54 protein-coding genes, 1 tRNA gene and 1 pseudogene (2 of these 56 running past the window's edge) are annotated in these 56906 nt (G+C 46.7%); 27 read left to right on the forward strand and 29 right to left on the reverse strand.

The genetic code is table 11. The features are described 5' to 3' along the window. The 3 genes in view from AOC19_RS01840 to AOC19_RS01850 are tightly spaced (at most 13 nt apart) and all read left to right on the forward strand, a layout consistent with a single transcriptional unit that may run on beyond the window. Positions 1 to 2, forward strand: a 2-nt sliver of a protein-coding gene (locus AOC19_RS01840) for a sulfite oxidase heme-binding subunit YedZ (RefSeq protein WP_215377109.1). It extends 586 nt beyond the left edge of the window; just 2 of its 588 coding nucleotides fall inside the window; its start codon lies beyond the left edge, outside the window; the stop codon is cut by the window's left edge — 2 of its three bases fall inside, at positions 1 to 2. 13 nt (positions 3 to 15) lie between these two features. After that, on the forward strand, positions 16 to 600 hold the full coding sequence (locus AOC19_RS01845) for a lipocalin family protein (protein WP_215377111.1): 585 nt from the start codon (positions 16 to 18) through the stop codon (positions 598 to 600). After that, the gene (locus AOC19_RS01850) at positions 593 to 1531 is read left to right on the forward strand and encodes an MBL fold metallo-hydrolase (protein WP_251368055.1); all 939 of its coding nucleotides are present in this window, start codon (positions 593 to 595) and stop codon (positions 1529 to 1531) included. Before AOC19_RS01845 ends, AOC19_RS01850 begins: the two co-directional genes overlap by 8 nt. 8 nt (positions 1532 to 1539) lie before the next feature. On the opposite strand, the gene AOC19_RS01855 is transcribed toward AOC19_RS01850, so the two are convergent. Continuing rightward, positions 1540 to 2370 carry a hypothetical protein gene (locus AOC19_RS01855; protein ID WP_251368056.1) on the reverse strand — a complete coding sequence of 277 codons (831 nt, stop codon included), beginning with the start codon at positions 2368 to 2370 and terminating at the stop codon, positions 1540 to 1542. 52 nt (positions 2371 to 2422) lie between these two features. Between AOC19_RS01855 and AOC19_RS01860 the strand changes: the two genes are divergently transcribed. Continuing rightward, the gene (locus tag AOC19_RS01860; protein ID WP_215377113.1) at positions 2423 to 3193 is read left to right on the forward strand and encodes an SDR family oxidoreductase; all 771 of its coding nucleotides are present in this window, start codon (positions 2423 to 2425) and stop codon (positions 3191 to 3193) included. A gap of 6 nt (positions 3194 to 3199) precedes the next feature. Here AOC19_RS01860 and AOC19_RS01865 read toward each other — a convergent pair whose 3' ends face one another. After that, entirely contained in the window at positions 3200 to 3739 is a 540-nt protein-coding gene (locus tag AOC19_RS01865; protein ID WP_215377114.1) for a DUF2889 domain-containing protein, read from the reverse strand. A 100-nt stretch (positions 3740 to 3839) separates the two neighbouring features. On the opposite strand from AOC19_RS01865, the gene AOC19_RS01870 reads away from it, so the two are divergent. Beyond that, complete coding sequence (locus tag AOC19_RS01870; protein ID WP_215377116.1) at positions 3840 to 4574, forward strand: pseudouridine synthase; 735 nt, start codon at positions 3840 to 3842, stop codon at positions 4572 to 4574. Then, complete coding sequence (locus AOC19_RS01875) at positions 4567 to 4869, forward strand: 4a-hydroxytetrahydrobiopterin dehydratase (protein ID WP_215377118.1); 303 nt, start codon at positions 4567 to 4569, stop codon at positions 4867 to 4869. The genes AOC19_RS01870 and AOC19_RS01875 overlap by 8 nt, the downstream gene beginning before the upstream one ends. 6 nt (positions 4870 to 4875) lie before the next feature. Here AOC19_RS01875 and AOC19_RS01880 read toward each other — a convergent pair whose 3' ends face one another. From AOC19_RS01880 to AOC19_RS01890, 3 genes are read right to left on the reverse strand one after another with little or no spacing between them, the layout of a single operon-like run. Beyond that, the gene (locus AOC19_RS01880) at positions 4876 to 5094 is read right to left on the reverse strand and encodes a hypothetical protein (RefSeq protein WP_046329638.1); all 219 of its coding nucleotides are present in this window, start codon (positions 5092 to 5094) and stop codon (positions 4876 to 4878) included. A 58-nt stretch (positions 5095 to 5152) separates the two neighbouring features. After that, a complete protein-coding gene (locus AOC19_RS01885) occupies positions 5153 to 5695 on the reverse strand; it encodes an isochorismatase family protein (protein ID WP_251368057.1) in 543 nt (180 codons plus the stop codon). Next, positions 5692 to 6222 carry a GNAT family N-acetyltransferase gene (locus tag AOC19_RS01890; RefSeq protein ID WP_215377119.1) on the reverse strand — a complete coding sequence of 177 codons (531 nt, stop codon included), beginning with the start codon at positions 6220 to 6222 and terminating at the stop codon, positions 5692 to 5694. Before AOC19_RS01890 ends, AOC19_RS01885 begins: the two co-directional genes overlap by 4 nt. A gap of 111 nt (positions 6223 to 6333) precedes the next feature. Here AOC19_RS01890 and AOC19_RS01895 point away from each other — a divergent pair, with 111 nt between their 5' ends. From AOC19_RS01895 to AOC19_RS01910, 4 genes are all read left to right on the forward strand, one after another. Next, complete coding sequence (locus tag AOC19_RS01895) at positions 6334 to 7107, forward strand: sulfite exporter TauE/SafE family protein (protein ID WP_215377121.1); 774 nt, start codon at positions 6334 to 6336, stop codon at positions 7105 to 7107. Positions 7108 to 7188: 81 nt separating this feature from the next. After that, positions 7189 to 7464: a hypothetical protein gene (locus tag AOC19_RS01900; RefSeq protein WP_251368058.1), complete on the forward strand. Its 276-nt coding sequence runs from the start codon at positions 7189 to 7191 to the stop codon at positions 7462 to 7464. 49 nt (positions 7465 to 7513) lie between these two features. Beyond that, positions 7514 to 8332 carry a peptidylprolyl isomerase gene (locus AOC19_RS01905; RefSeq protein WP_215377123.1) on the forward strand — a complete coding sequence of 273 codons (819 nt, stop codon included), beginning with the start codon at positions 7514 to 7516 and terminating at the stop codon, positions 8330 to 8332. A 147-nt stretch (positions 8333 to 8479) separates the two neighbouring features. Next, positions 8480 to 9043 (forward strand): phasin family protein, encoded by a 564-nt coding sequence (locus AOC19_RS01910; protein WP_215377125.1) that lies wholly within the window; start codon positions 8480 to 8482, stop codon positions 9041 to 9043. 23 nt (positions 9044 to 9066) lie between these two features. On the opposite strand, the gene AOC19_RS01915 is transcribed toward AOC19_RS01910, so the two are convergent. Genes AOC19_RS01915 through AOC19_RS01925 form a run of 3 tightly spaced genes read right to left on the reverse strand, consistent with a single transcriptional unit; the run spans position 9067 to position 11786 of the window. Beyond that, positions 9067 to 9909 (reverse strand): DUF6671 family protein, encoded by an 843-nt coding sequence (locus AOC19_RS01915; RefSeq protein ID WP_215377127.1) that lies wholly within the window; start codon positions 9907 to 9909, stop codon positions 9067 to 9069. 32 nt (positions 9910 to 9941) lie between these two features. After that, the gene (locus AOC19_RS01920) at positions 9942 to 10910 is read right to left on the reverse strand and encodes a sodium-dependent bicarbonate transport family permease (RefSeq protein WP_215377129.1); all 969 of its coding nucleotides are present in this window, start codon (positions 10908 to 10910) and stop codon (positions 9942 to 9944) included. 3 nt (positions 10911 to 10913) lie between these two features. Then, a complete protein-coding gene (locus AOC19_RS01925) occupies positions 10914 to 11786 on the reverse strand; it encodes a LysR family transcriptional regulator (RefSeq protein ID WP_353055745.1) in 873 nt (290 codons plus the stop codon). Positions 11787 to 11910: 124 nt separating this feature from the next. Here AOC19_RS01925 and AOC19_RS01930 point away from each other — a divergent pair, with 124 nt between their 5' ends. The 6 genes from AOC19_RS01930 (at position 11911) to AOC19_RS01955 (ending at position 19871) form a co-directional block, all read left to right on the forward strand. After that, positions 11911 to 12597, forward strand: a complete 687-nt coding sequence (locus AOC19_RS01930; protein WP_215377131.1) for a TerC family protein — start codon at positions 11911 to 11913, stop codon at positions 12595 to 12597. A gap of 771 nt (positions 12598 to 13368) precedes the next feature. Further along, positions 13369 to 14634, forward strand: coding sequence for a TolC family protein (locus tag AOC19_RS01935; RefSeq protein WP_215377133.1), 1266 nt, complete (start codon positions 13369 to 13371; stop codon positions 14632 to 14634). Next, on the forward strand, positions 14631 to 15977 hold the full coding sequence (locus AOC19_RS01940) for an efflux RND transporter periplasmic adaptor subunit (RefSeq protein ID WP_215377135.1): 1347 nt from the start codon (positions 14631 to 14633) through the stop codon (positions 15975 to 15977). Before AOC19_RS01935 ends, AOC19_RS01940 begins: the two co-directional genes overlap by 4 nt. Positions 15978 to 15982: 5 nt before the next feature. Continuing rightward, positions 15983 to 19078, forward strand: a complete 3096-nt coding sequence (locus tag AOC19_RS01945) for an efflux RND transporter permease subunit (RefSeq protein ID WP_215377137.1) — start codon at positions 15983 to 15985, stop codon at positions 19076 to 19078. Continuing rightward, positions 19075 to 19398: a P-II family nitrogen regulator gene (locus tag AOC19_RS01950; RefSeq protein WP_215377139.1), complete on the forward strand. Its 324-nt coding sequence runs from the start codon at positions 19075 to 19077 to the stop codon at positions 19396 to 19398. Before AOC19_RS01945 ends, AOC19_RS01950 begins: the two co-directional genes overlap by 4 nt. A gap of 83 nt (positions 19399 to 19481) precedes the next feature. Beyond that, positions 19482 to 19871, forward strand: a complete 390-nt coding sequence (locus AOC19_RS01955; RefSeq protein ID WP_435367685.1) for a VOC family protein — start codon at positions 19482 to 19484, stop codon at positions 19869 to 19871. On the opposite strand, the gene AOC19_RS01960 is transcribed toward AOC19_RS01955, so the two are convergent. Then, positions 19868 to 20587, reverse strand: a complete 720-nt coding sequence (locus AOC19_RS01960; protein WP_251368059.1) for a haloacid dehalogenase type II — start codon at positions 20585 to 20587, stop codon at positions 19868 to 19870. The two genes, AOC19_RS01955 and AOC19_RS01960, sit on opposite strands and share 4 nt — an antisense overlap. Positions 20588 to 20751: 164 nt before the next feature. Here AOC19_RS01960 and AOC19_RS01965 point away from each other — a divergent pair, with 164 nt between their 5' ends. Then, positions 20752 to 23661 carry an FAD-binding and (Fe-S)-binding domain-containing protein gene (locus AOC19_RS01965; RefSeq protein WP_215377144.1) on the forward strand — a complete coding sequence of 970 codons (2910 nt, stop codon included), beginning with the start codon at positions 20752 to 20754 and terminating at the stop codon, positions 23659 to 23661. Positions 23662 to 23737: 76 nt separating this feature from the next. Here AOC19_RS01965 and ahpF read toward each other — a convergent pair whose 3' ends face one another. Beyond that, positions 23738 to 25282, reverse strand: coding sequence for an alkyl hydroperoxide reductase subunit F (gene ahpF, locus AOC19_RS01970; RefSeq protein WP_215377146.1), 1545 nt, complete (start codon positions 25280 to 25282; stop codon positions 23738 to 23740). Between the two features lie 120 nt (positions 25283 to 25402). Then, entirely contained in the window at positions 25403 to 25966 is a 564-nt protein-coding gene (gene ahpC, locus AOC19_RS01975) for an alkyl hydroperoxide reductase subunit C (protein WP_215377148.1), read from the reverse strand. 218 nt (positions 25967 to 26184) lie between these two features. On the opposite strand from ahpC, the gene AOC19_RS01980 reads away from it, so the two are divergent. Beyond that, positions 26185 to 26793: a glutathione S-transferase gene (locus AOC19_RS01980; protein WP_215377149.1), complete on the forward strand. Its 609-nt coding sequence runs from the start codon at positions 26185 to 26187 to the stop codon at positions 26791 to 26793. Positions 26794 to 26895: 102 nt separating this feature from the next. Here the strand turns inward: AOC19_RS01980 and katG are convergent, their stop codons facing one another. Next, positions 26896 to 29046 (reverse strand): catalase/peroxidase HPI, encoded by a 2151-nt coding sequence (gene katG / locus AOC19_RS01985; protein ID WP_215377151.1) that lies wholly within the window; start codon positions 29044 to 29046, stop codon positions 26896 to 26898. 490 nt (positions 29047 to 29536) lie between these two features. Between katG and AOC19_RS01990 the strand changes: the two genes are divergently transcribed. Continuing rightward, a complete protein-coding gene (locus tag AOC19_RS01990) occupies positions 29537 to 30067 on the forward strand; it encodes a hypothetical protein (RefSeq protein ID WP_215377153.1) in 531 nt (176 codons plus the stop codon). Between the two features lie 80 nt (positions 30068 to 30147). On the opposite strand, the gene AOC19_RS01995 is transcribed toward AOC19_RS01990, so the two are convergent. The 4 genes from AOC19_RS01995 to tsaE all read right to left on the reverse strand — a co-directional run bounded on the left by AOC19_RS01995 (position 30148) and on the right by tsaE (position 32759). Further along, on the reverse strand, positions 30148 to 30645 hold the full coding sequence (locus AOC19_RS01995; protein WP_215377155.1) for a hypothetical protein: 498 nt from the start codon (positions 30643 to 30645) through the stop codon (positions 30148 to 30150). An 81-nt stretch (positions 30646 to 30726) separates the two neighbouring features. Further along, positions 30727 to 30802, reverse strand: a tRNA-Lys gene (locus AOC19_RS02000). An 86-nt stretch (positions 30803 to 30888) separates the two neighbouring features. Further along, positions 30889 to 32226: an N-acetylmuramoyl-L-alanine amidase gene (locus tag AOC19_RS02005; RefSeq protein WP_215377157.1), complete on the reverse strand. Its 1338-nt coding sequence runs from the start codon at positions 32224 to 32226 to the stop codon at positions 30889 to 30891. A gap of 2 nt (positions 32227 to 32228) precedes the next feature. Continuing rightward, positions 32229 to 32759, reverse strand: a complete 531-nt coding sequence (gene tsaE, locus AOC19_RS02010; protein ID WP_215377159.1) for a tRNA (adenosine(37)-N6)-threonylcarbamoyltransferase complex ATPase subunit type 1 TsaE — start codon at positions 32757 to 32759, stop codon at positions 32229 to 32231. A gap of 43 nt (positions 32760 to 32802) precedes the next feature. Here tsaE and queG point away from each other — a divergent pair, with 43 nt between their 5' ends. Genes queG through AOC19_RS02025 form a run of 3 tightly spaced genes read left to right on the forward strand, consistent with a single transcriptional unit; the run spans position 32803 to position 35068 of the window. Next, entirely contained in the window at positions 32803 to 33897 is a 1095-nt protein-coding gene (gene queG / locus AOC19_RS02015) for a tRNA epoxyqueuosine(34) reductase QueG (protein WP_215377160.1), read from the forward strand. A 44-nt stretch (positions 33898 to 33941) separates the two neighbouring features. Then, positions 33942 to 34727, forward strand: coding sequence for an AzlC family ABC transporter permease (locus tag AOC19_RS02020; RefSeq protein ID WP_215377162.1), 786 nt, complete (start codon positions 33942 to 33944; stop codon positions 34725 to 34727). Beyond that, a complete protein-coding gene (locus AOC19_RS02025; RefSeq protein WP_215377164.1) occupies positions 34727 to 35068 on the forward strand; it encodes an AzlD domain-containing protein in 342 nt (113 codons plus the stop codon). The genes AOC19_RS02020 and AOC19_RS02025 overlap by 1 nt, the downstream gene beginning before the upstream one ends. A 17-nt stretch (positions 35069 to 35085) precedes the next feature. Here AOC19_RS02025 and AOC19_RS02030 read toward each other — a convergent pair whose 3' ends face one another. Together AOC19_RS02030 and AOC19_RS02035 are read right to left on the reverse strand one after the other, a co-directional pair. Beyond that, positions 35086 to 38175 carry an FAD-binding and (Fe-S)-binding domain-containing protein gene (locus AOC19_RS02030; RefSeq protein WP_215377166.1) on the reverse strand — a complete coding sequence of 1030 codons (3090 nt, stop codon included), beginning with the start codon at positions 38173 to 38175 and terminating at the stop codon, positions 35086 to 35088. Then, on the reverse strand, positions 38172 to 38855 hold the full coding sequence (locus AOC19_RS02035) for a GntR family transcriptional regulator (RefSeq protein ID WP_215377168.1): 684 nt from the start codon (positions 38853 to 38855) through the stop codon (positions 38172 to 38174). Before AOC19_RS02035 ends, AOC19_RS02030 begins: the two co-directional genes overlap by 4 nt. Positions 38856 to 39034: 179 nt before the next feature. Between AOC19_RS02035 and AOC19_RS02040 the strand changes: the two genes are divergently transcribed. From AOC19_RS02040 to AOC19_RS02050, 3 genes are all read left to right on the forward strand, one after another. After that, entirely contained in the window at positions 39035 to 40219 is a 1185-nt protein-coding gene (locus AOC19_RS02040; RefSeq protein ID WP_215377170.1) for a pyridoxal-phosphate-dependent aminotransferase family protein, read from the forward strand. A 126-nt stretch (positions 40220 to 40345) separates the two neighbouring features. Then, on the forward strand, positions 40346 to 40753 hold the full coding sequence (locus AOC19_RS02045; RefSeq protein WP_215377172.1) for a GlcG/HbpS family heme-binding protein: 408 nt from the start codon (positions 40346 to 40348) through the stop codon (positions 40751 to 40753). A gap of 6 nt (positions 40754 to 40759) precedes the next feature. Beyond that, positions 40760 to 42178 (forward strand): DEAD/DEAH box helicase, encoded by a 1419-nt coding sequence (locus tag AOC19_RS02050; RefSeq protein WP_215377174.1) that lies wholly within the window; start codon positions 40760 to 40762, stop codon positions 42176 to 42178. On the opposite strand, the gene gluQRS is transcribed toward AOC19_RS02050, so the two are convergent. Then, positions 42165 to 43118, reverse strand: coding sequence for a tRNA glutamyl-Q(34) synthetase GluQRS (gene gluQRS, locus AOC19_RS02055; RefSeq protein ID WP_251368061.1), 954 nt, complete (start codon positions 43116 to 43118; stop codon positions 42165 to 42167). The genes AOC19_RS02050 and gluQRS overlap by 14 nt on opposite strands. Before the next feature lie 15 nt (positions 43119 to 43133). Here gluQRS and dnaE point away from each other — a divergent pair, with 15 nt between their 5' ends. Next, entirely contained in the window at positions 43134 to 46760 is a 3627-nt protein-coding gene (gene dnaE / locus AOC19_RS02060; protein ID WP_215377175.1) for a DNA polymerase III subunit alpha, read from the forward strand. 29 nt (positions 46761 to 46789) lie between these two features. Here dnaE and AOC19_RS02065 read toward each other — a convergent pair whose 3' ends face one another. From AOC19_RS02065 to AOC19_RS02075, 3 genes are read right to left on the reverse strand one after another with little or no spacing between them, the layout of a single operon-like run. Then, on the reverse strand, positions 46790 to 47947 hold the full coding sequence (locus AOC19_RS02065) for a glycosyltransferase family 9 protein (RefSeq protein ID WP_215377177.1): 1158 nt from the start codon (positions 47945 to 47947) through the stop codon (positions 46790 to 46792). A 20-nt stretch (positions 47948 to 47967) separates the two neighbouring features. Next, positions 47968 to 48747: a glycosyltransferase family 2 protein gene (locus AOC19_RS02070; RefSeq protein WP_215377179.1), complete on the reverse strand. Its 780-nt coding sequence runs from the start codon at positions 48745 to 48747 to the stop codon at positions 47968 to 47970. Further along, the gene (locus AOC19_RS02075; protein WP_215377181.1) at positions 48744 to 49523 is read right to left on the reverse strand and encodes a glycosyltransferase family 2 protein; all 780 of its coding nucleotides are present in this window, start codon (positions 49521 to 49523) and stop codon (positions 48744 to 48746) included. Before AOC19_RS02075 ends, AOC19_RS02070 begins: the two co-directional genes overlap by 4 nt. Positions 49524 to 49533: 10 nt before the next feature. On the opposite strand from AOC19_RS02075, the gene msbA reads away from it, so the two are divergent. Further along, complete coding sequence (gene msbA, locus AOC19_RS02080) at positions 49534 to 51297, forward strand: lipid A export permease/ATP-binding protein MsbA (RefSeq protein WP_215377182.1); 1764 nt, start codon at positions 49534 to 49536, stop codon at positions 51295 to 51297. A gap of 5 nt (positions 51298 to 51302) precedes the next feature. Here the strand turns inward: msbA and rng are convergent, their stop codons facing one another. The 7 genes and pseudogenes from rng to purD form a co-directional block, all read right to left on the reverse strand. Continuing rightward, positions 51303 to 52766, reverse strand: a complete 1464-nt coding sequence (gene rng, locus AOC19_RS02085) for a ribonuclease G (protein WP_215377184.1) — start codon at positions 52764 to 52766, stop codon at positions 51303 to 51305. Continuing rightward, a complete protein-coding gene (locus AOC19_RS02090) occupies positions 52763 to 53386 on the reverse strand; it encodes a Maf family protein (RefSeq protein WP_215377186.1) in 624 nt (207 codons plus the stop codon). Before AOC19_RS02090 ends, rng begins: the two co-directional genes overlap by 4 nt. Before the next feature lie 7 nt (positions 53387 to 53393). Then, complete coding sequence (gene rlmH, locus AOC19_RS02095) at positions 53394 to 53837, reverse strand: 23S rRNA (pseudouridine(1915)-N(3))-methyltransferase RlmH (protein WP_015420659.1); 444 nt, start codon at positions 53835 to 53837, stop codon at positions 53394 to 53396. 13 nt (positions 53838 to 53850) lie between these two features. Beyond that, positions 53851 to 54237, reverse strand: a pseudogene (gene rsfS, locus AOC19_RS02100) (ribosome silencing factor); the annotation flags it as partial. A 54-nt stretch (positions 54238 to 54291) separates the two neighbouring features. Then, positions 54292 to 54981, reverse strand: coding sequence for a nicotinate-nucleotide adenylyltransferase (locus tag AOC19_RS02105; protein ID WP_215377190.1), 690 nt, complete (start codon positions 54979 to 54981; stop codon positions 54292 to 54294). A gap of 16 nt (positions 54982 to 54997) precedes the next feature. Beyond that, a complete protein-coding gene (gene hemF, locus AOC19_RS02110) occupies positions 54998 to 55909 on the reverse strand; it encodes an oxygen-dependent coproporphyrinogen oxidase (protein WP_215378001.1) in 912 nt (303 codons plus the stop codon). 64 nt (positions 55910 to 55973) lie between these two features. Beyond that, positions 55974 to 56906, reverse strand: partial view of a phosphoribosylamine--glycine ligase gene (gene purD / locus AOC19_RS02115; RefSeq protein WP_215377192.1) — the 3' portion only. 345 nt of this gene lie beyond the right edge of the window; 933 of the gene's 1278 nt are visible here — the last part of the coding sequence; its start codon lies off the right edge, out of view; the stop codon is at positions 55974 to 55976.

Below are 56906 nucleotides of genomic sequence, written 5' to 3' on the forward strand. Positions count from 1 at the left end.
AAAGGCATTGCGCTAATGACCCTGTTTTCCCATTCTCGTGCTTCACTCATTTCCATAGTGGGCTCATTACTCATTGGACTGGGATCATCCCAAGTCATGGCGCAACCGGTGGAGCAGGGTGTGAAGATCATAGCTTCTTTGGATGTGCCGCGCTACCTAGGAACTTGGTACGAAATTGCCAAGTTTCCGAATTGGTTTCAGAAAAAGTGCGTTTCCAATACAAAGGCCGTCTATAGCGCTAAACCAGATGGCAATCTTCGAGTACTCAACAGTTGCAAAACGGCTTCGGGAGAGACCTCAGAAGCAGAAGGCTTGGCTCGTCAGATTGGTGCCAAAGATTCCCCTAAATTGGAAGTGCGCTTTGCTCCCGAGTGGCTTTCATTTCTACCTTTGGTATGGGGTGATTACTGGGTGATTGATTTGGATTCTCAATATCAGGTGGCAGCCGTGAGTGATCCTAGAAGAGAATATCTTTGGGTTTTATCCAGGACCCCGCAAATCGATCCTAAAGTCTATGCGGATTTATTGCAGCGCCTGAAGCAACAGCAATTCGACATTCAAAAACTCGAACTCACTTCCCAGAAGAATTCAGGTGTCTGAAAAGCGCATTGGTAATTATTTGCTCCCGCCCGGAATGGAGATTTTCGAGCGCGGATGGTTATCGGCAAATAATGTTTTACTATTCGGTGAACAAGACGTTTCCTTAGTTGACACTGGGTACTGTGCTCATCAACAGATGACACTGGATTTAGTTTCTAATTCACTGCAGCAGCATGGCTTAAAAACCCTCAATAAAGTAGTCAACACCCATCTGCATTCTGATCATTGTGGCGGTAATGCGGCTTTATCCGAAGTATTTGATTGCGAGATTTGGATACCGCAAGCGGAGGCCATCGCGGTGCAAGACTGGGATGAGAATTTACTCAGCTTTGAACAGCTAGGGCAAGAGTGTCCACGCTTTAGTCATCAAGCTCTCCTAGTACCTGGTGAAGAACTGATCTTGGGTCCGTACCGCTGGCAAATTCTTGCGGCTCCAGGTCATGACAACCATTCCATCATGTTGTACCAAGAGCAGCATCAAATCTTGATCTCTGCCGATGCACTTTGGGAGGAAGGCTTTGGGGTCATCTTTCCTGAGCTATGGGGTGAGGGGGGTTTTGAAGAGGTGGCACAGACCTTGGAGCTGATTGAGAGGTTGCCTGTTGCTTTAGTAATCCCGGGACATGGAAAACCTTTTACTAATGTAAAACAGTCGATTGAGACTGCAAAATCACGCTTGGATTACCTCTCAAGCGATGCTGACCGTAATGCACGTCATGGCGCCAAAGTGCTCCTCAAGTACAAGCTCTTGGAATGGCGTAGTCAGAAACTAATAGACGCTCAGCAGTGGATTGCGAGAACGCCTGTATTGGAGAATATTCGCAAACAGCTCAATATGAATGCTGAGGATTTTCAGCTTTGGTTGGTGGAGGCTTTGGTGAAATCGAAAGCAGCCATCATCGAAAAAGATTACTTAGTCAATCTTGATTAAATGGTGGGTCAGAAGTTAAACGACAGCTTGCCATAAAAAGACCAGTCGTAAACCGGATAGCTTTGCACTACCTGCTTGCTAGCACCCACTGCAAATAAAAAGCTTTTATTGAGGCGATGGGTCACCATAGCATCCAGTGGGACGAACCAGCCACCACCACCCGTGTTCCATGCTATCCCATTCTCGTCCCACAATCGAAGTTGGGTATTGGGAGTGAGATTAAAGCCTAGTGTTGGGAAGATATTGAGATTGCGAACTAGAGGTGGTTGATTGGGGTTATTGGCAAAAGAATTGCTCTTGGTATCAAAGCCGTACATATATCTCAGAAGAGGTGAAAAGTCCGAGAGAGCTGACTTACTTCCTTGGCGCGGTACATACACGGTGCCGATCTGAGGACCTGCCGCCCATTGCCCGTAATTGCCAAAGGGAAAGATAATTCGCCCGCCTAAGGTTCCCTCCCAGTTTTTTAGAACATTTGGATGATTGCCCCAGACGGTTAGCATCGTATTGCCGGCGCTGTAAGTGCCAGTCTGATGTTGTGGCAGTTCAGGCCCATAAGTTGACACGTAAGAGGTGTCGAGTCGCATGGTTCCGCGCCAGCGATCAAAGTGCAGGGGCTGGTAGTAACGCAACTTCAGAGTATCGGCTTGGGTTTGCTCACCAAACGTATCGTGGTAAGCCCAAAATTCCAGTACCCGCTGATTTGAATACTGATCAGATGCTTTTTCTAGGTCGAGAAAGCCTCCTGAGAACTTACTTTCGTCAGCCATAGCCCTTCCCGTGAATCCCAGCAGAATCAATAAAGTCAGGGTGTAGGTAAAAATCCGCAACAATCTCATATACGCAGTAATATAAATGACTCAGTCAATTACAAAAAATAAGCAGAAAAATATGGAACATACAGTTTTAGTAACCGGCGCTACCGCTGGCTTTGGGGAGGCAACTGCTAGAAGGTTTTTGGCAAATGGCCATAGAGTGATTGCTTTAGGCAGAAGGGTAGAGCGTTTAGAAGCGTTGAAGGTGTCTCTTCCTACGGATCAGCAGAACAAGCTTCTAACCTTGGCTGTGGATGTTTGCGATAGCGTGAAGGTAGATGGTCTTGCAGCAACATTGCCGGCAGACTTTGCCAAAGTGACAGTGTTGGTCAATAACGCTGGGTTGGCTTTGGGTTTGGAGCCGGCGCATCAAGCCTTTCTTACTGACTGGGATCAAATGATTGACACCAACATCAAAGGGTTGGTTCATATGACACGCGCTTTTTTGCCAGGAATGGTAGAGCGTAAATGTGGTCACGTCATTAATCTCGGTTCTGTGGCGGCAAGCTATCCCTATCCGGGTGGCAATGTGTACGGCGGAACTAAAGCCTTTGTGCAGCAATTTAGTTTGAACCTCAGGGCTGATTTAGTTGGCACACCAGTACGCGTGACTTGTGTTGAGCCGGGAATGTGTTCTGGAACTGAGTTTTCGAATGTGCGCTTTAAGGGTGATGACGACAAAGCAGACAAAGTCTATTCTGGTGTGAAGGCCTTGAGCGCAGATGATGTGGCGGAAGCTATTTACTGGTCTGCTAACTTGCCAAGTCATATGAATATTAATTTAGTGGAGCTGATGCCAGTACAACAGGCATTTAATCCTTTCCATATTCACCGTGGTGAGTTTTAAGGAAATCTAGACTGTTGGTTTCCATTTGTAAAACTGGGGATAGACGCGCATCACTACAGGTCCGTCAAAGTCCCAAGATTTACAGGTTCCCAAATACAGCGGCGGTTTATCGTCATCTGGATCAAATAGGGCGCCCGGAATAGATTGAAAAGCAGCGGTAGCGATATTGCTGAGCAGTTCTCGTAAGTGAGTGCAGCCCTTGATGCCGCCAAGATGTTCATTAATCGTTTTACGCCAACCTTTGCCAATGCGTGCGCCAATGAGCGCATTCATAGGGGGTATCACTTGCGGGCATTCAGGGTGAGGGTGGCTATCCATAGCTACCTCAATGGCTTGAATCACTAATTCAGTATTGACGGTGATACGAACCCACATATCGTGAAATGCTTGGCCGGGTTCCCAGGTTTTTCCACCGGTAGTAAAGGGGTGGAATTTGAAGTCCCGTAAATGCGCTTCAATGTCCCATAAACCATCTTCCCGAGCATATCCCTGAAAGGTGATTTCGCGGGTATGAAGTGGATTTCTGCTTGTTGGGGTGGAGAGCATGACGATAGTCGGTGAGAGTCTAAGAAGCGGTATATGACAATCATAACGGCTTCATTTGCCTTAGATCAATCTCCCGTCTTTGTAGTATTCTTCGCAACATATGGCCAAACCGATTTCTCTCGAAAAAATATTATTTAGCCAAGGCTTTGGCACCAGGCGCTATTGCAGTGATTTAGTTTATGCCGATCTCGTTAAGGTCAATGGTGTTTTGGCTGAAGATCCAGAAGAGCGTATCGCCACCGAGGGATTGATGCTCAATGTGGAGGGGCAGGATTGGGAGTTTCATGAAAAGGCTTACATCGCTCTCAATAAGCCACCAAACTATGAGTGCTCCCACAAAACGACGCACCATCCCAGTGTCTATAGTTTGCTACCAAAACCATTTGTAGAGCGAGGCTTACAGTGCGTTGGACGTTTGGATTTTGATACGACCGGTTTAATTTTGATCTCGGATGATGGCCAGTTTATTCATAAGATGACGACACCCAAGAAAAATATTGGCAAGGTATACGAGATCACTACTCCTGAGCCTATTACGCAAAAACAGATGGACCACTTGTTAAATGGTGTCGTGTTAGATGATGACCCAAAGCCCTGTTTTGCTACAGCATGTCAGCAGCTTGATGAGAATGTATTAGCCATGACTATTGTTGAGGGTCGTTACCATCAGGTGAAGCGAATGATGGCTGCCGTGGGTAATCATGTTGCCAAGCTGCACCGCACTGAAATCGGACAATACCTCATGCCTTCTGATTTGGCGGAAGGCGAGTGGCGCTGGCTTTATTCAGAAGATTTACAGAAACTATCTAAAAGTGTGGATGCCCCTCATGTCTAAACCCCAGGCCCTTGCTAATGATTTTGATTTTGCGAAAGTATTGCCTAATTGGCGCGTAAATCTAGCAACTCAAGAGTTGGAGCGGACATTTGTATTTAAGGATTTCAAGGCTGCATTTCAATTCATGACTCTGTGCGCAAACTTCGCGGAGGGGTTAGATCACCATCCAGATTGGTCCAATACTTGGAATAAGGTGTCAGTTCGCTTGAGCACCCATTCAATGAAGGCCTTGACTGATCTCGATATCTCCATGGCAACTGCCATGGATCAATACGCTCTTCAAATCTCGGCTTAATTCGCTTTACTGAACTTCCTCGTCATCTTCATCTTCTGAGGTGATGCTCATGAGGATCGTTGCCAGAAGGCCGTAGACAACTTCAGTAGCGATCATGCCATCTTCATCAAGCTCATCGATCAGGTCGTTTAAACAATCTTCTGTAGGCTCATTTAAGAGTGTCATGGCGCATTCGCACCCATAGTCAAAATCTTCGTCGTTTTGGGTTTGAGTATCGTTCGTCATAAGAATCCTTTAAGTGATGCTGCAGAATAGCAAATAAAGCTTCGCGCGCCCAGCTCTATTATTTGAGTAGCGCGAGAACTTCTTTGAACGCTGGATTTTGAGCTGTCTTAAGCCACTCAAACCCGAGCATTTCACCGGTAATGAGCCGCGCTCCTGCAATTTGTAGTCGCTCAAGTGCAATTTGCTTATCGAGTGGGCGACGTGAGCCAACACCGTCCACCACTATCGAAACATCGTAACCCTCATCAATTAACTTGAGAGCGGTTTGCATTAAGCAGACATGGGTTTCACAGCCCATCAAAATGCATTGCTGACGATTGCTGGGGATGGATTGAATTAAGCCATCGGCACAGGCATTGAAATGCTCTTTATGAATCGTTTTGCTACAAAAAATCCGAATAGATTCGATATTAGCCCCCAGACTTTTTGGACTTTGCTCCGTGGCAATAATCGGAATCTTGAGTAGTTGAGCAATTTGAGCGGTACGGATACATTGCTTGAGAACAGCCTCGCCTTGATCAATAGCTGGCATCAGGCGCCCCTGCAAATCGATCAAGATGAGGATCGAAGTTTCTGGATGAATTTGATTTGATGTGTTCACAGTAGCAGGCTCACGGTTTTAAAGTCGGGGTCATCATCTAGGTTGGTGATCTGAAAGCCCAGATCAGAGACTAGATTGAGCATTCGTAAATTCTTACTCAAAACGTATCCAAGCATTTCTTGTATTCCATTTTCTTTTGCATACCCTATGAGGTCAAGCATCAAATGTGTACCAACGCCATGTGCTGAATGGTTATCACTCACGCTGAGAGAAAACTCGCAAATATTCTGATTGGGGAGCGTCACATACCGAGCAATTCCGATAGGCTCCTCCACTCCAGACTGGTTTGATAGGATTGCAAGCAAAGCCATTTCACTCTTGTAGTCTAGATCCAATATGTCATCCAGAAAATCATCTGGCAGTTTAGAGATTGCATGGGCAAATCGGAGGTAGCGACTTTCGGGTGAGAGGTGGTTGAATAGCTCAATAATTCGATCTCGATCATCTAATTGAACGGGACGAATCAGATAGTGATTTCCATCGCCGAGCGCAATAGCTCTATTGGTAAACGAGTTCGGCGTATTCATGGATTGAGATATACAAGTCTAGATATTTCAGCATACCCTTTTTATCTATTTGCTCAAACCCTTTTAGTCCTAAAATAGAGATCTACTTATTTCACCTTCGGCAAGTCCCTCATGATTTCTTTGGTTCAGGCTTTTCATGACCACTCTTTCGCCTTTTTTGTATTGGCGTCCATCAGCGTCATTGTTGTTGGGATTTCTAAAAGCGGGTTTGGTGCTGGCTTGGGAGTGCTGTCATTACCCCTGATGGCGAGTCAGTCCAGCATCCATGAAGCCCTTGCTATCTTATTGCCACTTTTAATTGCAATTGATTTGGTGGGATTAAGGCGATTTTTGAAAAACGCTGATTGGCGAATACTGAAGTTGGTCTTATTGCCAGCTGCGTTTGGAATGCTATTGGGTTACCTCTTCTTCTCTGTCATTACCCCTAAAATCCTTTCTCTCTCGATCGGCATTTTTACCTTACTATTTTTAATTCAGAGCGTGGTGATGTCGCGCTTGGATCTGAAAGGGGCTAAGCCATTCCCTTGGCTTGGAAGATTAATGGGGGGTGTGTCTGGCTTCACCTCTTTTGTTGCCCATATAGGTGGCCCTCCAATTACAATATATATGCTGAGGGAGAGGGTTTCTCCGATGATCTATACCTCTACATTGGGTATATTTTTTACGGTGATGAATTTTGGTAAGTTAGTTCCCTATGCTTATCTTGATTTACTCAACCTAGATCAGTTGGCCACATCAATACTCTTATTGCCTTTGGTGCCGGTAGGTGTGTATTTAGGATTTTATTTAGCTGGGAAGATTTCAGTAAAGTGGTACTACATCATTGTGCAAATTTTCTTATTGATCGCGAGTATTAAATTAATTGCTGATGGCTTGCTTGCTTAAGAAGATAAAAGAAAAGAAAAGCTTAACTCAGAAAAATTGATGAATACTCTCACTAGACTCAAAGCGCTTACCATTTTTGTAATGACTTTTAGCTTTTCATTTCCAATGACTGCTATTGCGCAGACATTCTCACCCTACACTCCCGAGCAAATCCAAGAGTTTAATAATCAGCCCCTTGCCCCCGTGGAGACTCCCGCAGGACCTGTTTACTTGGTATCACCGCCTGTAAGTCAGAAGCCGACTGCACCTTTTGATTCTCGCTACATCAAAAATCCAGATGGAGAAGAACAGGCGGAAGCTCAGGGCGCGGAGTCTGCTGCACCCTTTGAACCTATTCCTGCAACCTTCACCTTTTAGCATTTGCTAACTGTTAAGATTACTTCTACATTTTAGAAAAGAGTTATTCATGAAATTCCACACCATTCGTTTTCTTGCTGGTGCCTTGCTGGCAATCGGCTTTGTAGGTTCTTCTCATGCTCAGAATGCGCTGCCAATCAATGCCGCTGCTTCTGTTAATGGTTTCATCATCACGAACGATGTAGTTGAGCAAGGTATTCAGGCGGCATTGTCTCAAGGTCAAAAGGATTCTCCAGAACTCCGTAAAGCAGTTTTGGGGAAGATGATTGAGATTTCTCTTCTATCTCAGCAGGCTGAAAAAGATGGGCTGGCTAATTCTGATAGAGCCAATAGTCAACTAGCTCTCATTCGTCAAAATTATTTAGCAGATCTAGAGCTATCTACTTACATGTCAAAAAATCCAGTAAGCGATGCGGATATTCAGGCTGAGTACAACCGCGAAATCGCCTCTCTGGGAGCGCAGGGCATGATTGTGGAATACAAGGTAAGTGATATTGCTGTTGCTACTGAAGCAGATGCGCAAGCTGCGCTAGCCAGAATTAAAAAGGGCGAGTCTTTCGATAAAGTAGCTAAGAGTGTTTCACTCGCGCCAAATAAAGTTCAGGGCGGTGCTGTAGGTTGGGTGCAAGCAGGGCAGACTTTGCCGCAGATCGCCAGCGTATTGGTAACCCTATCTAAGGGTCAAGTCTCTCCAGCACCGATTCAGATGCCTCAGGGCTGGTATTTAATTAAATTGGAAGATAAAAAATCCAGCAAGCCGCCAACTTTTGAGCAGGCTAAAGCAGCTATTCGCAATGGTTTGCTGCAGAAGAAGCAGTTTGAATTCTTATCCCAATTGCGTCAGGGTGCGAATATCGTCGTACGCTAAGTCAATCTAAGTTAGATTGAGATCTTAAAAGAGTGCCTGAGGGCGCTCTTTTCCATTGCTGCTAGCCTCTAGTGGTATTTCTCTATCTCAATAGAGCGCATTCAGGAGTAGATTGAAAAAATCACTGATTAAATAAGGGGAGCGCAAATGAGCAAGAATCCATTTGATTTGGGTGGAATGGCAAATCAAGCCAAGAGCATGAAAGCTGCTCAAGCAGCAGGCCAGGCTGCTCTCACCAGCGCTCAAGAGATTGCCCAGCTCAATCAGCGAGCCGCACAAGAGCTTTCTGCGCGATTACAAGCCAAGGTAGCGGAGTTGATGAAAACGCAAGATCCTAAAGCGGCGTTTGATTATGTTCATGCTGAAGTCTTGCAAGACGCTGCAAAAGAAGTTGCCGAGTATCAAGCGCAACTTTTTCAAGCTTTAGCAAGTGGTAACCAGGAGCTGGCAAAAATTGCAGAAGCTATGATTAAAGAATCGCAGCATGATCTCATTCATTTTGTTAACGAGGCCACACAAAATGCTCCAGCAGGCACTGAGCCATACACCTCTGTATTTAAAGCTTCCTTTAATAATGCGCTGCAGAATTTTGAATTAATACGCGCAGCCATGGCCGACTCATTTGTGAGCTTTGAGAAGAGTGTGGAAAATATGAGTCAGTTCTCTGCTGTGCAAAAAGGCGGCGCAGTACAAAAGCAGAAAAAGAAATAAGACTACTTGCCGTAATCAGCCCACTATGGATTGCAGTGGCTACACAAAGAGGGGTTGGCAAACTGAATTACTTTCATCCCTTCTGAGTTCTGATGATCGCACTTCAGGCAGCCCCATATTTTTGCAATCTCTTGCTTAGTGGGCATGCCACACGCATTACAAGGTAAACCTCGCTGAATATCCTTAATCCAGTAGCCTGGAGTTTGGCATGCTGGGCATAAGGAATTGATCTTTTTTGCAAGATCTATGGTTGCTTGCCGTATAGCTTCCATCCGGGTTGGATTGGCGAATGCCCTCAGATCATTTTCAACATACACAACGCCTTTGGATGAGTGTGCTGAGGCCCATTCAAAAGCATCCTTGAGTTGCTCGATATTACTAATATTCTTGATAGATCGTGGGTGATATTCATCCGTTGGTTTTATGACGAGATGGTGGGACGGAAAAAGTGCTGTGTGCGAAAAGTTTTCTAATTCTTCCCAGCGATTGACATAGGCATGAGCATTTTGAGCGGGACCACTATAAAACCCCGTCATCTCTAGTTGGAGTGCTTGGTCGATGAAGATCACTAATTCTTGATTCCATGACAGCATCCCGGTATATGGATCGGCAACAAAGGCCCCTTCATTTGCTAGACCAAGATCTGTGCCCACCAACTCCATACCAATTTGAGCTTTCTTGCGTGCGGCATCTAGTTGGCTGCCATATCTTGGAGCCTCCAGGGTAAACGTCCCTAGTAAATCTGTATCGTAAGCATCGGTATGCTGTATCTGAAGTCCAATGCTGGGTTGAAGAACTTCATTGAGCACCAGCTCTTTGCCATGCTTTGTTAAAACACTCGCGATTCGATTGGAATATGTATTCATCAGAATATCTCTAAATAGAGTTCATATCCTCACTAAACAACCAGTTTTGCAATCATGGCATAAAGCGGAATGCCTAAAATAATATTGAATGGGAAGGTGATTCCTAAGGACATTCCCATATAGAGCGCTGGATTTACTTCAGGCAATGCATGTCGTAGAACTGCTGGTACCGCAATATAAGAGGCGCTAGATGCCAACACCATCAGCAAAATGGTATTACCCAGTGGCAAGCCAAGCAGTTTACAGAATGCTAATGCGATCAGAGCATGTGAGAGCGGCGAGGCAATTGCATAGAGAAGGGTGATGGGTGGCTTGCCTCTTAGGCCTTTAATATTTCGAGCTGCCATGAGACCCATGTCCAGCAGAAAAAATGCGAGCATCCCTTTAAAGAGATCTATTGAGAATGGCGCCATTAATTTTTGGCCGGCATCCCCGCTGACCAAACCAACTACCATCGAACCTAGCAGCAATAGTTGAGCGCCATCGGTGAAGGATTCATGCAGTATTTTGGAGATGCCAGTTTGCTCAGCCTTGATTTGGTGTTGAGCTGCATGTGCAACCCGAGCTTTGTTTGCCAGCACAATTGCCAAGATGATCGCTGGAGACTCCATGAGCGCCATCGCCGCTGCCATGTGACCGCCATAGCTAATATCGAATTGGTTTAAGTATTGGGTTGCTGTGATGAATGTAACCGCACTAACAGACCCGTAAGTTGCGGCAACTGCTGCGGCATCAAATGCATTGAGTTTAGTTCTGAGGATGTAATAGCCAATGATCGGGATGAGGACAGCAAGAAAGACTGCAAGCCCAAGTGATAGAGCAATTTCTGCAGTAAAGCCGGATTTATGTAAGGCAAAACCGCCCTTTAGGCCTAAGGCCATTAATAGATAGAGCGATAGAAACCGAGCTATCGGTTGCGGAATTTCTAAGTTCGATTTAATGGCGCCAGCAAATGCGCCAAAGATAAAAAATAGAATTGCGGGATCTAAAAAACTTGCCATAACTTAGCGCCTAATAATTGCTTCTACTAACGGATGCTGAATTTTCTTCTCAGAGCGAATCGCGTAAAAATATTCGAAGATGTCTTCGCACTTACCAATCAGTTCAATATGGTAGGTCTCTTTTAAATCCTTTTTGATGCTCTCTCCAGCAGGAAATACGCCAAGACCACTGGCTGCAAAAGTTTTTAGTAGGGCGCTGTCCTCAAACTCTCCAGCAATATTGGGTTTGATGCCATTTTGATCGAACCATTGGTCAATTAAATGTCGAACTTTTGAGTGGGAGGTTGGCAATAGGATGGGAAGATCATTCAGGCAGGCAGGAAAAGCTTTTTTAGATTGCTTGAGCAACTTCTTGGGGCCAAACCAGGCAATCGATGACTTCATGAGCTCTTCGCTGTAGACATGAAGATTTTTATTAATGGGGGCAGGCCTGTCAGCCAGCACAATATCTAATCTATGTAGGGCTAAATCAGCCAACAGATCCTCAAATTCCCCTTCATGCGCAATGAGCTGGACATCATTTTTTTCTAGAATGGGCTCTAGTAACTGCTTGGTGACTAGCTTTGGTAAGCCATCAGATACGCCTACTGTAATTTTTGTTTTGGGAGAGCTTGCTGCTTCCCGCACCGCCTCTGGGAGCCTCTCTCCCAAAAGAAAAATTTGATCGGCAATGGCTAGGGCTGCAAAGCCTGATTCAGTCAGGGCGATCCCTCGGCCAGCGGGTTTAAATAGTAAATAGCCAAGCGACTTTTCTAATTCATGCACTTGGGCGCTAATGGTTTGAATTGCAATGTTAAGGCGCTCAGCTGCCTTAGACATGCTGCCTTCCTTGGCTACAACCCAAAAGTAATACAAATGACGGTAGCTATAGAGCATTTTGATTGTCAGTTTTTTACGAAATTATTATCAATATATCTCTGCTTTTTGTTAAGTGCAAATCGGCCTAAATTACCCCTATTGAAACCCATGGAATTCATGGGTAATCCATTAGGAGACGAAATTGGAATTATTTAGCCCGGAATTCTTCTCGGCATTGTTAGCAATCATTGTGATTGACTTGGTGCTTGCAGGAGACAACGCAATTGTGATTGCAATGGCTGCGCGCAACCTCCCGGCACATCTTCAGAAAAAAGCGATCTTATGGGGTGCTATCGGTGCTATTGCAGTCAGAAGCGCCATGACTCTCTTAGTAGTGTATCTACTGAAGATTCCAGGGTTGATGCTGGTAGGCGGCTTGCTCTTGGTTTGGATTGCTTATCGTTTATTAAGCCCCAGCCAAGATCAGGATGAGCATGGCCAAGCCTCTACTACCTTCTGGGGTGCCATGAAAACGATTGTGATTGCAGATGCCATTATGGGTTTGGACAATGTGCTCGCGGTGGCCGGCGCTTCACACGGCAGTTATGTGCTCGTTGTGCTCGGATTATTGATTAGTATTCCGATTGTTATCTGGGGCTCTACACAAATACTCAAGCTGGTTGAGCGCTTCCCTTCAGTCATTTACTTGGGCGCTGGAGTGCTGGCATGGACGGCTGCAAAGATGATCATTTCGGAGCCGATGTCCAAAGATTGGCTTTCATCACAGAACCCAGCTTTGGAATACGTGATTCAAGTGGCAGTTGTAGCTGGCGTCTTAATTGGTGGATACCTAGCCAGTAAACGTGCAGTAGAAACAGCATCGCCTTAGACTCAACAGCCTAATAAGCTAGTTCTCTTTTGCCCTCGTATTGAGGGCATTTTTATTAATTCTCAATACTCAGGTAAAAACTGAATTAAAGTCAATTTTATTCATCTTTATTAGGAATAAAATGTAATCTATTCTGAGCTTGTGTTGAACAAGGGAGATATGGATGAATCTGATTTTGGAAGCTAAAGAAGGGGTTGAACCAGAATTTAAAGTCTTTACAGAGAACAGGGTTAAGTTTTCCCTCAAACGACTTTTATGGATGGTGCGGAAAATTAAAATTCGATATTCGGCCGCTGCACCTGGTAAGACAGCTTGCAATCAAAGCTGCCAGATTAGTCTAGAGACATTTGATCATCGGCAAATCGAGGTGAGTATGACTGCAAGAGATAGGCGGACTGCTCTGGAGATGTGTCTGAAGAGAATATATAAGCTGGTTCAGAAGGCGCTTCATAAAAGTCAGCAATATGGGCGATTCTCTAAAAACGTCTATATATGATCTAATTAAACTTGTACATGTGGGGAGTAGCCTGCTCAGTCATCTGAGTCCTATATATCGTCAATTCGGCCTTTTGGCCCGGTATATGGGTGATTAAACATCAAGGCAAGACCATTTAAATTTTTATAAATGGTTATAGTTTGAATATAAAGCCCCAATCGTTGATCCGACTTCCTAAAATCGTACCCAAATCCCTAGTTTGGGGAATTTCTCGCCTTTCAGCTCACATTGGGCTGGATAATCAAAGAACGTATTTTTTCTCTAAAATTGTTGCAATGAACTTCTTAAAAACTCTGTCCACACTTACTATCTGCATCTTCTTTGCAGGCGGAGTTAGTGCAAAAGTTCAAAAGCCACTGACGCTCAATGAACTCATTGGAATTGCGCTGGAGTCAAGCCCGCAAGTTTTAGCTGCGCGCGATCAATCTAAGGCGGTTAAAGGGCAACTCTCTTCCGCTCGTGCAATTCCAAATCCTGAGTTTGAGTTAAACACGGGACAGCAAAGATCGGTCAGTGGTCCCTTGACTACAGGTAATGTGTCATCGTGGTCAGTGACCCAACCTCTAGACATGCCGTATACCCGCTACCCACGCGTCAATGCTGCTGAGGCTAATTTGCGATCTGCAGAGGCAACTCGGATTGCTTTTGAAATCGAAATGATTTCTAGGGTGCAACAACGCTTTTATGAATTGATGCGTCGTGAAGCGGAATTAAAAGCTGCTGAAGAAGATTTGGGGTTGACCAAGCAAATTCGTGATCGCATGCAAATTCGCTATGACGTTGGTGAGACTGCTCGATTTGAATTGATTCGCGCACAAACCGAATTTTTGAATGCGCAAATCAATACTGAATCTAGCAAGCTGAGGGTGGAGCAGGCTAAGGGTCAACTGAGACAAGTAGTTGGCCATAATTTACCGGCAGACTATGAGGTTGTCTCGCAGCCCCTCAAAATGGAGCCTTTACCTGCCTTACCAATCTTACTCAGTGAGTTACATGCACAAAGCCCTGAGTTACAGCGAGCGAAGGCGGAAGTTGAGGCTACCGAATCCAAGCTGAGCTTTGAGCAGAATTCTCGTTTACCAAAACTATCTATTAAGGCGCAGCAATACAACGACCCTAACTTCACTGATCGCCTGTATGGCTTGGTGGTGAGTATTCCGATTTGGGACTTCAAGGGTGGTCAGATTGCGGAAGCAGAGGCGAATGCATCTAAGGCTAAGAATCAATTGAATGCGCAAAGTCAGAGTCTTGAGCAGCAGTTAGAGACGGCATACAAGCTCTACCAGATGACTAGCTATCAAGTAAAAATTCTGGATCAAGATGTCGTTCAGTTGGCATCGAGTGCGCGTCGGATTGCTGAAGTTTCTTATCGTTATGGTGAGCGCGGCATGCTCGAGTATTTGGATGCACAAAGAACATTTAGAGTAGCTCGTAATGACTTGATCAAGGCCCGCTTTGATTTAGCTTCAGTTGTTACTGAGATTCAGCGTTTAAGAGCAACCCCAGAGTGGATTGCAAAAATTGAGAGTGGAAAGCAATGAAGCAAGAGTTCACGGAAATGATGACGAAGTCCAAGGAGTTGTACTCCCGCTATATGGCAATTGCAAAAGTCTATGTGCAGGAGTGGGTTGCCGCTGTTATTAAAGCTCAAAATGATTTGTATGTGCTGACCCATGAGTGGTTTAGTACCCACCTACCTCGGGTAGCCCAGCAATACGATAAGACTCCCCCTTGGACGCAAAAAGGACTTTTTTACCTTCCTTGGTTTTGTCTATTTCTGATCATCCTGAATTACTTCAACGTCTTTGATCGCAGCCCGACTATTAAGTCTGTACAAGACCCCAATGTGGTGATTGTGAATGATGATCTGCGCAACATGATTACGGATGGAGAGGTTTATACCGGCTCATTTGTTGAAGAATTGCGTGCTTCAGGTCGGGTAGATTTTAATGAGATGTTTTTATCTCGTATCGGCGCGAACGTGACCGGTCGCGTATCCGATATCCTTGCCGTTCCGGGCCAAAAGGTGAAGCAGGGCGATATTTTGGCCAAAATTACTTCTACTGAACTAACGCAATCCCAGCTCTCGTTTTTGAAGGCTAAGAGTGCAAGTCAATTGGCTGACCAGGCTGCTAATCGCGCTAGGATTTTGTATAAAGAAGATGTGATTGCTTTGGCTGAGTTGCAAAAGCGAGAGGCTGAGGCCAGTAGTGCCAAGGCGGAGTATCGTGCGGCAAATGATCAATTGCGTGTTCAGGGCATGGATCAGCCCAGTATCGATCGCTTAGCAAAGTCCGGTGTAATTGAATCTACCAACAATGTGATCGCCAGCATCCCCGGTGAAATTGTAGAGAGAAAGATTAATAAAGGTCAGGTAGTTCAGCCTGCCGATGCTCTCTTTACGGTGGCTGACTTGAATACCTTATGGGCCGTATCTGAGATTCCAGAAAGTAACTCTTATTTAATTCATAAGGGGCAGAATGTGAATTTGATTATTCCCGCCCTGCGTAATGCCGAGATCCAAGGTGTTGTTGCCCACGTTGACTCGATCGTTAACCCACAAACTCGAACTGTAGTGGTACGGATGGAAGTGCCCAATAAAGACGGCTTGATTAAGCCTGGAATGTTAGCAACGATGATGATCGAGAGCCAGCCAACAGAAAAACTACTAGTGCCTACTAGCGCCATCATTCGTGAAGACAATAATGATTATGTTTTTGTGAAAGAGGATGATGAAACCTACCGCATGATGGCCGTGAAGCTTGGCCCTGAAGGTAAGGGATATCGTCCAGTGATCTCAGGTCTCAAGGAGGGTCAAAATATTGCAGTCAATGGCGCCTTCCATTTGAATTCTGAACGTAAAAGACAGTTGAGTGGTGGATAAGCTGCATGATTGAGAAAATTGTCCGTCTTTCCCTGCAGCAGCGACTCTTAGTCACCATCATTGCTTTGGTATTAATGGTGGCAGGCCTGCTGGCAACTAAGCGTCTGTCAGTGGATGCATTTCCAGATGTCACCAATGTGCAGGTACAAATTGCATCTGAAGCCCCGGGTCGCTCTCCAGAAGAGGTAGAGCGCTTTGTCACGGTCCCTATTGAATTGGCGATGACTGGTTTACCGGGCCTTACCGAGATGCGATCTCTCAATCGCAATGGACTCTCTGTGATTACCTTGGTATTTACGGATAAGACAGAGCTCTATTTAGCAAGACAGTTGGTTACTGAGCGTCTGATTGAAGTGTCTTCCAGAATGCCCATTGGAATTACGCCTGTTTTAGCTCCACCTTCAACCGGTTTAGGTGAAATCTATCAATACACCTTAGATCACCCTTCTGATGGAGATAAAGAGCTCACTGTAGATCAGCTTGAAGAGCGTCGGACTATTCAAGACTGGATTGTGCGTCCGATGTTGCGCTCCATACCTGGAGTGGCTGAAATTAATACTCAAGGTGGATATGCGCGTGAGTATCAGGTCTTAGTGAATCCAGAGCGCTTACGTCACTATCAAGTCAGTTTGCGTGAGGTGTATGAAGCACTCGCCAGAAATAATGCTAATTCCGGTGGTGGACAGCTACCCACTTACGCCGAGCGATATCTGATTCGTGGTGTGGGATTGATTACTAAGCCGGAAGATATTGGCAAAATTATTCTGAAAGAGGTCAAAGGTATTCCGGTGTACGTGAAGAACGTAGCGGAAGTCACCATCGGTAGTGAGATACGTCAAGGTGCAGCGATCAAAAATGGCTATACGGAGAGTGTGGCAGGCATTATTCAGATGATTCGTGGCGGTAATGCGCGTGAGGTAGTAAACCGTATTAAATTAAAAGTAGCTGAAATTAACGAAGCAAAATTACTCCCTGATGGCCTGCAGATCGTGCCATTCTATGATCGTACAGACTTGGTCAATGCGGCCATGTTTAATGTGGCGAAAGTATTGGTCGAGGGAGTTATCTTGGTCATTATTTTGCTCTTCTTATTCCTGGGGGATGTGCGCTCTTCCTTGATTGTGGTGGCTACATTAATTTTGACGCCACTACTGACATTCTTGGTGATGAATCGTTACGGCATCTCCGCTAACTTGATGTCATTAGGCGGCCTTGCAATTGCGATTGGCATCATGGTGGATGGCTCGGTAGTAGTTGTGGAGAATACTTTCGCTAAGTTAGGCGAGCGATTAAAGATGGGTGAATCGAAGAACCGGATTATTTTGGAAGCTGCCTCTGAAGTAGGTACTCCGGTCTTGTTTGGTGTGGGCATCATCATCTTGGTATTTATGCCACTACTCTCTCTGGAAGGGATGGAGGGCAAGATGTTTGCCCCTATGGCCATCACTATTGCAATTGCTTTAACTATTTCTCTGATCCTATCCTTTACCTTGTCTCCGGCACTGTGCTCTTATATTTTGAAGGGTGGTAGTGAGGATGACACGAAGCTAGTTGCCCGTCTTCGTGCGCCATATGATCGTTGGCTGCATTGGAGTCTTGCTAATCCGAAGCTGGTCGTGAAGAGATCCTTGATGGCATTAGCGGCGAGTTTGGTCGGCTTTGTGCTCTTGGGTAAAGCATTTATTCCAGTGATGCAAGAGGGCTCAATCACCCCTGTGATTGTGCGCGCGCCGAATATTTCTTTGGATGAGTCAATTAAGCTCGAGTTTGAGGCTATCAAAAGAATTATGACTATTCCTGATGTCAAGATGGCGGTCTCGCGCTTGGGTAGAGGTGAGTCTCCTGCTGATCCAGGTCAGCCTAATGAGTCTGACCCAATCGTGACCTTAAAGGCTTTAAGTGATCGCAAATTAAGTCAAGAAGAGATTGCTCAGGAAATTCGCGATAAGTTAAAAACGCTTCCTGGTATTGAATTAGCGATTTCACAGCCGATTGCTGCGCGCGTCGATGAGATGGTTTCGGGCGTGAGGTCGCAAGTAGCGATTAAGATTTTTGGCGATGATTTGTTGATCTTGAAAAAGCTAGGAGCGCAAATCAGTCAAATCTTAACGAAGATGAAAGGTAGTAATGACTTGCGAATTGAGCAAGTATCTGGACAAAACTATCTCAACATCAAAATTGATCGAGATGCTATTGCTCGTTATGGAATTAATGTATCGGATGTTAATGAAGTAATTGAAACGGCGATTGGTGGCAAGCAGGCTAGCATTGTTTACGAAGGGGAGAGGCGTTTCCCGCTGATGTTGCGCTATCCCGCTCCCTATCGAGATAATGTGGATGCTATCGCCAATATCATTTTGCATTCACCGGATGGTGCTCAAGTATTAATGCGGGACTTAGCGGATATTTCCTTAGTAGACGGTCCAGCACAAATTTCTCGCGAGGCAGGTAAACGTCGTTTGGTTGTTGGCGTCAACGTCGATGGTCGAGATTTGGGTGGCTTTGTAAAGGAAGCGCAAGACTTGATTGCTAAACAGGTTGAGTTGCCAGAAGGGTATACCTTGGAGTGGGGCGGCCAGTTTGAAAACATGGAACGTGCGATGGCTCGTTTAATGATCATTATTCCGTTAACCATTTTGGCAATCTTCTTCCTACTCTTCATGCTGTTTAAGTCCATCCGATTAGCAGGCTTGATTATTTTGGTGCTGCCTTTCGCTTCTATTGGTGGTGTGGTCGGTCTATTCTTGGCTGGTGAATATTTATCCGTACCTGCTGCAGTAGGATTTATCAACTTATGGGGTATCGCTGTTCTGAACGGCGTGGTCTTGATCTCCTTTATTAAGCAATTACGCGAAGAGGGCTACTCTATGGAAGATGCCTTGCTACATGGATGTGGCCATCGCTTTAGGCCGGTCATGATGACTGCCTCAGTCGCGATGCTGGCGTTGGTGCCCATGCTATTTTCAGGTGGTCCAGGATCCGAGGTTACAAGGCCTTTGGCTGCAGTAGTAATCGCTGGCCTCATCACATCAACTGCATTAACATTACTAGTACTGCCTGTCCTATACAGATGGTTCGAAGATAAAGAGGTGGAAGCATGATGGAAGTAAAGGCGGTTATTCGCCCTAATAAATTAGCCGCCTTAAGAACGGCATTACTGGAGACCCCGGGGTTTCCGGGTATGACAGTCACCAAGGTTGAGGGCTGTAGTGCCCCGAACCGTACTAGTAAATTTAATATTAAAGAAGAGCTGACTGATTATTCTGCAAAAGTGAAAGTTGAAATCGTTTGCAACGACGAGATTGCACCAGTTTTTATGGATCGGATTGTGACTATTTGCCAAACGGGTCAAGTGGGGGATGGGGTAGTTTGGTGTACAGAAGTGCCGAAGGCCTTCTTTATCTCTAAGACCTCAGTCTAGGCAAGTCCGTAAATTATTCGGTATGATGATTTGAGCAATTTTCTAAATGATTGCCACTCATCTTGGAGACTAATTTGAAAAATATTATCGATCGCATTGATCATATTGTCCTGACTGTTACAGATATTGAGCGCACTACACAGTGGTATGAAATGGCCTTGGGTTTCGAGCGAGAGTTTTTTACTGGGCCCGAAGGTCAACCACGATACTCTTTGCGTTTTGGGCAATTAAAAATTAATCTTCAAGATAAAGATACGGAGACACCTACAAAAGCCAAAGTCCCCACAATTGGTTCGGGAGACTTTTGCTTGATTGCAGCAATCCCTTTAGATGACTTTATTGCGCATCTTCAGAAGCAAGGCGTTGCTATTGATGTCGGCCCTGTACCTAGAAGAGGTGCGCTTGGTCCGATTCGTTCGGTTTACTTGCGTGACCCAGACAATAACCTCGTAGAGGTTGCTGAATACGTCTAGCCTTGAACTGGATCGAGTGCGCTTAGCTGGCGCGCAAGATCCACAAAGTCTTTCGCGTGGTAATTGGTAAATTGCTCTACATGTAGATCATCTCTCACATGATTTTTACCAAACTCTTGCGGGCGCTCAATAAAAGCAGTTTGCAATCCACAGGCATGGGCGGCTTCAAGATCATCCTTGTGTGCCGCAACTAGCATGACTTCTTCAGGAGATAGATTAAAGGTCTCTGCCACCCCCAAGTAAGTTTCAGGGTCTGGTTTGTAATGTCGGAAAACCTCAGCCGACAAAATGAGGTCCCAAGGCAATCCAGCATTTTTAGCCATGTTGGCCAATAAGCCCAAATTGCCATTCGAGAGAGTCACAATGGTGAATTGACTCTTGAGCTGATGTAAACCTTCAACCGCTTCTGACCAAGGCTGGAGTCGATGCCAAACGAGGTTGAGGTTCTGTATTTGAGCCTCAGACAAACTGTTGATTTGGAAGGTCTTGAGTACATCATTCAGGATCATGCGGTGGAGATCATCAATCTTGGTCCAGGGCAGCTCTCCGGAGCGCACCCGAGCCATAGCCGGCCTATAGCCTTGCCGCCAAGCTGTAGCGAAAGCATCAGGATCAGCCTGAAGCCCTAATCGAGTGACCTCAGCAGCTATGGAGCCATGCCAGTCCACTACAGTGCCAAACACATCAAATGCGAGAACTTTTGGTTTTATATTCATGGGTAGATTATTCATGAGCTTGAAAAATTTTGCTGGAAATCATTCAGCTTGTTACTTCGTCAGGGTTCAAGTTTGAGCTGAGGTCATACAACTCATACATTGCAAAGAATTGCTAGAATGGCAGAGACCCAAAAAGGGCGCTAGAACGAATAAGGGACACGATTATGGGCGGTATTTCTCAGTGGGAAAAACTGAATGTTGAGCTAACAGCAGCTCTTGGAAGCTCTGTTCATTTTGATACAGCCCATCAGGCTGTTTACGCCTCAGAGGCCTCTAATTACCGTCAAATTCCGATTGGGGTTGTGACCCCTAAAAATACTGAAGAATTTGTAAAAGGTATTGAGATTTGTCATCGCAATAAGGCCCCAGTCTTGATGCGTGGTGCTGGTACTTCCATGAATGGTCAAACAGTCAATAACGCTGTGGTGTTTGATATCTCCAAGTATTGCAACCATATTCTTGCCTTAGATCCAGTTGCTGGCAATGCAACTGTTGAGCCAGGTGTAATTTGCGACTCCTTACGTGATGCTGCTGAACTCCATGGCCTCACTTTTGCGCCAGATCCTTCTACGCATAGCCGTTGCACTTTAGGCGGTATGGTTGCTAATAACTCTTGTGGTGCCCACTCAGTCATGGCGGGCAAGACACTTGAAAACACCGAAGCATTAGAGATTCTGACCTATGATGGCGAGCGCTTTTGGGTTGGGCCAACATCCGATCAAGAGTTGCAAGAGATTATTGCTGCTGGTGGTCGTCAAGGTCAGATCTATCAAGACTTACTCAACTTACGTGATCGCTATGCGGATTTAATTCGGGCACGCTTCCCAAATATTAAGCGTCGTGTTTCTGGTTACAACTTAGATCAGTTATTGCCAGAGAATGGCTTTAACGTCGCCCGTGCTCTCGTGGGTACTGAAGGCACCTGTGCTCTCACCTTGGCTGCGAAAGTGCGATTGGTGAAGAGTCCTGCCAAGCGTGTCGTGTTGGTGTTGGGCTTTGATGATATTTATTTAGCGGGCGATGCTGTTCCGGAATATCAATCTTTTAATCCCATTGCGATCGAGGGCTTGGATTACAAAATCATTCGTGGCTTGCAGCAACGCAATCTAGCAAAAGCGGAAATCGATTTACTCCCCCCTGGCAATGCTTGGGTGGTGGTGGAGTTTGGCGATGACACCCTTGAAGGCGCAATAGCTCAAGCTGAAAAAGCCCAGGAGTATTTCAAGGCGAGAACGAAAGGTCCACAGCCTTCAACATGGCTGGTGCCGGACCCATCAATCCAAAAGCGTATTTGGTCGATTCGTGAGAATGGGGCATCTGCTACCCATTTATCTATCGATCCAAATTCGCCTGATCCGGTTGTTGGATGGGAAGATGCTGCGGTTGATCCCGCACGCTTAGGCGAGTATCTACGTGCCTTCCAAGCCTTAGTAGACTCATACGAGTATGAGACTTCGCTTTATGGACACTTTGGTGATGGATGTATTCATGCACGTATCACCTTTAATTTGCGCTCTGTAGAAGGTGTTGCCAAATTCAGATCTTTTATTCGGGATGCCGCAACTTTGGTTGTGGAGTTTGGCGGTTCACTCACAGGTGAGCACGGTGACGGTCAAGCCCGAGCAGAATTCCTCCCCATTATGTTCGGTGAAGAGTTGATGGGTGCAATGCATGAGTTCAAGCGCATTTGGGATCCACAAAACAAACTCAATCCAGGAAAAGTAGTTCACCCCTATCGCGTAGATGAAAACCTTCGCATGGGCCCAGAGTACAAAGTCGTCAATATGAAGACGCGCCTCAATTTCTTAAGCCAAGAAGGTAATGGATTTCAGAGGGCAGTAGAGCGTTGTGTTGGCATGGGTAAGTGCCGTAGCGAAAAAGTCGGCACCATGTGTCCAAGCTATCGCGCTACGAAAGAGGAGCGCTTCTCTACCCGCGGACGTTCACGTCTTTTCTGGGAGATGCTTCAGGGCGAAGTGATTAAAGATGGTTGGGAAAGCAAGGAGCTTAAAGAGGCTCTGGATACTTGCTTATCCTGTAAGGGGTGTAAGAGCGACTGTCCTGCCCACGTGGATATGGCCTCCTATAAGGCGGAGTTCTTGTCTCACTATCATGAGACCAATAGCAGACCTCGTCAGGCACTGACAATGGGTCGCATTGGTGATTGGGCTCCTCTGGCTAGCAAGTTTTCTTGGCTCGTGAACGGGGTCATGCAGACGCCAGTGATTTCCAGTCTTGCTAAATGGATTGGTGGTGTAGCGCAAGAGCGCAGTCTGCCTAAGTTTGCCAGCCATTCTTTTAGAAAGCAGTTTAAGCAATCTCAGGGTGTAAGTATTGGTCACAAGAAAGTGATCCTCTGGGTAGATACCTTCTGTGAGCATTTTCATCCTGAGGTTGCGAATGCAGCGGTTGAGGTGCTGGCACACGCTGGCTTTGAAGCAACATTACCGAAGACGCCGCTATGCTGCGGTCGTCCTTTGTACGACTTTGGCTACCTAGATCTTGCCAAGCAAAAGCTCGAGAAGATTTTGGATGCAATCGGAAGTGAAATTCAAGCAAACCCGGATGCACCGATCGCAGTTGTAGGTCTTGAGCCAGGCTGTATGTCGGTATTTAAAGATGAGTTACTCAAGTTCTTCCCGAATGATCCAAGGGCGAAACTCTTGGCATCCAGCACCTATTTGCTGGGTGATTTCTTGCATGAGCAGGGCTATACGCCGCCTCCTTTAGACCGCAATATCCTGGTTCACTCGCACTGCCACCAAAAGTCTTTGTTTGGCACCAAAGGTGATGTGGCCTTATTGGCGGCCTTGGGTGCCAAAGCGAATTACATTGATAGTGGTTGCTGTGGCATGGCAGGTTCATTTGGATTTAATCCAGAACATGTTGAGATATCCAAGGCGGTTGGCGAGTTGGTATTGCTACCCGCTGTCCGGTCTGCTGATCAAGACACCATCATTCTTACCAATGGCTTTAGCTGCAGAGAGCAGATTGAACAAGAGACTGGGCGCAAGGTAAAGCATTTGGCAGAGTTGCTGCAGATGGCGCATCAAGCCCAAGCGGAAAAGGTGTAAGGCAGAACCTGATAGCTGGAAAAGAAAAAGCCCCGAGAGATCGGGGCTTTTTCAATCCAAAGACTGCTTTTAGATCTTATGAGCGAATCAAGTAATCAAAGGCAGAGAGTGATGCTTTAGCGCCTTCACCCATCGCGATGATGATTTGCTTGTAAGGCACGGTAGTGCAGTCACCTGCAGCAAATACACCAGGCATCGATGTCTCGCCTTTCTGATCAATGATCACTTCACCGCGAGGGGATAAGTCAATCACGCCTTTGAGCCAATCAGTATTGGGGAGCAAGCCAATTTGAACAAAGATGCCCTCCAGTGCTATGTCATGCATCTGCTGATTAGCGCGATCTTCATATCTCAAGGTGGTTACCTTGCCATCTGCGCCCAAAACCTCTTTACTTAAAGCATTCGTAATGATGGTGACATTCGGCATGCTATTCAATTTCTTTTGCAAGACCGCATCGGCACGTAGTTTGGTATCGAATTCAACCAAAGTAACGTGGCTCACAATTCCTGCTAAATCAATTGCGGCCTCAACTCCAGAGTTTCCACCGCCAATCACCGCTACGCGCTTACCTTTGTACAGAGGGCCGTCACAGTGTGGGCAGTAGGCCACGCCTTTACCGCGGTACTCTTGCTCGCCTGGTACATTCATTTCACGCCAGCGTGCGCCTGTACTCAAAATAACGGTCTTACTTTTTAAAACAGCGCCATTTTCTAGTGTGATCTTAATTTCATCACCAGTCTTGCTTAAGCTCTTAGCGGTTTGTAGATTCATTAAATCGACTTCATATTCCTTCACGTGCTGCTCGAGAGCCATGACTAACTTAGGACCTTCAGTTTCTTTGACGGAGATGAAGTTTTCAATGCCAACGGTATCGGCAACCTGACCGCCAAATTTCTGAGCTACCACACCAGTTCTAATGCCTTTACGAGCAGAGTAGATCGCTGCTGAAGCGCCCGCTGGACCGCCGCCAATGATCAAGGAATCATAGGCCTCTTTAGCGTTCAATTTTTCTGCATCACGTGCTGAAGAATTGGTATCGAGTTTGGCGGCAATTTCTTCAACGCTCATACGGCCTTGACCAAACACTTCGCCATTCAGAATGACGGTAGGCACAGCCATGATCTGGTATTGATCTACCAAACCCTGGAAGAGGGCGCCATCGATCATTTCGTGTTCAATATTGGGGTTCAGGGCAGCCATGAGGTTCAAAGCCTGTACAACGTCAGGGCAGTTATGGCATGACAATGAAATGAAAGTCTGAAAGCGCTTCTTACCTTCCAAGCCCTTAATGCTGTCGATCACATCTTGCTCTACTTTTGGTGGATAACCACTAGTTTGCAAAATGGCCAAGATAAAGGAAGTCATCTCATGACCCATTGGCAGGCCTGAGAAGGCAATGCGGGCAACCTCATCCACTTTGCTTACAGTAAAGCTAGGAATATTTTTGCTGCTACCAGAAGTTTTTACTGTGATCTTGGCAGATTGCTCGGCAACCTCATTTAAGAGCTCCAACATCTGAGCTGACTGAGTGCTGTTGTCCAAAGTAGCCTCTAAAACAATCGGGCTCTCAATTTTTTCGAAATAGGTCTTAAGTTGAGCCTTGATATTGCTATCTAACATGGTGTGTTCCTTGGTATTAAATCTTGATGAGTCTATTGGGCAGGGCTGCTATTAATCATCCTGCCCAATAGACTCTCCGAAGAGAGTCTATTGATTACTACTAAATGCTGACTTGAACTATTAGATCTTGCCTACGAGGTCTAAAGATGGAGTCAATGTTGCTGCGCCTTCTTTCCACTTAGCTGGGCAAACTTCACCTGGGTGAGCAGCTGTGTATTGAGCAGCCTTGAGCTTACGCAATGTCTCAGAGATATCGCGAGCGATTTCGTTTGAGTGGATTTCAGCTGTTTTGATCACGCCTTCTGGATTGATGATGAATGTACCGCGCAATGCAAGACCTTCTTCATCAATATGCACATCAAAACCACGTGTCAATGTGTGTGTTGGATCGCCAACCAATGGGAACTTTGCTTTACCTACTGCAGGTGAAGTCTCGTGCCATACTTTGTGTGAGAAATGTGTATCGGTAGTAATGATGTATACCTCTGCACCCATCTTTTGGAACTCAGCATAGTTATCAGCTGCATCTTCAATTTCTGTTGGGCAGTTGAATGTGAAAGCTGCTGGCATGAAAATCAATACAGACCATTTGCCTTTGAGGGACTCATCGGAAACAGTCACAAACTTGCCATTGTGGAAAGCTTGGGTTTTGAATGGGATTACTGGCGTGTTGATTAAAGACATAGGGTTCTCCTGTAAAAAATGAAATAGTTGATTCACAACAGAAGCCATTCTAGAGACTAATTATTTATTTGCATAATGAATAATTTAGATATTAATGATCTATTTATTAGATAATAGATATCTGCCCGATCAAAGCCACAAACGCAGGCTTCCAATGCTGCAATTCGCTTGAAGCCCTTCTTGATGGAAATTAAAAGCGCCCGTTATAAACTGGTTATATGAAGCCAATTTTGTACTCTTATCGGAGATGCCCCTATGCAATGCGGGCTCGCATGGCATTAAAGTACGCTGGGATTGATGTTGAGCAAAGGGAAATTGACTTTAGAAATAAGCCGCAATCCATGTTGCTAGTATCGCCCAAGGGGACGGTTCCAGTCTTATGTGTTGATGAACTCGTTTTGGATCAAAGTCTCGACATCATGCATTGGGCCTTAGGTAAATCTGACCCCAGTAGTTGGAGCGGAGTTGATGAACAAGATGCTCAGAGGTGGATTGAGAAAAATGACGGTCCATTTAAAATGTTGTTAGATCAATATAAGTACCCAAATCGATTCCCTGATCTTAATCCTGAGGATGTGCTGAATAGTGCGATCGATCTGATGTTTGATCCCATGGAAAATGCGCTCCAATCTTCTCCGTATTTACTGGGTAATAGACTGTCCTGGGTAGATGTCGCTATCTTTCCGTTTATTAGACAGTTTGCTGCGGTGAATCCTCAGCAATTTGAAGCGTTGCCATTTCCTGCGCTCAAGAAATGGCTCAAGCTCCATCTTGAGTCGGAGTTGTTTCATTCAGTCATGAATAAGCATCCCACTTGGGCTGAATGACTTCTTACAAAGTTAATCTAGGAAATGAAAAAGCCACCCGAAGGTGGCTTTGGTATTGCTGGAGCTTAGGGCGATATTGACTTCGTCGAAACCCCATTGTTATTAAAATAAATCTGCATTCATGACCTTAGTCCAAGCGGCGACAAAGTCATTCACAAACTTTCCTTTGTTGTCATCCTGTGCGTACACTTCAGCGTAGGCACGTAGGATAGAGTTAGAGCCAAACACCAAGTCAACTCGAGTAGCAGTCCATTTGGTATCGCCTGTATTGCGCTCAACAATGTCGTAGCTATTTCGACCGGTAGGTTTCCACTGGTAGTTCATGTCAGTAAGATTGACGAAGAAGTCGTTGCTTAATATGCCCTCTCTTTCTGTCAGAACGCCATGCTTAGTTCCACCATAGTTGGTTCCAAGAACACGCATACCGCCAACCAGTACAGTCATCTCTTGAGCCGTGAGCCCCATCAACTGTGTTCGATCTAGCAACATTTCTTCTGGCATCACAACATAGTTTTCTTTTAACCAATTGCGATAGCCGTCTGCAAGCGGCTCAAGCACCTCAAATGATTCGATGTCAGTCATCTCTTGAGTGGCATCTCCGCGGCCAGGAGTAAATGGCACTTTGATGTCAAACCCTCCAGCCTTGGCAGCCTGCTCAATACCGATATTGCCGCCCAGTACGATGGTGTCAGCAATGCTGACGCCGGATTCTTTGGCAATTTTTTCGTAAACCGACAGCACTCTTGCTAAACGCTCAGGCTCATTTCCGGCCCAGTCCTTTTGAGGTGCTAAACGAATGCGTGCACCATTGGCGCCACCGCGTTTATCCGAGCCGCGATAAGTACGGGCGCTATCCCAGGCGGTGGTCACTAGGTCACTAATAGATAGTCCACTAGCTTTGATCTTGGTTTTGACAGCCTCAATGCCATAGTCTTTTGAGCCTGCTGGGACGGGGTCTTGCCAGATTAAATCTTCCTTGGGAACATCGGGACCGAAGTATCTTGCTTTAGGTCCCATGTCACGGTGGGTTAACTTAAACCAAGCTCTAGCAAACGTTTCAGAGAAATAGGCCTGATCTTTGTGGAACTTCTCTGAAATCTTGCGATATTCTGGATCCATCTTCATTGCCATATCTGCATCCGTCATCATCGGCATGCAACGAATCGAGGCATCCTCAACATCGACTGGCTTATCTTCTTCTTGGATATTGATGGGTTCATACTGCCAAGCACCTGCTGGGCTCTTAGTGAGCTTCCATTCGTAGTTAAGCAGTAAGTGGAAATAGCCGTTATCCCACTGGGTTGGATTTGTGGTCCAGGCGCCTTCAATTCCGCTGGTGACGGTATCTCTGCCAATCCCACGAGTCTTGTGGTTCATCCACCCCAGTCCTTGCTCATCAATCGGGGCGCCCTCTGGCGCTGGTCCAAGATTGGATGCATTGCCATTACCATGTGCTTTACCAACAGTATGTCCACCCGCGGTGAGCGCAACAGTCTCTTCATCATTCATAGCCATGCGGGCAAAAGTCACCCGAATGTCTTGAGCGGTTTTCAAGGGGTCTGGATTGCCGTCTACGCCTTCTGGGTTGACATAAATTAAACCCATCATGACGGCAGCAAGTGGGTTGGCTAAATCTCGCTCACCTGAGTAGCGGCTTCCTTCGCCACCACTTTTTTGGAGCCATTCTTTTTCAGAGCCCCAATAGATATCTTTTTCTGGATGCCAAATATCTTCACGGCCAAATGAGAAACCAAATGTTTTGAGTCCCATGGATTCATAAGCAATCGTGCCAGCCAAGATCATGAGATCCGCCCAACTCACTTTATTGCCATATTTCTTTTTGATAGGCCACAAGAGGCGACGGGCTTTATCTAGGTTTGTGTTATCTGGCCAAGAATTTAATGGAGCAAAGCGCTGATTACCCGTACCGGCTCCACCGCGACCATCGGCAATGCGATAGCTGCCAGCAGAATGCCAGGCCATACGAATCATCAATCCGCCGTAGTGACCCCAGTCTGCTGGCCACCAATCTTGACTGTTGAGTAGTAGGTCTTTCATATCCTGCTTGAGAGTGCCCACATCGAGTTTTTTCAATTCATCTCGGTAGTTAAAAGATGGACCCATTGGGTTTGTCTTGGCATCTTGCTGATGAAGGATGTCGAGATTGAGTGATTTTGGCCACCATGCCATAGGGGTGTTACTAGATTCGGTATTGGCGCCGTGAGCAACTGGGCACATTCCTTGTGATGTCATTTAGATCTCCTTGTAGGTAAATCATTTTTGGTTTAGTAACCTGACCAAAACAGGTTAACTGAAAAAACAACTTTGGTCAGTGTGTAGGGCACGTTTTCTATTCACCCGCCATAAATAGGATGAGAATGCTCATGATTTGCCAGTCTTGATAGGTTCTGGCTTCAAAATGGCTGCCAAATCCCTTTCATAATGATGGTTAAGGAAGTACAAGCCTTCTGCAATTCCAGCTAAGCGATTTTGGATTTTCATTTTTAACTCCCTTCGTGTTGTCTGTTGCGATGGGCTTATCTTGTTCCTTAGTAATTGATCTGTCTAATGAATTAATACGATTTTGTTGATCTAATAAATGAATATCTAAATGGAATCGCCTCAGCTGAATCAGTCCAGCTCTAGATGGCAGAGGATCCATGAACCAATTTCAATTGGACTTATGCACTGACAATATGAGTGGAGGTGTAGTATTTACATTCCTCAATCAGCTTAGAAAATAATGATAAAAATTTTCTCCCTTATGGTTTTTGTTGTATCGATATTGAGTGCATGTGCGACGGCAGTTTCGGTTCACTCAAGACCTGCAGGGGCTTTAATTAGCAGCAAAAACCAGAATTTGGGTATTTCGCCAGTACGTATTAGCTTAGATTCGGAGATCGGCCAATCATTTCAAAAGTCTGGTGATGGCTGTTACGAGGCTCCTTCATTCACGGCACATTGGGCAAGCGGAGCCGTGGCCTCATCAGCTGCCTCACTCTTATGTCGAGGGCGTGATGGCAATTACAAAATTTTCATCAGAAGACCGGCTAATGCTCCAGATCTAAAAAAAGATCTGGATGCTGCAAATACACCAGAGGCAGTCATGGCGAGAAGACGGGAATTTATGATGGAGAATCATTTGGGAGGATCACACCACTCAGATAATGACAATCCTGATATGCCGTCAAATGTATTGTCTATTGATGACCTTGAAAATGTTGGGCGCATGTGGAAGGAGCGGGATTCAATCCAAATCGGACCAAATAATTAAAGTACCAAAATCATTAAAGAGAAAAAGCCACCCGAAGATGGCTTTTGTATTGCTGGCGCGCCGCGCGAGACCTGAACTCGCTACTCAGCTGGTTTCATCGTGAAGTCACCATTATTGCTGTTGGTGCTCCCTTTATTGGCCTCATAGTATGTAGCTTCCGCCACACCAAAGGGCATGGTATTTGCAACCATTTCAGTCTTATTCGGCGCAATCACAAATCGATAGGTCTTGCCGCTGTCAAATTGATAGGTTTGAGAAAATACGCCGAAAGAGCCGGAGAAGGTGCTATCTATTTTAAGAACATGCTTCCCAGAGGAAATATTGACTACGCAATTTCCCCCATTAGGGATAACGCAGACTTTAAGGTCATCCACATAAACTTGAGCGCTTCTCACAATTGCAAACCAAACTGTGCTTGTGCGATTAAAGATCAGAGTGACATCGCCACCGGGATTAACGGGGGCTGCGCCTTCTTGCGGCATCATGCTCTGACAGCCCACCAAGAGGGTGAGAAAAGCAATGCTCAGTAATTTTTTGAACGGCACTGTTGCATCTCCAAAGTAGGCCACATTAGGCATACATTACTCCAAATTCGCTTTTGTAAACCAAGCACCTGGATTACAAAGAAAAAGCCACCCGAAGGTGGCTTTTGGTATTACTGGTGGGTCGGGCGAGATTCGAACTCGCGACCAACGGATTAAAAGTCCGCTGCTCTACCGACTGAGCTACCGACCCAGTAAGACAGAAATTATAGCAAGAACTTGGTTTGGCTTCCCTGGCTTTGCCGACTTTTGCCTCTACGCCCTGTAGTTACAAGAGTGCTAAGCGCTTGCCCGTCTGGCAACCGGTGGATTTTTCGAGAAATAGTCCTTAATTCCTCTCAAAATTGCTTCGGCAATCCGGTCTTGGTAGGCATCGTCATTGAGGCGGGCTTCCTCCTGAGGATTGCTGATAAAGGCGGTCTCTACCAGGATGGATGGGATATCAGGAGCCTTGAGAACGGCAAAGCTAGCTTGCTCAACTTTGGGTTTATGAAGGGGTGCAAATCCACTAATTTGTTTCAGGATCGATGTACCCACTTGAAGTGAGTCTTTAATCTGGGCGGTGGTCGACATGTCTAACAATAAATTAGCAAGCTGCTTATCTTGTGTTTTGATATTGATACCACCAATCAGGTCAGAAGCATTTTCTTTATTGGCCATCCAGCGTGCTGTTGTACTACTGGCGCCCATTTGAGATAAGGCAAAGACTGAAGCACCTTTTGCTCTAGGTTCGATAAAAGCATCTGCATGAATCGAGATAAATAAATCAGCTTCCACGCGCCGCGCTTTTTGTACTCTAGTATGAAGTGGTACAAAGTAGTCACCATCTCTCGTCAGAAACGGACGCATATAGGGGTCATTCTCAATCTTGTCGCGTAAGCGTTTAGCAATCGAGAGAACAACATGCTTTTCTTTAGAACCCATGGCGCCGATCGCACCCGGATCTTCTCCGCCATGACCTGCATCGATTGCAATGGTAATGAGACGCTTATGTTTTGCTGGGGCAGCGGGCTGCTTAACATCTGGAATCGCTTGAGCTACTGGCGCCCTCGGAGCCTCTTTTTCTTTCTTGGTTGCAAACTGCGCAATCAAGTCAATTTCTTCATTGGCTTTTTCTAGAGCGCTTTCTTTACGAGCGCTACTCTTCACTAATTCCATTAGTGGGTCTGGCGGAGTCGCTGGATAGAGGTCGAGCACCATGCGATATTGGTATTCTGCAATGGGGTCTAGGGTGAATAGTTGAGGCTTGACCGGCTCTTTCAGATCAAATACCAAGCGCACCATGCCAGGTTGAAATTGCCCAACACGAATTTGTGAAACGTAAGGATCGTTAGGCTTGACCTTGGCCACCAAGTCTTTCAAGGTGGAATTCAATTCCATACCTTGAACATCGACTACTAAGCGGTCGGGGTTGGTCAGTAGCTGTTGTGAAATGGGTAATGCTTTATCGGATTCGAGCGTGATACGCGTGTAGTCCTCCGCAGGCCAAATACGCACACCCAAAATTTTGGCACCCCACGCAATCTCCGCCTCGCCAAAGAAGAGGATAAAGCCCAACATCTTTGCTGAAGTTTTGAGATGTTTTCTTCTGGACGAATTAATTGGAGGCTTACTCATCTCTATTGGAGGTGTAGTTTCTCTATGACAGCAATCCCACCTTCGGAGTTTGCTTTGAGTTCTATTTGTCTTTCAGACTCTTGTTCGCCTGCTGCTAAGTGAATTTCAATATCAAAAGCAGGAAGGGAGCCCTCCGCCTTCTCTGGCCATTCCACTAAACAGAATCCAGGCTCATCAAAATGCTCTGCAAAGCCAGCTTCTTGCCACTCTAATGGATCTCTCATGCGGTAGAGGTCAAAGTGATGAGCGGTGATGCCTGCTGTAGTACCTGGCTTGCTAGTCTCTATTTGAATAGGATAGGGCTCACACAAGGTGTAGGTTGGACTCTTCACTCGACCTTCATATCCAAGGGCTTGTATTAGATGGCGGGCAAAAGTGGTTTTACCGGCCCCAAGATCACCCTCCAGGGAAATGTTGAGGTGAGCGCAAGGATCGACTTGAAATAGCCCGCTCAGACTGGAGGCAAGTTTTTGAGCCAAAGCGGTCGTATCTGCTTCTTGCCTACAATGTTGAGTAAATGAATTCTGAGCCATTTGCCTAGTTTATTCAATTATTCAGCTACATTCTGTATTACTCATGACTTCTTCCCAAACGCCGAACTCTGTTGACCAGCCCAATCTTCGTGAATGGCTTGATGAGCAGTCTCGCCAATTGGGTTTTGATGGCTTGCGTATTACCGATACCCATCTTGGATCAGCCACAGAAAGGCTATATGAGTGGTTAGAGCAGGGTCGTCATGGTCAGATGGAATACATGGCTAGACATGCCGATTTACGCTCTGATCCCGGCATGCTTGTTCCAGGTACTGTCAGAGTCATTTGCGTCACCATGAACTACCTATCGCCCGCGATTGATTTTGACCATGAGTGGCAGCGCTTGGCTGAGCCAACTCAAGCAACAGTCTCCGTGTATGCGCGAGGGCGCGATTATCACAAGGTAATGCGCAATCGTTTGCAAGAGTTTGCGCAGAGGATTGAAAAACAGATTGGATCATTTGGCTATCGTGTATTTACCGACTCAGCGCCACTGATGGAAGTGGAACTGGCCCGTAAGGCGGGTTTAGGTTGGCGAGGTAAGCACACGCTGTTATTGAATCGTGAATCTGGGTCGACATTCTTCTTGGGTGAAATTTTGGTCGATGTACCACTGCCGATTGATCAAGAGGAAGAATCGCATTGCGGTACTTGCCAAGCTTGTATAGAGATATGTCCTACCCAAGCCATTACAGCGCCATATCAATTAGATGCGAGACGTTGTATTTCTTATTTGACGATTGAAAACCCAGATGCCATTCCGGTGGAGTTTCGGAGGGCGATGGGTAATCGCGTTTATGGATGCGATGATTGCCAATTGATATGCCCCTGGAATAAATTTGCGAAACGTACGGCCTTACCGGATTTTGCTGAGCGACATGGTCTTGGTAGGGCAAGCCTCATGCAACTTTGGTCTTGGACCGAGGATGAATTTGAGAAGCGTCATGAGGGTAGTGCTATTCGCCGAATTGGCTACTCCCGCTGGCGCAGAAACTTGGCTGTAGCAATGGGGAATGCTCTGGCTGATAGTAGTGTGGCTGAGATAGATAAAGACGCGATCCGTGAGAGCTTGTTCAGCGCCTTGCCTAAGGCTGATGTCCTAGTAGCTGAGCATATTGAGTGGGCGCTTGACTTGTGAGTCTACTCGGCAAATCGTGATTTCATCTCACTTACAATAATCCTATGTCATCCGCCAACCAACCGTATATAGACCCTAGTGAGATTGCTCTAAAGGGCTCGGTAGTGGAGCGCTTTAAAAACCGTCGTGATGCTTTTTGGGCTGGTATTCGGGATGCCGCAGGGGCGCCAGCGATGGTCTTATTTGCCGGCATGGTTGGATTCGGGGCGATGGGTAAGACCAACGGCATGGATGCTTGGTTTACTGGAGCCACTAGTTTCTTCATGTTTGCGTTACCTGGTCAGGTAGTTTTGCTGGAGATGGCAATTACTGGATCATCAGTGATTGCGATTGCTTTGGCGGTGACCTTAACGTCCACGCGCTTCATCACTATGACGGTGACACTCTTTCCTCAGCTTCATGAAAAAGATCGCAATCGCAGTCTTTATGCCTCGGTTCATCTCTTGGCAATGACTGCATGGGCAATCTCGATGCGCGAGTTTCAGACAATTGAGGCCAAGCATCGATCGAGTTATTTCATGGGTCTTGGCTTGCTATGTTGGTTGATCTCTGTGCCGGGCACTATTTTGGGTTACTTTTTAGCGGGCATGGTGCCGCCAGCGATCACTTTGGGTTTGGTATTTATCAACCCTCTATTCTTTTTGCTCACGTTTACTGAGGTAGAGCCTTGGGTTAATCGTATTGCTATTGGCCTAGGATTTATTCTTGGCCCATTTTTCTTTATCTGGGATCGCGATACAAGCTTGCTGACTACGGGTTTAGTAGCAGGCACTGCTGCTTACTTATTTGATCGAAAAGTATTGCGTAAGAAGGCGGGGGTAATCGGCTAATGAATACTGCTCTTCAAGGATGGGGTTTATGGATTGCTTTAGCTGGCGCCACATTCGGGACCTACTTTTGCCGCGCAATTGGTGTTCTGCTCGCTAAAAAAATCAACCAAGAGAGCGAAATATTTCGTTGGCTTGCAGCGGTGACTTATGCAATGGTTGCAGCTTTGGTTGTCAGAATGGTTTTGATGCCCATTGGTCTCCTGGCAACTGTACCCGTCTGGATTCGGATTCTGATTTGCGTTCTCAGTATTGGCGTGATGGTTTCTAAGCCAACACGCCGCCTTGTTCCAGCCTTATTGACTGGAACACTGTTGATGCTCGCATACGGCGTGATGCGCTAAACAAATAATTCAATAGCTTAGAGATGAGCTGCCAAAATTTTGGCAATATGTACAGCGTCTCTTTGTGTGCCATCAGTAATCTGATGACGACAGCTTGTCCCATCTGCAACGACCCAACTATCTGGCGACTTACGAATTGCTGGCAAGAGGCTTGCTTCAGCCATTTGCTTTGATACTTCAATGTGCTCGGCTTCATAACCAAAGCTACCTGCCATGCCGCAACAGGAGGATTCAATCAGCTTGGGCTCTGCGTTGGGAATCAGCTTCAGCAGTTCCATGGCTGGCGTCACAGCCGCAAATGCTTTTTGATGGCAATGTCCATGGAATAGCACTGGGCGTGAGGCTGGTTTGAGTTGAAGCTGGAGCTTCCCATCCCTTGCTTCGCTAGCCAGGAACTCCTCTAAGAGTTGCACATGCTTGCTTACAGTCACAGCGCGCTCACCAAAGCCCATGACTAAAGCCTCATCCTTTAATGTGAAAAGGCAGGATGGCTCGAGACCAATAATCGGAACTCCTTTTTCTGCAAACGGAGCTAAGTGATTTACCAATTCATCCAAGCTGGCTTTGGCTTTATCCACCATGCCAGCAGCTAAGTAGGTGCGACCACAACAAAATTCTTTCGAGCAGGTGTTGCTGGAGTCTGCTGGCGATTGTTGTTTCTCTAAGTTCTTTTGTGGAATGTGCACGCGATAGCCAGCGGCTTTCAGAACAGCTAGTGCCGCCTGCAAGTTTTCATCTTCAAAGTAGGCATTGAAGGTATCAGCCAAGAGCACTACACCCTTATTACCATTTGCACCTGCTGAACTGAGTTCTGCTGGCGTAAATTGGTATGGCACGAGTTTGCTCTTTTCACTCCAAAAAGTTTTTGCTTTCCAGATTGGTAAGCTTCTTTGTGCAGAAATACCCATCACCCATTCTTGCAATTTAGCAATCGGGGTAATGTGATTTCGTAGATTGAGTAGCGTAGGCAAACCAGGAATGCTGCTAATGATGGGTGCATATTTGGGTAGATAGGCGACAGCCAGATCGCGCATCGTATGTCCAACACGCTTTTTATAAGCTGACAAAAACTCAATCTTCATCTTTGCCATATCAACGCCAGTAGGGCATTCACGGCGGCAGGCCTTGCAGCTGACACAGAGCTCCATCACTTCTTTAATAGCGTCGCTACCAAGAGGTGAACTTTCATCTTTGATATCCAGTTGATTGGACAGTGCAAGACGTAAGGTGTTGGCGCGACCGCGGGTGAGGTGCTTTTCATCACGCGTCACGCGATAACTTGGACACATTACTTCCGCATCAAACTTACGACAATGGCCGTTGTTGTTACACATCTCGACTGCTTTAGCTAATCCCATTGCAGGGTCACCGCCAGTGCCGGGAGCACTGGTCTCTTCAGTGACGGGATTATTTTGTACGTTCCAAGCAGACCAATCTAAAGCAGGTTGCAGCGGAATGACTTTATAGCTTGGTGGGAAGCGGAAGTTGCTTGCATCATCCATCTTGGGTGGATTAACAATCTTGCCGGGATTAAATAATCCATTGGGATCAAATTCATGTTTAATCTCTGCAAGGGCTTCAGTAATCTTGGGTCCAAATTGCCAGGAGATCCATTCCCCGCGACAGATACCATCACCATGTTCGCCGCTATAGGCACCTTTGTACTTGCGCACTAATGCAGATGCCTCTTCAGCAACCGCACGCATTTTCTGTGCCCCATCACGGCGCATGTCCAGGATAGGGCGTACATGCAGTGTGCCTACTGAAGCATGCGCATACCAAGTACCACGAGAACCGTATTTAGAAAATACATCAGTAAGTGCTTGGGTGTATTCAGCAAGACTTTCTAGCGGGACTGCACAGTCTTCGATAAAGCTCACTGGCTTGCCATCGCCCTTCAAACTCATCATGATGTTGAGGCCGGCCTTACGTACTTCCCATAGATTCTTTTGTAAACCAGCATCAGGCATAGCTACTACCGAGCCTGGCAGACCTAGGTCACCCATCAGATCCTGTAAGGACTTTAATTTCTCTAGCAAGGGCGCGTGCGCTTCGCCGGAGAACTCCACCAATAGGATTGCTTCAGGTGTGGGGCCGCTAGCATCAATGAGGGCGGTCTCAATGGTTTTCTTAAAGCTCGGATTGTGGCGCGCTAAGTCAATCATTGTGCGATCAACCAACTCAACGGCAGTCGGCCCAAGCTTGACAATATGTTGCGCGCTATCCATTGCCTTGAAGAAGCTTGCAAAGTTCACCACCCCAAGCACTTTGTGTTGTGGCAAGGGAGCTAACTTCAGTTCAAGTGATTTGAAATAAGCCAAGGTACCTTCGCTACCAACTAGTAGGTGCGCTAAGTTGACGCTACCGTCTTGGGTGTATGGGCGCTCGCTTTGTGGATGAAAGACATCCAAGTTGTATCCCGCTACACGTCTTAATACTTTAGGGAAATGCGCTTCAATTTCTGGTTGGAGTGTATTGGCGAGACCTTTTACAAAATCACCAAGTTGCTTTGCGGCGCCAGAGCTATTGGCGTAATTTCCAAAGCTCGCTACTTGTCCATTGGCCAGCCAAGCATCAATACCCAAAACGTTATGCACCATATTGCCGTAGGCAATGGAGCGGCTGCCACAAGAGTTATTGCCAGCCATGCCACCAATCGTGGCTTGACCGCCGGTCGAAACGTCTACCGGGTACCAAAGGCCATGGGGTTTAAGTGCGGCATTGAGGTGATCTAAAACGATGCCAGGTTCAACCACTGCCGTTGCATTTTCTGGGTCAGCATGCAAGAGCTTGCGAAAGTATTTTGTATTGTCGATTACGAGCGCTGTGCCAGTGGTCTGCCCGCACTGACTGGTACCGCCTCCACGTGGCAGTACTGGAACCCCAAGATCAGCTGCAATCTGAATAGCCGTTGCAATGTCCTCAGCTGTTTTAGGAACTAAGACAGCAACTGGCATTGCTTGATAAATTGAGGCATCTGTTGCATAGCGCCCACGACTAGCCATGTCGGTCATAACCTCGCCAGAGGTTTCTTGTCTGAGGCGCTTGGCTAACTCTGCCTTATTGGCAACGAATTCTGGAAGTGGTAAATCGAGTGGCTTGTTCATGCTGCAACTTTCTGTTTAGATTCTGAGTCAACTAATTGAATAACAACATCACGCTTATTCATGACGTGCTGCATCATGACTTTGCGCATGCGCACGCTGTCACGTGCCTTTAATGCATCTAGCATTTCTTGATGTTCACCAACCGCTTTTTCCCATTTCACACCATCCTGGTTCGAGCGAAAGCGCAGTGCCTCAATCCGAGCATTGACCTGGGTAAACAACTGACTTAAGACGGGATTATTTGCCGCTTGATTAATGGCTTGGTGAATCTTGAGATTGAGTCGGTAGTAACTCGAGAGATCTCTGCGAGCATACGAGGCCAGCATTTCATATTGAAGGGCTTCAAGCTCAACGAGTGTTTGATCGCTAATGTTCTGTGCTGCTAATTCCCCAGAGTAACCCTCTAAGTTTGCAATCACATCAAAGGTGTGCAAGATGTCATCCCGAGTGAGTTGCACTGCAATTGCTCCGCGGTTGGCAATGAGCTCGACTAAGCCATCAGCTGCTAAGCGTCGAATCGCCTCACGGATAGGGGTGCGTGACACATTGAGCTGTTCCGCCAGCTCCCGTTCATTGAGCTTGCTTCCCGGAGTAATGGCGCCCTCTACCAATAAAGCCCTGAGCTTTAAGAAGGTAGCTTCATGCAAGTTTTGCGTATTTGCTGGGGTAGTGAGCATCATTTGAAATGCCTTAATTTTGTATACATATTTACTATAACCTATCAATAGCTATAAATAACGCTATAAATGGCTTATTTTTTACTTATTTGATAAATATTTTGCATACAAAATTGTAAATTGGTAAAAAGTGCCTTACACTGGCCTGCAAGATTAACTACAAAAACCAAGCGAGACTCAGCATGCTAAAACTAGATAACCACCTTTCAGGACGTCATTTCTTACATATTCCTGGCCCAAGCCCGGTGCCATCACGCATTTTGCGGGCTATCAGCTACCAAACCATTGATCACCGCGGCCCTGAATTCGGAGAATTTGGCCTCAAGGTTTTGGAAGGTATCAAAAAGATTTTTAAGACCGAGCAACCAGTCATTATTTACTCCGCCTCTGGAACAGGTTCCTGGGAAGGCGCATTGGTAAACGTCCTCAATCCTGGCGACAAGGTGCTCTTTTATGAAACCGGTCAGTTTGCTAACTTGTGGCGTGCCTTAGGTCAGCGCTTGGGTTTAGATGTTGAAGTCGTCACAAAGCCTGGTCAAGATACCTGGCGCTGGGGAGTTGACGCATCCGTTATTGAAGAGCGTTTGCGCAAAGACACTGGACATGAAATCAAAGCAGTGTGTGTAGTTCATAACGAAACTTCTACCGGCGTTACTTCAAACATTGCAGCAGTTCGCAAGGCGATCGATTCTCTCAAGCATCCAGCACTGCTGCTGGTGGACACCGTTTCTGGCTTGGGTTCTGCGGAATATGAGCATGACAAATGGGGTGCTGACGTGACTGTGTCTGGTTCACAAAAGGGCTTGATGCTGCCTCCAGGTATTGGCTTTAATGCTTTGTCAGCTAGAGCAATTGAGGTAAGTAAAACCAACAAAATGCCAAAGTCTTATTGGGCCTGGGATGAAATCCTAGAGTCTAATAAAACAGGTTACTGGCCAACGACTCCGAGCACGAATTTAATGTACGGCTTGCATGAAGCAATCGACATGATGATGGCTGAAGGTTTGGACACCATCTTTGCTCGTCACCAACGTTTAGCAGCAGCTTGCCGTGAAGCGGTAAATGCGTGGGGCTTGGAGATCCAGTGCCAAGATACGGATTGCTACTCGCCAGTACTCACTTGTATTGCTACCCCAGAAGGCATGAATGCCGATGTTCTGCGTAAGCATGCTTTGGAGAAGTTCAATTTATCTCTCGGTACAGGCCTTGGAAAAATCAAAGGTAAGGCCTTCCGCATCGGTCATTTAGGTGATTGCAATGAGCTCAGCTTGATGGCTGCACTCAGTGGAGTAGAGATGAGTTTGGGCGCTATGGGCTTCAAGCCCAAGGCAAGCGGTGTTGTTGCTGCGCAAGAATTTCTAAAATAATCAGTAAGTTGGGCGTAAATGGGGTGTCAGCCGGTGGATCAACTGGCTTGCACCCCTTATAATTCAAGTACTTATATAGATAGTACTTTCATCAAATAAAACATATTCGAGACAGAAAGATTTCACATGTTGGCAACTAAACCGTATTTAACTCAGGCTGATGTTCAAAAGATTTTGAATGCTGCTGATCAGCATGCAGCTAAAAATAACTGGGCAGTAACGATTGCTGTTTGTGATGATGGCGGCCACTTATTGGGTTTAACTCGTCGTGATGGTTGTGCGCCTGTCTCTGCATACATTGCAGAAGAAAAAGCGCGTACTGCTGCAATGGGTAAACGTGAGAGCCGTGTCTATGAAGAGATTATTAATAACGGACGTATTTCCTTTTTATCTGCCCCACATATTTCAGGCATGTTAGAAGGTGGCGTCAATATCGAGGTAAATGGGTTTACCATCGGCGCAGTCGGCGTTTCCGGCGTTAAATCGACTGAGGATGCCGAAACCGCGAAGGCCGGCATTGCAGCCATTCTGTAAGTTACCTTGACAAATACTGTTCCTGAAATAAATTCCCCTACCGGCGCTACTGAGAGTAGCGCCACCCCAGCAACAATTACCTTTGCTGACTTTGGCTTAGATCCAAAGATTCAAAAAGCGGTATCTGAGCAGGGCTACAACACCCCAACTCCGATTCAAGCGCAATCTATTCCGCACGTATTGGCGGGAAGCGATTTGATGGGCGCAGCCCAAACGGGCACCGGTAAGACGGCTGCTTTTGTGCTGCCAATTATTCAAAAGATTTTGCGCCATGCGAGCAGCAGTGCTTCGCCTGCTCGTCATCCAATCCGTGCTTTGGTGCTAACGCCAACCCGTGAGTTGGCTGTTCAGGTTGCCGAGAATGCTGCGAGCTATTCCAAACATACTGATTTACGTGCTGCCGTGGTTTACGGTGGCGTGGATATGAAAGAGCAAGTTGCCACATTGCGTGGCGGTGTGGAGATTTTGATTGCTACCCCAGGGCGCTTGCTCGATCACATTGGCTCAAAGGTTGCCAATCTCTCACAAGTGGAAATCCTCGTGTTGGATGAGGCGGATCGCATGCTCGATATGGGCTTCTTGCCTGACTTGCAGCGCATTATTGATCTGATTCCTGCGCAGCGACAAACACTCTTGTTCTCAGCAACGTTCTCACCTGAGATTAAAAAATTAGCGCAAAGTTATTTACGCGCACCAGTCACTGTTGAGGTGGCGCGCCAAAATGCTGCAGCAGATACTGTGAAGCAAGTGGTACATATGGTGTCCAGCGCTGATAAGCAGCGCGCGATTGTGAAAGTGCTTGAGGCGCGTACACGTCAAGGCTTGTCTCGCCAGTGCATCATCTTCACCAACAGCCGTTTGGGTTGTGCTCGATTAGCGCGTTCATTAGAGCGTGATGGCATTAAAGCAGGCGCGATTCATGGCGATAAGAGTCAGGGTGAGCGTACTCTTACTCTGGATGCATTTAAGTCTGGTGCGATTGAAGCCTTGGTTGCTACCGACGTAGCTGCACGTGGTTTAGACATTCCGTCGATGCCTTGCGTTATTAATCACGAGCTGCCGTTTAATGCCGAAGACTTCATTCACCGCATTGGTCGTACGGGTCGCGCAGGTAGTAAGGGCGATGCGATTGCATTAGTTGATGCCAGTGAAAAACGTTTGCTCGACGATATTGAAAAGTTGATGAAGCGGAAGTTAGACATTCAGCCCTTGCCTGAAGGCAGTCCGAGCTCAGCGCCTAGTAGAAGTTCTTCCAGATCAGATGCGCCAGCCAAAATGTCGGACCCATTTTTCTATAAGCCTTATGAGCCTAGCGCTGTAACTAAGCCATCTTCAGAGACTGTAAATCCCGAGGAGAAAAAAGTTGGTATCACGCCTTCAAGGCCAGCCGTTGGCGCTTTACTCGGCGGTTTTAAGAAGAAGTAATTTTCCTGCCCCAAGCCTGAGTGGCTGCTAATAGCCACTCAGCAATCGAAGTCTCTTTTCCGTCCGGAAGATCGCTCAGTCCTAAATGCTCCGCAGCTTTACGTAATTCTTGTAAAGCTTGCTGTGCAGTATCAGTATGAATAGCGCTCGCTAAAGTTTGCTTACTGAGTTTCTCGCCATGTTCATCCAATACAAGGGGTAGATGCAGGTAGCTTGGGCTTGTATATCCCAACACCTTCTGCAGATGTATTTGTCTTGCCGTGTTGTTCAATAAATCTGCGCCACGGACAATGTCAGTAATTTCTTGTGCAGCATCATCCACAACTACCGCAAGCTGATAGGTGAACACACCATCCCGACGACGCAATACAAAATCACCTACTTCTTGATTGAGATTTTGACTTTGCTTGCCTTGGACTTGATCTTCAAATTGCAGGGTGAGCTTGGATGGAAGGGCAAGTCTCCAAGCTCCCTCATTAGAGAAGAGATTTCCATCCTCGTATTGGGGGATTGGTTGGGGGCGGCAGCTTCCTGGGTAGACCATTTCTTGATTGCGAGGGGTGACTACGCCGCGAGCTTCTAGGACGTTTGCAATACTTTGGCGGGAGCAAGTGCAGGGATAGATGGTCTGGAGCCCATTTAAGCGCTCTAGAGCCTGTTTATAGCGGTCTTGGTGCTTGGATTGCCATGTGGGTTCCTCGTCCCAGTTAAGGCCGCAGGCAAGCAACTGGCGCATGATTTCTTGGTCAGCTCCCGGAATGCAGCGGGGGGCGTCTAGATCCTCGATTCTGAGTAGCCATTTCCCATGATTTTTACGGGCATCCAACCAGCTTCCTAGGGCGGCAACTAAGGATCCCGCATGCAGCGGGCCGGTAGGCGAGGGGGCAAATCGCCCGCGATAGCCGTCGGCTGGGGATGAAGGGTTTTTTAGATTCGGCACAGCTAAAATGATCTCATGGCTTCACCCCGTTTTGTTCATCTGCGCGTCCATTCCGAGTTTTCAATTACGGATGGTGTCGTTCGCATTGATGATGCGGTAGCCGCAGCAGAAAAAGATGGCATGGGAGCCTTGGCTCTCACCGATTTAAGTAATTTATTTGGCCTAGTCCGTTTTTATAGCGCTGCACGCTCAAGCGGAATTAAGCCAATTGCCGGAGCTGACGTTTGGGTTAGCAACCCCCAGGATCCAGATCAGCCACATCGATTATTACTCTTGGTTCAAAACCACTCTGGTTATCTTAATCTGTGCCAGTTACTAAGCAAGGCCTCCCTAGAGAATCAATCGCGCGGTCGAGCCGAGGTGGATCTCAAATGGTTCAGTGAGCCCGCCTCTAAGGCGGAAGATAAAGCGGCAAAAAGAACGCTGGCTTATGGATTAATTGCCCTGTCTGGCGGACGCTGGGGTGATGTTGGTGCCGCACTCTTGGCTGGCCAAGAAGATCAAGCTAAAGACGCTGCCAAGCATTGGGCAAAATTATTTCCCAACGCGTTTTACATTGAAGTGCAACGTGGTGGCCACCCCCAAGATGAAAAGCAACTTCAGCTTGCCTGTCACCTTGCCAGTGAATTGGATCTACCGATTGTTGCTACGCATCCAGTGCAGTTTATGCAGCGCAGTGATTTCACGGCACATGAAGCACGGGTCTGTATCGCAGAGGGTGAGCTCTTAGGCAATCCTCGTCGCACTAAGAGATTTAATGAAGAACAATATTTCTTATCTCAAGAAGAGATGGAAAAACGCTTTGCGGATTTGCCGGTTGCTCTTGCAAACTCAGTGGAGATTGCCAAGCGTTGCAATCTCTCTTTAACACTGGGCCAGCCCCGCTTGCCGGACTTCCCAACGCCTCCCGGTATTACGCTCGACGATTATTTGTTGCAGCAATCGGAGATAGGTTTGAAGCGCCATATGGCGCGGAATTTCCCTGATCCAGAAGAGCGTGCCAAGGAAGAGGCTCGTTATCACGAGCGCCTTGTCTTTGAGGTGAAGACCATTGCTCAAATGGGTTTCCCGGGCTACTTCCTGATTGTTGCGGACTTTATTAACTGGGCAAAAAATAATGGCGTACCAGTAGGTCCAGGTCGTGGATCGGGTGCTGGCTCCTTGGTTGCTTACTCGCTCGGTATTACCGATCTTGACCCGCTGCGCTACAACTTACTTTTTGAGCGCTTTTTAAATCCTGAGCGGGTATCGATGCCCGACTTCGATATTGACTTCTGTCAGCATGGGCGCGACCGCGTTATTCAGTACGTAAAAGATAAATACGGCAAAGATGCAGTCAGTCAAATTGCCACCTTTGGAACCATGGCTGCTAGAGCAGCGATTCGCGACGTAGGTCGTGTGCTTGAACAAGGTTATAACTTCGTCGATGGCATTGCCAAGTTAATCCCGAATAAGCCTGGTCAGTATATGACCATCGAAATGGCCAAGAAGGAAGAGAAGCAATTAGGCGAGCGTGAAAAGAATGAAGATGAAGTGCGCCAACTCTTATCTCTCGCGCAGCAGTTAGAAGGCATGACCCGAAACGTGGGTATGCATGCGGGTGGTGTGTTGATTGCCCCTGGCCGATTGACGGATTTTTGTCCGCTCTATACACAAGAGGCTAAAGATTCTAAAGATCAAGAGAGTGGCTCCGTCATTAGTCAGTTTGATAAAGATGACGTGGAGGCGATCGGCCTAGTGAAGTTCGACTTCTTGGGTTTGACGACGCTTACTATCTTGGCGGCTGCTGAGAAGTGGATTAAGACGCTGCATGCGGATCGTAAAGATTGGAATATCGGTGAGATTTCACTAGATGATGAAAAAGCTTTTGAAGTCTTAAAGAACGCCAATACAGTTGCCGTCTTCCAGCTAGAAAGTCGTGGCATGCAAGGCATGCTGCGTGAAGCTAAGCCCGACCGCTTCGAAGATATTATTGCGCTAGTTGCACTCTATCGCCCAGGCCCAATGGATTTGATTCCGGACTTTATTGAACGTAAGCATGGGCGTCAAAAAGTAGAGTATCCAGATCCCCGTATTGAGCCCGTTCTGCAAGAAACCTACGGCATCATGGTTTACCAAGAGCAGGTGATGCAGATGGCGCAGATGATTGGCGGCTACTCACTTGGTGGTGCCGACATGTTGCGTCGTGCGATGGGTAAGAAGAAGCCTGAAGAGATGGCGCAACATCGCAAGATCTTTAGTGATGGTGCAAAAGCTGGTGGTATTACCGAAGGCAAAGCCAACGAGATTTATGACTTGATGGAGCGTTTTGCGGGCTATGGATTTAATAAATCCCATGCTGCTGCCTATGCGCTCTTGGCCTATCAAACTGCTTGGCTAAAAGCTTATTACCCAGCCGAATTTATGGCAGCCAACTTATCGCTCGCAATGGATGACACCGATAAGGTGAAGATTCTGTACGACGATTGTTTAGCCAATAACATTCGCGTGTTCTCACCAGACATTAATACTGGCGTTTATGTATTCACACCATTGCGTGCTCCAGATGCTGCTCCCGATTCCCCAATTAGCCATATTCGTTATGGATTGGGTGCAGTAAGGGGTACGGGTGAAGCAGCTATTGAAGTGATTGTGAAAGCCCGTGAGGCGGGTGGCCCATTTAAGGATTTATTTGATTTCTGCGCACGCGTTGATCGTCGGCAGGTGAACCGTCGAGCGATTGAAGCATTGATGCGCGCTGGTGCCTTTGATAGCTTGTACAAGGACTCCATTCCAGCTGGCGGTAATCCTTACGATATTCGCTCCACTTTATTGGCATCACTTGCTCGTGCGATTGAGGCTGCTGAACAAGCGGAAGCCTCCGTTAATCAAGTAAGCTTGTTTGAGGTCGCAGGGGAGGAGGATCGTCACTTGCCTGAACTGGTGCGCGAACCAGTTTGGTCCGAGAAGAAGCGCCTGCAAGATGAAAAAAGTGCGTTAGGCCTTTGTCTTACTGGCCATATGTTCGATGCCTACCGCGATGAGACGGCGCATTTCATTCGTCAACCATTGGCTAAAGTGACAGAAGGCAAGGATCAGTTGATTGCTGGGATTATTACTTCTGCCCGCATGTTAACTGGTCAGCGTGGTCGCATGATGATAGCGACGATTGATGATGGAACTGCTGCTATTGAGGTGACGCTCTATAGTGAGGTCTATGAGCCGAATCGCTCTTGGCTCAAAGAAGATGAGTTACTGGTGGCGAAAGTGAACGTTACGCCTGATAAGTTTTCTGGTGGAGTGCGGATCGTATCTGAAGCGGTGATGGATATCACTGGTGCGCGGATGCGTTTTGCACGTAATATCCATCTGTCGATCGATTCAGCGATTGATCTCAAATCCCTCCGAAGTCAAATTGGGCCTTACCTGATGAGTAACCGGGTGCGAGATCCCAAGTTGGGTCCTGCCGCAGCCTCTATGCCAAGTGCTAGCGAAGGTTTGAAAGGTTTAATGCTTACCGCTGCAGTTACTACTAGTGGCGGAGCGTGCTTGATGCAGTTCCCAGAAGAGCTGCGCATTTATCCAGATGATGCCTGCTTGCATAGCTTGAATCAAATATTAGCAGCTAAACAGTCTAATACCGTTCAGGTTCAGTACCACTAAATCAGCGGCAAAAAACTACCCAGAGTGCTTTATTTATTTGTGGCGGCTTGAAGCGCTGCAATTACTTGATTTGGCTCTAAGTGATCCAAGCATTCGCTATTGCTGCTTGCGCGGTCTTCGCAACCCGCTTTGCGGCAGGGGACGCATTCACCCGGCCCTTGCAAAATCGTGACATTACCAACCGTCTGTGAGCGGGCTCTGAGTTGATAGGGTTGTTCACCAATGAAACCATTAGGCCACGGCCCAAAGTTGGTGGGTGGTGTTGGACCAAACAAAGCAATGGTGGGTGTATTACATGCGGCTGCTAAGTGCGTAATGGAGGTATCCACCCCGACATATGCAATCGCACCACGAATCAGTGTTCCTGCTTGTGGAATAGTGAGCAAGCCTGCGGTATCAACAACATGCTTACGGGTTTCCTCATCAAGTAATGAAAGAATATCTTTACTGAGTTGAAGATCTTGCTTAGCGGGTGATGCACTCAGCACAACCTGCCAACCTTGTCCCACAATCCACGTCACCAAGGCTTGCCAATAGGCAAGTGGCCAGCGCTTGTATGCAGTCAAGGGGCCGGGATGTACGACGATATACGGCGAGTGAAGTTCGCCAGCAATGCTTGGGGTGACTGGATCACCAGTAGGGGCTGTTACCGAGACTGGTTTCTGAAATAACTCCAGTGGATTTTTATAAAAGATTTCGAGTAGGCGAAGCTTTTCAGTAATGACATGCTGTGCAAAATAATCTACATCAACCGTATGTAAGCTAATAGCCTTTTTCCAGGCATTTTGTTTATCACTCTTACTTTTCTTAGCTTTATCTTGCTCTGTCAGGCCTTGAGGGTGACCACCCAATACACCAACCCGGTGTTGGGCTGCAGCTAAGCCATAGAAATAGGCTCGATCACTAGGTTGTGTGACTACTGCTAAGTCGTAACGTTGAAAGAGCTTGAAGAATAAAGAAAGATATTCCTTAAGTTTTGGGCGATCTGAAGTTTCGATTGTTTTGGCGATATCGGGATTGCCTTTGAGCATCTCGAGCTTACCGCGGTAGCCTAAAAAGTGAAATTCAGCATCTGGCCATAGTTGACGCGCTTCTGAAATGAGGGGCGTTGTGACAAGGACATCTCCAATTTGGCGAGTCGCAATAAATAAAACTTTTTTTGGCTTTAGTGCTGAAAATGCAGTCATGGGGCTAATTTAACTTAATCCTACTGAGCTTTAGCCAGAATTTTTTCACGCACGCGACGCGCATTTTCTGCGGCATTGGATTGATCATTGATGCGGTGGTAGAGGTGAAGGACTTCAGTTGCCCAGGATCCAGATCTTCTAATCAACCCTCGATTTTGTAAGCGGAAAACAAAATCAGCATCCTCATGTCCCCAGCCTGTCATGGTTTCATCAAAGCCACCAATGGCTAGGGCATCGGACCTCCAACAGGCCATATTGCAACCTTTAATACGGCGCCATACAAACTTTTTGTAGTTACGCCAGGCACCATTACCCAATTTGATTTTGAGAGGCCAATACTTGTTGATTCCGCCGGATAGTCGATAGCTGAGTAAGTTTCTAGAAAATTTCTCAAAATCCCAATGAGGCCATGAGAGCAATTTTTTACTGAGCTCATCATTCAGCAAGACACGGCTACCAGTTACCAAGTGCTTTGTCTCGCATAGGATTCGATGTTGGGCGATAAAGTCTGGTTGCACAAGGCAGTCGCCATCTAAAAATACGAGATAGTCACCGCATGCCGCCTCGATCGCTTGATTGAGAATGCGGGTCTTGCGAAAGCCCTGATCCTCTTGCCAAAGATGTGTGATTTTTACTGGGAAATGCTTCCGAGTATTTTCGATGAGATCCTTGGTATCTGAGGCAGAACCGTCATCAGCAATGATGATTTCAAAATCTAAATCTGTTTGAGTGCTAAGTGACTCAAGACAGAGTTTGAGGGCTTGCGGCCAGTTATAGGTCGCTAGAAGAACGGAGATCATTTGCTGGGAGAAATATCGGAACTTGCTTCTTGGTGCAATTGCCATAACTTCATGTAGCGATAGTAAGTCCCTTGCCCGTTGGATATTGCTAAAGCAAATCCTTGGGGCCCATCTAAGAAACCAAGGCGGATAAAGTAGGTTCGAGTAAACGCCCAGATGCCATGAAGCACAGCTTTTGTAGGGCTGCTTGTTTTGCCTTTGGCATATGCCTGCTCTGCTGACGCAGTTGAGTAGCGATCTATCTTTTGCAGCACTTGTGAGTAGTTCATGAAGCTGTAGTGCAACATGGGATTTTCCAGTTTTGCCACCTGCCCATTCGGAATCAGTCGCTCATGAACCAGGTCATCGGAGAAGCGGGCAGTACCACGCTTAAATAATCGATCCACATAATCGGGGCTCCAGCCGGAATGGCGAATAAAGCGTCCGCAATACCAAGAGAGTCTAGGAATGGCAAAACAATCAACATGGGCTGAATGATGTATAGCCGTCAGAATTTCGCTTCTGAGAGCAGGTGTCAGGCGCTCATCAGCATCTAAAGAAAGAACCCATTCGGATGTTGCTAAGGCTAGGGCGCGGTTCTTTTGAGGCCCAAATCCAGGCCAATCTGCTGGTTGGCTAATGACGGCACCCTGGTTTTTAGCGATTTCTAGGGTGCTATCGGTGCTGTTGGTGTCGACCACCACGATTTGCTGGGCAATCCCCTCTAGGGAGGCCAAGCAATCGGCCAAATTGGCCTCTTCATTGCGAGTGATGAGTATGACGGATAAGGTGGGCATAATTCATTATATGAATGCTCAAGACCGTACCGCCCTAAATCGCTTAATTCAGTATCTCAAGCCTCATATTGGCTTGATTATTGGCTCTTTATTGGCCATGGCGCTGGTTGCTGGCGCTGAAACCTCTATCCCAGCTCTAATGAAGCCTTTGCTAGACCGTGGATTTACTGGTCAGATGGATAACAAGCTCTGGCTGGTACCGGTTTTCCTGGTTGGATTGGCTTTTGTTCGGGGGATGGCGCAATTTCTATCTGGTTATCTCTTGAATCGCGTAATCAATGCTGTTTTGCTGAAGATGCGTATGCAGATGTTTAAGGCATTGCTGCATTCAAGTACTACATTCTTCCAGAAGAACTCCGCATCTAGCTTAATTAACGCGGTAGTTTTTGAGGTGAATAATGCCCTCTCAATTATGGGTGGCATGTTGATTAGTTTGGTGCGAGATTCTCTTACAGTCATTGGGTTGATTGGGTACCTAATTTACCTCAACTGGCAGCTTACCTTAGTGGTGCTGATGATTTTCCCAATTATTGCGCTCATCATTGGCAGGATCAATAAACGCTTGCGCTCGCTGAATCGCGAGCATCAGACAATGACAAGCGAGCTCGCTTACATTGTTGAAGAATCTGCGGCTGGATATAAGATTGTTAAGGTTCATGGTGCTGAAGAGTATGAGATGCGCCGCTTTATGGAAAAAGCAGATCGCCTTCGTCAATTTGCGTTGAAGTCGGCGGTAGCTGGTGGCTTGAATCAACCGATTACCCAACTGATTGCCTCGATGGCCTTATCGATTGTCTTGGTAATTGCTTTGATGCAGTCTGCCTCCGAAGGCACTACAGTTGGTGGCTTCGCCGCTTTTATTACTGCCATGATGTTGGTGATTTCACCTATTAAACATCTTGCCGATATTAATCAGCCCCTACAGCGCGGCTTAACTGCAGCAGAGATGATTTTTTCTCTCATGGACGAACCTTTTGAAGAGGATGAATCTCGTAAAGCAAGTATGAAGTCCTTGGGCAAGGCTAAGGGTGGAATTCGATTTGAAGATGTCGGCTTCTCTTATCAGCAAGAAGCTGGACGAAAAGATGCTCTCACTGGTGTGCATTTAAACATCAAGCCTGGTGAGGTAGTTGCTTTTGTCGGCCCATCTGGCGGTGGTAAGTCCACGTTAGTTAATTTATTGCCCCGATTCTTTAAGCCAACAAGTGGGAAAATTTTCTTGGACGATATTCCACTTGAGGATATTGTTCTTGCGGATGTGCGCAAGCAAATTGCTTTTGTAAGTCAGGATGTGATTTTATTTAATGACAGTATTGCAGCAAACGTCGCCTATGGCGCCGTAGGCTCAGAGGGCATTGACCGAGGGCGCGTGATGGAGGCCCTTGAGGCGGCAAACCTAACTGCTCTCATGAAAGAAATGCCCGAGGGAATTGATACGCAAATTGGGGATAATGGCAATCGTTTATCAGGTGGTCAACGTCAGCGTTTAGCTATCGCAAGAGCTATCTACAAAGACGCGCCTATTCTGATTTTGGATGAAGCGACCTCGGCACTAGATTCAGAATCCGAGCGTCAGGTGCAAGATGCCTTAGAGCGATTAATGGCTGGTAGAACTACTTTGGTTATCGCGCACCGCTTATCAACCATAGAACATGCTGATCGGATTGTGGTGCTAGAGCATGGCCATGTAATTGAGAATGGCTCGCACGAAGATTTAATTGCTAAGGATGGTATGTACGCCAACCTGCATCGCATCCAGTTTTCAAACGCTTAATCAAATTAACTGAGCACGATGTCGTACTGTTCCTGGCGGAAGCTACCTTCAGCCTGAAGTTTGATCGGCTTACTAATAAAGTCGCCCAACTGCGCTAAGAATTGATTCTCCTCTTCAAGGAAGAGATCAATCACGTCAGGCGCCGCAACAATCCTAAATTCTCGAGGATTAAATTGGCGATGCTCGCGCACAATCTCGCGCAAAATCTCGTAACAAATGGTTTGTGCTGTTTTGACTTCGCCCTTGCCTTGGCAGGTAGCACAGGGCTCACAAGTGATATGAGCGAGGGATTCACGAGTACGTTTTCGTGTCATCTCTACCAAGCCTAGCGAGGAGAAGTCGCTGACTGAAGTGCGAGCATGATCACGCTCTAAATTGCGATTGAGTTCATGTAAGACTGACTCTTGATGTTCTTTGCTCAACATGTCAATAAAGTCGATAATGATGATGCCGCCAAGATTGCGTAAGCGGAGTTGACGCGCTATGGCTTGAGCGGCTTCAAGATTGGTTTTAAAAACAGTGTCATCGAGATTGCGTGCGCCAACATAACTTCCAGTATTGACATCAATCGTAGTCATGGACTCTGTTTGGTCAATCATCAAGTAGCCACCCGATTTGAGATCAACTCTTCTTCCAAGTGCCTTATTGATTTCAGCATCTACATCAAACAAATCAAATAGGGCGCGTTCACCGCGGTGCAGTGTGAGCTTGTCTAGGAGATTGGGCATATAGAGGGTGGCGAAGCCCTTCAACTTTTCAAAGTTCTCTGCCGAATCGACTCGGATTTGGGTAGTTTCTTCGCTAGCTACGTCACGCAATACACGCTCCGCCAAGCTGAGATCCTGATAGAGCAGGCTGGGAGCAGCCTTATGATTCACGGCTTCACGAATCTTTTCCCAGGTGGTGCGCAGGTAATGCATATCGTGCTCCAGCTCAGTATCGCTGGCATCTTGTGCGCTAGTGCGCACGATAATTCCACCTTTTTCATCGGCAGGCATAAGGCCTGCAAGGCGTGCCTTGATAGCTTCTCGTTCTTCGGGCTGATCAATTCTTTGGGATACGCCAATGTATTTTTCGGTCGCTGCATCCGTTCCAGCTGGTGGTAGGTAAACCAAATTGCGGCCAGCAATACTCAATTGAGTGGTGAGGCGCGCACCTTTCGTTCCCAATGGATCTTTGAGGACCTGGACTAAAACGTTCTGACCTTCAAAGAGCAACTTTTCAATTTGTGCTTGAGGATTATTTTGAGTGATATCGGCAACGTGCATAAATGCAGTGCGCTCTAAACCAATTTCAATGAAGGCGGACTGCATACCGGGTAGTACGCGAACGACTTTGGCCAAATAGATATTGCCAACAATGCCGCGTTGACGGGTACGCTCAATCTGAAGCTCTTGAACCGCGCCTTGCTGAATTAATGCCACCCGTGTTTCTTGGGGGGTAATGTTGATCAGAATTTCTTCATTCATATGCGGGCAACTTTAGCGAAATCTAGTAATTGGTTAACTTCGAAAATGGGTAATCCCATGATACCGCTATAGCTACCTTTAATTGAGGGGATAAATGCCCCTCCAAGACCCTGAATGCCATAGGCCCCTGCTTTACCAAACGGTTCGCCACTTTGAATGTAGCTATCAATTTGTGCTTGAGTTAAATGGGCAAATTCCACCTCAGACACTTGAACCAGACAAAGAGGTTTGGTTTGAGGATCGATCGTCAGAACAACCGCAGTAAGTACTTCATGCACTTTACCGCTCAGCATTTTCAGAATGCGCGCAGCATCGCCGGCATCAGAGGGCTTACCAAGGATTTCACCAACTGGGTTACCGGGCAAACTGACGGTAGTGTCTGCACACAAAATCGGAGCCCACGGTTTACCGCTGTTTTGCCATCTTGCCAACGCAATAGCACTTTTAGCAAAGGTGACGCGTTCAACATATTGACGCGCATTTTCGTTGGAAAGGGATTCTTCTAGGGTTTCTGTATCTTCACCCGGCGCTGCAATCAGCATCTCAAATTGAACGCCAATCTGTTTGAGTAACTCTTGGCGTCGTGGACTTTGTGAGGCAAGGTAGATATAAGAAAACATCGGTTACTTACTCGCGGTGATAGGGATGGCCTTGCAAAATAGTCCAGGCCCGATAGAGTTGCTCTACCAGTAAGACTCTTGCCATGGCATGGGGCAAGGTTAAGCTGGAGAGTCGCCACATCGCCTGAGCGCCTTCTTTGAGGCTAGGATCAAGTCCATCGGCACCACCAATTAAGAAGGTGATGTCAAAGCCTTCCTGTCGCCAGCTTGCCAACTGGGTAGCTAGATTTTGAGTGGTTTGATCTTTGCCACGTTCATCCAGCGCAATGACGCGAGAGCCTTTTGGAATCGCAGCTGCAATTTTGATAGCTTCTTTGGCTGGACTGAGGTCTGGTTTAATTTCTTTGATTTCAATGCTGCAATCAGCGGGCATACGCTTAATGTAATCATGGGTTGCAGTTGCAACCCATTCTGGCATTTTGTGACCAACAGAAACAATGGTTAAGCGCATTGCTGAAGAATTATTCGTCGTCGTCGGGTTCGCTTGCCTTCACAAGCCCCTTGTCAGCTGCTAATTTGACGCGCACAGGCTTGGCGCCCCACATACCCTCTAATTGGTAGTAAGCGCGCAGTGCAGGTTGCAGAATATGCACCACGATATCGCCGCAATCAACGAGCACCCATTCACCAGTCTCTAGACCTTCAACAGAAATGACTTCGCCACCTTTGGCATTGACCGCCTCTTTGACAGACATAGCTAAAGATCTTGTCTGACGATTGGATGTACCGGTAGCAATGATCACGCGATCAAATAACTCGCTGAGTTTGGTGGTGTCATAAACGCGAATATCTTGCGCTTTAACATCCTCTAGGGCATCGATTACGACGCGTTGTAATTTAGTTAAGTCCATAGTTTCTTTAGTATTTTTCTGAGATTTTTGAATATAGGGGTGATCTTAGCCTGATTATTTGTACAGACCCAGATTTGTAATGATTTCTAAAGCGTGAGACGGAATGTGCTCGGAAGCAATATCGCTACGAGAGGGGCTTTTAAGCTGATTTCGAAGTTCGGTGGATGAAAGGTCTACTGAAAGACTGTTATCTAGATAGATGCGGCCAAATGGGCTTTTTTCAAGGGTATCTGTATCAATACATTGATGCTTTTCTAATAAAGCTTCTATTTCGGCGCTCACTTGCCCAGAAATTTCATGGTGGGGCCTGGTAGCGACTGCAAAATTCACAAAGCACAGCAATTGATCCCAGGAGTTCCAAGTGGGGAGATTGAGGAGGGAATCGGCACCCATTAACCAAGTTAAGCTGACATCAGGTCCAAAACGTTCTCTCAAGGCTTTTGCAGTATCGATGGCATAGCTCGGGCCTGCTCGATCTATTTCAATGCGATCCACACCAATTTGAGTTGGTATTGATAAATACAAAAATGCACGAGCCAGATCTACTGCAGCCGCCTCAGTTAGTCGTAAGCGGATTTCTGCAGGAGTGATGTCAGAGTCTTTTTGCCAGGGTTGGCCACTGGGGATTAGTAGTAATGCATCTAGATGCAAGATCTTTGCAAAATGGGTAGCTAATTTGAGATGGCCAAGGTGTGGCGGGTCAAACGTGCCACCAAGGATGCCAATTTTTTTTGGAGTATCCAAATGCGCTGGGGTCAAGTTAGGCTAGCCAGTCACGCGGCTTGAGGTAATAGTCATAAAGCTTTGCTTCAGGAGTGCCTGGCTTCGGTTGCCAGTTGTACCACCACTGAACTACCGGTGGCATAGACATCAGAATAGATTCTGTTCGTCCGCCAGAATGCAAGCCAAAAATAGTGCCACGGTCGAAGATCAAGTTGTATTCCACATAGCGACCGCGACGGTATTCTTGGAATGCTTTTTCTTCAGCAGTAAAACTGTCTTTGTAGCGACGCTCAACAATCGGCAGGTAAGCATTAATAAAAGCATCGCCAACAGCGCGTGTCATAGCAAAGCTTTGTTCAAAACCAAGGGCGTTGAAATCATCAAAGAAGACGCCGCCAATACCGCGAGGTTCTTCACGATGCTTGAGGTAAAAATACTCATCACACCATTTTTTAAAACGTGGATAGAGCTCATCACCAAATGGGTCTAAGGCATCTTTGGCGGTTTGATGAAAGTGTTTGCAATCTTCGTCAACGCCGTAATAAGGCGTGAGATCAAAGCCACCTCCAAACCACCACACCGGCTCTTTGCCTGGAGCTTGTGCAATAAAGCAGCGCACATTCATATGGGTGGTGGGCACCTTGGGATTGTTTGGATGAAAGACCAGTGATACACCCATAGCTTCGAAGCTACGTCCGGCAAGCTCTGGACGATGGTGTGATGCTGAGGGCGGCATTTGATCGCCACGAACGTGTGAAAATCCTACGCCACCTTTTTCTAAAATATTGCCGCCATCCAAAATGCAGGTACGTCCATAGCCTTTTAACTTACTGTCTTCCGGCTTTTCCCAAGCATCCGCTATAAAAGCTTTGCCATCAAGCGCACTCATCGCAGTAGTGATGCGATCTTGCAATCCTAAAAAGTAATTTTTTAGTTCCGCAATATTGATTTGAGTATGTTCAGTTGATGACAAGGTTTAAGGTCTTTATATTGGGTTGGATGAATGGATTAAGTTACTTTACTGCGCGATAGCCGATATCTTTGCGATATTGCATGCCATCAAATTGGATTTGAGAAATTGCTTCATACGCTTTTTGTTGGGCACCACGAACCGTATCCGACAAACCTACTACGCACATGACGCGACCGCCCGAAGTGACGAGCTTGTCATCTTGCAACTTGGTGCCAGCATGAAAGGTCAATTGATCTTCAGTATCGGCAGGAATACCGGTGATGACATCACCATTGCGCGGAGTATCTGGATAGTTATGCGCTGCAAGCACTACACCTAATGCAGTGCGACGATCCCAATCTAGCTCCACTTCATTGAGCGTGCCATCAACTGCATGATCGAGAGCATTTACTAGGTCGCTACGTAGGCGCGCCATGATGGGCTGAGTTTCTGGGTCACCCATGCGGCAGTTAAATTCCAAAGTCTTAATCTTGCCATCAGGAGAAATCATGAGGCCCGCATAGAGAAAGCCTGTGTAAGGAATACCATCAGCCTCCATACCCTTGACGGTAGGCATGATGACTTCACGTAAGGCACGTGCATGAATTTCTGGAGTAACAACTGGGGCAGGGGAGTACGCACCCATACCGCCAGTATTGGGGCCTTGATCGGCATCGAGTAAGCGTTTGTGATCTTGGCTAGTGGCTAAGGCTAAAACATGTTTGCCGTCGACGAGCACAATAAAGCTGGCTTCTTCACCAGTCAGGAATTCTTCAATGACTACACGTGCACCTGCATTACCGAGTTTGTTGTCAGCGAGCATCATGTCTACAGCTGCATGGGCTTCCGCTAGATCCATTGCTACAACTACACCTTTACCTGCAGCCAGACCATCTGCCTTAATAACGATCGGCGCGCCTTTTGCATCAATATAAGCATGTGCCTCTAATGCATTTGAAAAAGTTTGGTATTCCGCTGTTGGAATGCCATGGCG

The organism is Polynucleobacter asymbioticus (assembly GCF_018687575.1).
Classification (GTDB): domain Bacteria; phylum Pseudomonadota; class Gammaproteobacteria; order Burkholderiales; family Burkholderiaceae; genus Polynucleobacter; species Polynucleobacter asymbioticus_C.

What these genes read in the sequence shown, in the direction of transcription:
- AOC19_RS02075 (WP_215377181.1), bottom strand. Translation starts at nt 49,523, where the DNA reads ATGCCCACCTTATCCGTCATACTCATCACTCGCAATGAAGAGGCCAAT.
- AOC19_RS01990 (WP_215377153.1), top strand. Translation starts at nt 29,537, where the DNA reads ATGATAAAAATTTTCTCCCTTATGGTTTTTGTTGTATCGATATTGAGT.
- AOC19_RS01910 (WP_215377125.1), top strand. Translation starts at nt 8,480, where the DNA reads ATGAGCAAGAATCCATTTGATTTGGGTGGAATGGCAAATCAAGCCAAG.
- AOC19_RS02030 (WP_215377166.1), bottom strand. Translation starts at nt 38,175, where the DNA reads ATGAACAAGCCACTCGATTTACCACTTCCAGAATTCGTTGCCAATAAG.
- rlmH (WP_015420659.1), bottom strand. Translation starts at nt 53,837, where the DNA reads ATGCGCTTAACCATTGTTTCTGTTGGTCACAAAATGCCAGAATGGGTT.
- AOC19_RS01880 (WP_046329638.1), bottom strand. Translation starts at nt 5,094, where the DNA reads ATGACGAACGATACTCAAACCCAAAACGACGAAGATTTTGACTATGGG.
- ahpC (WP_215377148.1), bottom strand. Translation starts at nt 25,966, where the DNA reads ATGTCTTTAATCAACACGCCAGTAATCCCATTCAAAACCCAAGCTTTC.
- AOC19_RS01950 (WP_215377139.1), top strand. Translation starts at nt 19,075, where the DNA reads ATGATGGAAGTAAAGGCGGTTATTCGCCCTAATAAATTAGCCGCCTTA.
- AOC19_RS01870 (WP_215377116.1), top strand. Translation starts at nt 3,840, where the DNA reads ATGGCCAAACCGATTTCTCTCGAAAAAATATTATTTAGCCAAGGCTTT.
- AOC19_RS01890 (WP_215377119.1), bottom strand. Translation starts at nt 6,222, where the DNA reads ATGAATACGCCGAACTCGTTTACCAATAGAGCTATTGCGCTCGGCGAT.
- AOC19_RS02065 (WP_215377177.1), bottom strand. Translation starts at nt 47,947, where the DNA reads ATGACTGCATTTTCAGCACTAAAGCCAAAAAAAGTTTTATTTATTGCG.
- katG (WP_215377151.1), bottom strand. Translation starts at nt 29,046, where the DNA reads ATGACATCACAAGGAATGTGCCCAGTTGCTCACGGCGCCAATACCGAA.
- AOC19_RS02070 (WP_215377179.1), bottom strand. Translation starts at nt 48,747, where the DNA reads ATGATCTCCGTTCTTCTAGCGACCTATAACTGGCCGCAAGCCCTCAAA.
- AOC19_RS02090 (WP_215377186.1), bottom strand. Translation starts at nt 53,386, where the DNA reads ATGTTTTCTTATATCTACCTTGCCTCACAAAGTCCACGACGCCAAGAG.
- AOC19_RS01920 (WP_215377129.1), bottom strand. Translation starts at nt 10,910, where the DNA reads ATGGCAAGTTTTTTAGATCCCGCAATTCTATTTTTTATCTTTGGCGCA.
- msbA (WP_215377182.1), top strand. Translation starts at nt 49,534, where the DNA reads ATGAATGCTCAAGACCGTACCGCCCTAAATCGCTTAATTCAGTATCTC.
- AOC19_RS01855 (WP_251368056.1), bottom strand. Translation starts at nt 2,370, where the DNA reads ATGAGATTGTTGCGGATTTTTACCTACACCCTGACTTTATTGATTCTG.
- AOC19_RS02035 (WP_215377168.1), bottom strand. Translation starts at nt 38,855, where the DNA reads ATGATGCTCACTACCCCAGCAAATACGCAAAACTTGCATGAAGCTACC.
- AOC19_RS01860 (WP_215377113.1), top strand. Translation starts at nt 2,423, where the DNA reads ATGGAACATACAGTTTTAGTAACCGGCGCTACCGCTGGCTTTGGGGAG.
- AOC19_RS01945 (WP_215377137.1), top strand. Translation starts at nt 15,983, where the DNA reads ATGATTGAGAAAATTGTCCGTCTTTCCCTGCAGCAGCGACTCTTAGTC.
- queG (WP_215377160.1), top strand. Translation starts at nt 32,803, where the DNA reads ATGACTTCTTCCCAAACGCCGAACTCTGTTGACCAGCCCAATCTTCGT.
- AOC19_RS01875 (WP_215377118.1), top strand. Translation starts at nt 4,567, where the DNA reads ATGTCTAAACCCCAGGCCCTTGCTAATGATTTTGATTTTGCGAAAGTA.
- AOC19_RS01865 (WP_215377114.1), bottom strand. Translation starts at nt 3,739, where the DNA reads ATGCTCTCCACCCCAACAAGCAGAAATCCACTTCATACCCGCGAAATC.
- AOC19_RS01905 (WP_215377123.1), top strand. Translation starts at nt 7,514, where the DNA reads ATGAAATTCCACACCATTCGTTTTCTTGCTGGTGCCTTGCTGGCAATC.
- rng (WP_215377184.1), bottom strand. Translation starts at nt 52,766, where the DNA reads ATGAATGAAGAAATTCTGATCAACATTACCCCCCAAGAAACACGGGTG.
- AOC19_RS01980 (WP_215377149.1), top strand. Translation starts at nt 26,185, where the DNA reads ATGAAGCCAATTTTGTACTCTTATCGGAGATGCCCCTATGCAATGCGG.
- ahpF (WP_215377146.1), bottom strand. Translation starts at nt 25,282, where the DNA reads ATGTTAGATAGCAATATCAAGGCTCAACTTAAGACCTATTTCGAAAAA.
- AOC19_RS01965 (WP_215377144.1), top strand. Translation starts at nt 20,752, where the DNA reads ATGGGCGGTATTTCTCAGTGGGAAAAACTGAATGTTGAGCTAACAGCA.
- AOC19_RS01925 (WP_353055745.1), bottom strand. Translation starts at nt 11,786, where the DNA reads ATGCTCTATAGCTACCGTCATTTGTATTACTTTTGGGTTGTAGCCAAG.
- AOC19_RS01935 (WP_215377133.1), top strand. Translation starts at nt 13,369, where the DNA reads ATGAACTTCTTAAAAACTCTGTCCACACTTACTATCTGCATCTTCTTT.
- AOC19_RS02045 (WP_215377172.1), top strand. Translation starts at nt 40,346, where the DNA reads ATGTTGGCAACTAAACCGTATTTAACTCAGGCTGATGTTCAAAAGATT.
- AOC19_RS01960 (WP_251368059.1), bottom strand. Translation starts at nt 20,587, where the DNA reads ATGAATATAAAACCAAAAGTTCTCGCATTTGATGTGTTTGGCACTGTA.
- dnaE (WP_215377175.1), top strand. Translation starts at nt 43,134, where the DNA reads ATGGCTTCACCCCGTTTTGTTCATCTGCGCGTCCATTCCGAGTTTTCA.
- AOC19_RS02020 (WP_215377162.1), top strand. Translation starts at nt 33,942, where the DNA reads ATGTCATCCGCCAACCAACCGTATATAGACCCTAGTGAGATTGCTCTA.
- AOC19_RS01895 (WP_215377121.1), top strand. Translation starts at nt 6,334, where the DNA reads ATGATTTCTTTGGTTCAGGCTTTTCATGACCACTCTTTCGCCTTTTTT.
- AOC19_RS02005 (WP_215377157.1), bottom strand. Translation starts at nt 32,226, where the DNA reads ATGAGTAAGCCTCCAATTAATTCGTCCAGAAGAAAACATCTCAAAACT.
- AOC19_RS01940 (WP_215377135.1), top strand. Translation starts at nt 14,631, where the DNA reads ATGAAGCAAGAGTTCACGGAAATGATGACGAAGTCCAAGGAGTTGTAC.
- AOC19_RS02025 (WP_215377164.1), top strand. Translation starts at nt 34,727, where the DNA reads ATGAATACTGCTCTTCAAGGATGGGGTTTATGGATTGCTTTAGCTGGC.
- AOC19_RS01900 (WP_251368058.1), top strand. Translation starts at nt 7,189, where the DNA reads ATGACTTTTAGCTTTTCATTTCCAATGACTGCTATTGCGCAGACATTC.
- AOC19_RS01845 (WP_215377111.1), top strand. Translation starts at nt 16, where the DNA reads ATGACCCTGTTTTCCCATTCTCGTGCTTCACTCATTTCCATAGTGGGC.
- AOC19_RS01995 (WP_215377155.1), bottom strand. Translation starts at nt 30,645, where the DNA reads ATGCCTAATGTGGCCTACTTTGGAGATGCAACAGTGCCGTTCAAAAAA.
- tsaE (WP_215377159.1), bottom strand. Translation starts at nt 32,759, where the DNA reads ATGGCTCAGAATTCATTTACTCAACATTGTAGGCAAGAAGCAGATACG.
- AOC19_RS01915 (WP_215377127.1), bottom strand. Translation starts at nt 9,909, where the DNA reads ATGAATACATATTCCAATCGAATCGCGAGTGTTTTAACAAAGCATGGC.
- AOC19_RS02040 (WP_215377170.1), top strand. Translation starts at nt 39,035, where the DNA reads ATGCTAAAACTAGATAACCACCTTTCAGGACGTCATTTCTTACATATT.